Source organism: Streptomyces sp. NPDC050617 (assembly GCF_040654795.1).
In the GTDB taxonomy this organism is placed as follows: domain Bacteria; phylum Actinomycetota; class Actinomycetes; order Streptomycetales; family Streptomycetaceae; genus Streptomyces.
This window is the reverse complement of sequence record NZ_JBFAIS010000020.1, coordinates 1-57346: the sequence shown is the minus strand read 5'-3', so window position 1 is coordinate 57346 and position 57346 is coordinate 1. Positions and strand designations below refer to the sequence as shown.

Here is a 57346-nt window from a genome sequence, read left to right as displayed (position 1 = left end):
CAGCCGCTCGCGGGCGCGCTCGGTCAGCCGCTGCGCCTCCGCGTGGGCCGTGGCGACGGCCTGCTCGGACTCGGCCCGCGACTCCTCCAGCAGCCGGCGGGCCTGGCCCTCGGTGCGGGAGCGCAACTGCTCGGCCCAGGCGACGTTCTCGTTCACATGCGATTCGACGGTCCGGCGGCGCTCCGCCAGCTCCTCGTCGAGCCGCTGGCGGCGGGCCACGGCCTCGGCGTGCAGCTCGGATTCGAGCCGGGCCTGCCGCTCGGCGTGCTCCTGGAGCAGCCGCTGCGTCTGGGCACGGGCCTCGCGCACCTCGCGCTCGGCGTCCGTGCGCAGCTGATCGGCCTGGATCTGCGCGTTACGGAGCAGCTGCTCGGCCTGGTAGCCGAGATCGCCGCCGTCGTAGGCAGGGCGAGCCGCGAGGCTGCGGCGCGCCTCGTGCAGCTTGGCGCGCAATACCTCGACCTGATAGCCGAGGTCGTCGGCGTGCTGAACGGCCTTCTCCCGCTCGGTCCGCAGCCGCTTCATCTCGGCTTCGAACTTCGAGAGGTGGTCTTCAGGCTCGTAGCGGTCGTCGCCCCGCACTGCGCGGTCCATCCGTCCCCTGGTCGCGTTGGCGGCCTGCTCCGTCCTGCGCGCTGGTGCGAACGCGGAGCCGGCCCTTCCGAAGAAATGGTGTCAGATCATCGGCAAAGCTTGGGCCGAGCCCCGATCCCGTACCCCGGCCGAACCTGCACTCTACCGGCCGGGGATGGCAGAGGTCAGTGCTCAGGTGCCGCAGTGACGAGTTCGGTGAGGACTCCGTGGCAGTCCTTGGGGTGGAGGAAGGTGATACGGGAGTCCATCGACCCCCGTCGCGGCTGGTCGTAGAGGACCCGGACGCCCTTGTCGCGCACGGCCGCGGCGTCCGCGTCGACGTCCTCGGTGCCGAAGGCGATGTGATGCACGCCCTCGCCGTTCTTGGCCAGCCATTTGCCGACCGCGCTGTCCTCCCGGATCGGTTCCAGGAGCTGGAGGTACGAGGCGCCGCCGTCGGACGTCTCATTGATTTTCAGCATGGCCTCGCGCACGCCCTGTTCCTCGTTGATCTCGGTGTGGAACACCTCGAAGCCGTACGTGGCACGGTAGAACTCGACGGTCGCGTCGAGGTCGGAGCAGGCGATCCCGATGTGGTCGATTCGCGTCAGCATGCCTCCAGTGCACCGCTCGCACGCATGGTTACGCAACGTGCGCGCGATCACACCTTCCGCCCGGTGACCGGGCGGGTACCGCTCAGTACATTGACGGGAACCCTCGTTAACATCCCTCAGCGCGAAGGGGCCGCACCATGACTGGTACGACCGGCACCACCTCTGTGATCGTCGCGGGCGCCCGCACGCCCATGGGCCGTCTGCTCGGCTCCCTGCGGTCCTTCTCCGGGGCCGACCTCGGCGGAGTCGCCATCAAGGCCGCCCTCGACCGGGCCGGCATCGGCGGCGACCAGGTGCAGTACGTGATCATGGGGCAGGTGCTCCAGGCGGGCGCCGGGCAGATCCCCGCCCGGCAGGCGGCCGTCGCGGCCGGCATCCCGCTCAGCGTGCCCGCGCTCACCGTCAACAAGGTCTGCCTCTCCGGGCTCGACGCCGTCGCCCTCGCCGACCAGCTGATCCGCGCGGGCGAGTTCGACATCGTCGTGGCCGGCGGCCAGGAGTCGATGACCAACGCCCCGCACCTGCTCCCCAAGTCCCGCGAGGGCTACAAGTACGGCGCCGTGGAGGTGCTCGACTCCATGGCGCTCGACGGGCTCACGGACGCCTACGAGAACATCGCGATGGGCGAGTCCACCGAGAAGCACAACACCCGCCTGGGCATCGGCCGCGCCGAACAGGACGAGATCGGCGCCCGCTCGCACCAGCGGGCCGCGGCGGCCCAGAAGAACGGCGTCTTCGAGGCCGAGATCACGCCCGTGGAGATCCCGCAGCGCAAGGGCGAACCGGTCATCTTCGCCAAGGACGAGGGCATCCGCGGCGAGACCACCGTCGAATCGCTCGGCAAGCTCCGCCCCGCCTTCGCGAAGGACGGCACGATCACCGCGGGCACCGCCTCGCAGATCTCCGACGGCGCGGCCGCTCTCGTCGTGATGAGCAAGGCCAAGGCCGAGGAGCTGGGCCTGGAGTGGATCGCGGAGATCGGCGCGCACGGCAACGTCGCCGGCCCCGACAACTCCCTCCAGTCGCAGCCCTCCAACGCCATCCGGCACGCCCTCGGCAAGGAGGGCCTGGAGGTCGGGGACCTCGACCTCATCGAGATCAACGAGGCGTTCGCCGCCGTCGCCGTGCAGTCAATGAAGGACCTCGGAATCTCCTCGGAAAAGGTGAACGTCAACGGCGGCGCCATCGCCCTGGGCCACCCCATCGGGATGTCCGGCGCCCGGCTCGTACTCCACCTCGCGCTGGAGCTGAAGCGGCGCGGCGGCGGGGTCGGCGCGGCGGCGCTGTGCGGCGGCGGCGGCCAGGGCGACGCGCTGATCGTGCGCGTGCCGGGTAAGTGAACAGCGAAGACTAGCGAGCACCGGAGAACGGAGCAGTGATGGCGGACGTCCCCACCCTGGTCGAGCAGGCCCGCCAGGGCCGGCCGCGCGCGGTGGCCCGGCTGATCTCGCTGGTGGAGGGGGCGTCCCCGCAGCTGCGCGAGGTGATGGCCGCGCTGGCGCCGCTGACCGGCGGCGCGTACGTGGTGGGGCTGACCGGCTCGCCCGGCGTCGGCAAGTCCACCTCGACGTCCGCGCTGGTCAGCGCCTACCGCCGGGCGGGCAGGCGGGTGGGTGTCCTCGCCGTCGACCCGTCCTCGCCGTTCTCCGGCGGCGCGCTCCTCGGCGACCGGGTGCGGATGTCCGAGCACGCCTCCGACCCCGGCGTGTACATCCGCTCCATGGCCACCCGCGGCCACCTCGGCGGGCTGGCCTGGGCCGCGCCGCAGGCCATCCGGGTGCTGGACGCGGCGGGCTGCGACGTGGTGCTCGTCGAGACCGTCGGCGTCGGGCAGTCCGAGGTGGAGATCGCCGCCCAGGCGGACACCTCCGTGGTGCTGCTGGCGCCCGGCATGGGCGACGGCATCCAGGCAGCCAAGGCCGGAATCCTGGAGATCGGCGACGTCTACGTGGTCAACAAGGCCGACCGCGACGGCGCCGACGCCACCGCCCGCGAGCTCAACCACATGCTGGGCCTGGGCGAGTCCCGCGCCCCCGGCGACTGGCGGCCGCCCATCGTCAAGACGGTCGCCGCCCGCGGCGAGGGCACCGACGAGGTCGTCGAGGCGCTGGAGAAGCACCGCGCGTGGATGGAGGAGCACGGGGCGCTCGCCGAGCGGCGCGCCCGGCGCGCCGCCCGCGAGGTCGAGACGATCGCCGTCACCGCCCTGCGGGAGAAGATCGGGGACCTGCGGGGGGACCGGCGGCTGGGCGCGCTGGCCGAGCGCATCGTCACGGGGTCGCTCGACCCGTACACGGCGGCCGACGAGCTGGTCGCGGGGATCACGGAGTCCGGCTGACGGGGCTTTCGGGCCGGTCGCCGCGGACCCGCGGAAGTCCGGTGCGCCGCGGCGCACCGGACCTCTGGCGGAGCGCTCAGTCGTCGTCCGAGTCGTCGGAGTGGTCCGAGTGGTCGGAGTGGTCCGAGTGGTCGTCATCCGCCGGGCCGTTGGTCACGGCCCCCGTCCGCGGGTCGACGATCAGGTTGTGCTCCTTGCCGTCCTTGGTGACGGTCTCCACCTTCCACACCGACGCGGAGCGGTGGTCGTCGTCGAGGTCCGCCTTCGTCACGGTCGCCCCGTCGCGCGCGCCCTTGCGCACGGCCTCGGTGACGTCGACCGTGGCGCCCTTCAGCTCCTTACGGGCGTGGCTCACGCCGTGGTAGCCGTTGTCCTTGTGCTCGGTGTGCTGGTCGAGGACCCGGCCGTTCCCGGCGTCGAGGGTGACCTCGTGGAACTTCCCGTCCTTGCCGAGCACGTCCGCCTCCCAGACCAGGCCCGGGTCGTCCTCGTCGAGGTCGATCTCCGTGACGGTGCCCGGCACGGCCTTGAGGGCGGCGGCCACCGCCTGGGGAGCGGTGATCTTCGCGGTCCTGGCCTCGACGAGGTCCTCCTGCGCGTCGTCGTCCTTCACGCGGACGCTCGACTTCGGCCCCGTGTACCCGTCCGAGGAGTGGCCGTCGTCCGAGTGCTCGTGGTCGGAGGAGTGCTCGTCGTCCGAGGACCGCCCGCTGTCCGACGCGTGCCCGCCGTCCGACGCCTGCCGGCTCTGCGACGCGTGCTGGGCCGATCCGTCGCCGCCGGTGACGGCGACGGCCGTCGCGGTGCCACCGGCGATCACGGCGGCCGCGGCCACGGTGGCGATGACGATGTTGCGCCTCATGAGGTTTCCTCCCGATCAGTCGTTCTCGACAACCCCCACACTGGCCACACGTCCCTGAAGCCAACCTGAAGCCGCCTGAAGATTTCTTCAGGCGCCCTTTGGCAGAGTCGTCCCCATGCGCTTGTTGATCGTGGAGGACGAGAAGCGGCTGGCGCTCTCGCTGGCCAAGGGGCTCACTGCCGAGGGGTTCGCCGTGGACGCCGTCCACGACGGGCCGGAGGGGCTGTACCGGGCCCGCGAAGGCTCGTACGACCTGCTGATTCTCGACATCATGCTGCCCGGCATGAACGGCTACCGCATCTGCGCCACGCTGCGCGCCGAGGGCAGCGAGGTGCCGATCCTGATGCTCACGGCGAAGGACGGCGAGTACGACGAGGCCGAGGGGCTCGACACCGGCGCCGACGACTACCTGACCAAGCCCTTCTCGTACGTGGTGCTGGTGGCACGGGTACGGGCCCTGCTGCGCCGCCGCGGCACCGGCGCCGCGCCCGTGCTCACCATCGGCGCCCTGAGCGTCGACCGGGCCGCGCGGAAGGTCTGCCGGGACGGCGTGGAGGCGGCGCTGACCGCCAAGGAGTTCGCCGTCCTGGAGCAACTGGCGGTGCGGGCGGGGGAGGTGGTCTCCAAGGCGGAGATCCTGGAGCACGTCTGGGACTTCGCCTACGACGGGGACCCCAACATCGTCGAGGTCTACATCAGCGCGCTCCGCCGCAAGCTGGGCTCCGGGACCATCACCACGGTGCGCGGCGCCGGATACCGGCTGGTGGCGCGTGCGTAGGGGGTTCGGCTCCGTACGGTCGAAGGCCGCGCTGGGCGCGACGCTGGTGGTGGCGCTGGCCCTGGTGGCCGCCGGGATCGCGGTGCTGGCGGTGCTGCGCGGCAACCTGACCGACCAGGCCGACCTCCAGGCGGAGGCCGACGCGCGGGGGGTGGCCTCGCAGATCGCGACGGGCGAGCCGTTCAAGAAGCTGGAGGCGGAGGACCACCATCCGATGCAGGTGGTGGACGACGACAAGCGGGTACGGGCCGTCAGCGACCACCTGGAGGCGGTGAGCGGCACGGGCAGCGAGAGCGTGAAGGCCCATCCGTCGCCGACGCCGAGCGGGGACGACAGCGGCGACGACGGCGACGGGGACAACGACGACGACGGCGACAGCGACAGCGACGATGACGGCGGTGGCGGCGGGCGCGGGCCCGGCCGCGCCAAGGTCTCCGACGACGTCGACATGAGCGGCGGCACGGCCAAGGTCCATGGGAAGACGGGCGACTACCGGTTCGCCGCCGTGGAGGCCCGCACACCCGCGGGCGAGAAGGTCACCGTCTACGTGGGCGCGCCGCTCGCCGCCGAGCAGGACACGGTCGCCACGGTGCGCGGCGCGATGCTCATCGGGCTGCCCCTGCTGCTCGTCGTCGTGGCGGGCGTGACATGGCTGGTGACCCGGCGCTCCCTGCGGCCCGTCGAGGGCATCCGGCGGGAGATGGCCGCCATCACGGCCAGCGAGGACCTGGGGCGGCGGGTGCCGGAGCCGCAGGCGCGGGACGAGGTGGCGCGGCTGGCCCGTACGACCAATGAGACGCTCGCCGCCCTCCAGGCGTCGGTGGACCGGCAGCGGCGGTTCGTCGCCGACGCCTCGCACGAGCTGCGGAGCCCGATCGCCAGCCTGCGCACGCAGCTGGAGGTGGGCGCGGCCCACCCGGAGCTGCTGGACGTGGAGGGCGCGGTGGAGGACACCGTGCGGCTCCAGAACCTGGCGGCGGATCTGCTGCTGCTGGCGCGGCTGGACGCGGGGGAGCGGCCCGCGGACACGCGGGTGGAGCTGGCGGGGCTGGCGCGCGAGGAGGCGTCGCGGCGGGTTCCGGGCCGGAGCGGGGTCGCGGTGCGGACCGGGGAGCTGGCGCCGGGTGAGGTGCTGGGCTCGCGCGGGCAGTTGGGGCGGGTGCTGGGCAACCTGGTGGACAACGCCTGCCGGCACGCGGAGTCGGAGGCCGTGCTGTCCGTGCGGGCGGAGGGGCGGTGGCTGGTGCTGGCCGTCGCCGACGACGGGGCCGGGGTGCCGGCGCCGGAACGGGAGCGGATCTTCGAGCGGTTCGTACGGCTCGACGACGCGCGCAGCCGGGACGACGGCGGGGCCGGGCTGGGGCTGGCCATCGCCCGGGACGTGGCCGCGCGGCACGGCGGGACGCTCACGGTGGGCGAGTCGCCCCGCGGCGGCGCCTGTTTCGTCCTGCGGCTGGAGCGGGCCGGCCCGCCGGGGTGACGGCGGGCCGGCCCGGTCTCAGGCCCGGCCGCGCGTGGTGCGCAGGTGCTTGGCGACGGGCGCGAGGGAGCCGTAGAGCGCCTTGAGGTCCTCGTTGGTGAGCAGGTCGATGAAGTGCCTGCGCACGGAGGCGACGTGGTGCGGCGCGACCTGGCGCATCGTCTCCCAGCCCTGCTCGGTCAGGACCGCGTAGAGCCCGCGGCGGTCGGACTCGCAGTTCTCGCGGCGGACCAGTCCGGCGTTCTCCATCCGGGTGATCTGGTGCGAGAGGCGGCTCTTGGACTGGAGGGTGACGGTGGCGAGGTCGCTCATCCGCATCCGGTGGTCCTCCGACTCCGAGAGGTTGACCAGGATCTCGTAGTCGTTGTTGGTGAGGCCGAAGGGTTGCAGGTCCCGTTCGAGCTGGTGCGACAGGAGCCGGCTGACGTCCAGGTGGGCACGCCAGGCGCGCTGTTCCTCGTCGCTGAGCCAGCGGGAGCCGTTCTCGGTGTCCATGGATGGATTCTACCTAAGGAAGTTGAAATATGAATCATTATCGGCCATGCGAGGCGGTGCTGGGTCCTGCCGTCCGATGCCGGTTCGTGGTCGTACGGGGGCGTACCGGTCGGAGTCGGGCAGGGCTGGACGGCGTCATGGAGCTATATGGTCACGCGTTCGACGTCACCCTCTGCAGAGTACCGCTCACAGCCCGAAACGACGCTGGAGGGCTCCCAGCTGGCCGGAGCCGCCCGGTTGGGATGGCTGATTTGCACCGGTTGCATTCGGAACGCCTTCCTGCTGCGGCACCGCGCCCGTCGCCAGCTCGGGCATCAGCTCCTCCGTCGACTGCAACAGCACCGTGCCGCTGCCCACGAACTCGAACTGGTGCTCCTCGCCCGACGTGCCGCCGATCCCCGTCCACGCCCGCACGCCGCCCAGCACGCCGCGCAGGTACTGATGGTCGTAATGGTGGCAGGGGGAGGGGCAGTCGGCCCAGCCGACCAGCGCCTGCGGATCGACCCGGATCGGCGGCTCCACGAAGACCACCGGACCGTTCGACGCGGCGACGAACTTGCCCGTGCCGATCAGCGTCAGAAACCCCGGAATGATCGACTGCTTCAGCGAAAGGGACGGTTGAAAAGCCAAGAGATTGCCGGAGCGTACGGTGAGGTTGCCGTCTTCGAGGTCGTACGAGTTGACGTCGAAGGCACGGTCCGCGAGCACCATCTTGCCCCGGCCCTCCGCCACCACCCAGTCGGAGGCGTGCAGCGGCGAGTGGAAACTGTGCGCGATGAGGCTGTCGAGGCGGCCCAGCCCGATGCCGTGGAAGTCGATCTGCCCGTAATAGGCGACCATCTTCCCCTTCTGCAGGAACCACTGGCCGTTCAGATCCACGCTGAAGGCGTACGAGTTGACGTTGTCGTCGACCGGAAGCGTCTGCGCGTCATGGATTTCGGGACCGGTCACAGCTTTTCCTCCGACGCCTGTACGTACACCGTGCCGCTGCCCGACAGCTCCAGCTGGAACGCCTCGCCCGAGCCGCGGCCCACCATCTCGCGCCAGCCGATCGCCGTGGACAGCTTGTTGCGCACGTCGCCGCGGTGCGCCACATACGCCTGCGGGTCCACATGGACGGGCCGGCCCGGCGCTATCGGCAGCTCCACGAAGCCGCCGTGCGCCAGCACGGCAGCGGCGCCGTGCCCCTTGAGCGTCGTGGTGAACAGCCCCTGCCCGGTGACCTGGCCGCGCACCATCCCCATCACGCCGCCCTGCGACCCCATGAACATCGTGCCCTGGTCGAGCGTCCCGTCGAACGCCAGCAGCCGGTCCGACTCCACATAGAGGGTGTCGCCGGCCATCTCGATGACGTGCACATGGTGCCCGCCGTGGCCGAACATCACCGTGCCGTCGCCCTCCACGATCATCAGCGGCGTCGCCTCGTTGGCCACCCGCCGCCCGATCATCGACAGCACACCGCCCTGACCGCCCGTGATGCTGGGCGTGAAGGACACGTCCCCCTGGTAGGCGAGCATCGCGCCGCGCTGGCTGAACATCCGCTGCCCGGGGAGGACCCGGCCCTCCACCATCCGCGAGTTGAGCATCTGGAACGGCACTACACGTCACCCCCGATCGTGTTCCGCTCGCTCGGCTGCACGTACACCAGCCCGTCGCCCTCGAAGCGGATCTGGAACGCCTCGCCCGAGCCCTCCCCTATGAACGTGCGGAAGTTCACGCCCGACTGGAAGTGCTGCTTCAGATTGCCGGTGTGCGCTATGTACGCGCCGGGGTCGACCTGGAGCGGCGTCTGCGGCGTCACGCGCAGCACGATCGCCGTGCCGTCCGAGAGGATCGCGGCCTGCCCCGTGCCCTCCACGCTGGTCGTGAACAGCCCGTTGCCCTGGGACGCGCCGCGCAGCCCCGTGAAGGTCGTGCCGGTGCGCAGCGCCGAGTCCGTGCAGAGCAAGTTGCTCGCCTCGACGTACAGCTTCTCGCCGCGCAGCTCCACCAGGTTGATCTCGCTCGCCCGGTCCGCGAAGTAGCAGGTGCCGCGGCCCTTCACCTCCATGACTTCCATCTGTTCCCCCGTGAGGCGGCGGGTCACCATGCCCCGCAGGCCCTCGCCGCCGCCCGTGCGCTTCTTGAACGTCATCTCGCCGTCGTACGCGACCATCGCGCCGTTCTTGGCCTTGACCGCGTCGCCTGTCATATCGACGGCGAGCATCTTGCTCCCCTGGAGCCGAAACTGAGCCACGGCTCAGACGCTATCCGGCGCGGGCCCGGCCGTCACCGGTGCGCGGGGCGGCGCCGGGCGGCCCCGCACGCCGGTCCGGCCGCCGCCGGGACCGCGCCGCGCCGCCGAACGGCCCGCCTGCCTGCGCATCTGCCGCCGCCCACGCCCCCGCGCGCCGGGGCGCCGCGGCCGGGGGCGATAATGGCTGTCTCTTGTGAACGTGATCACAAGAGCCGCCACCGTCGATCAAGAGGTATCCGTGGACATCAAGACCGCCTCCGCCCTGCGCCGGCTCCGCCTGGTCTCCGCCCCGGAGGCCATTTCGTTCCTGCTGCTCATCGTCTGCTCGGTGCTCAAGCGGACCACCGACTTCAACGCCGTGCCGGCCATGGGCATGATCCACGGCGTGCTCTTCGTCCTCTATGTGATCTTCTGGGCCGACGCCTGGAACCGCACCAAGTGGCCGGTGAAGACCGCGGCCCTGTACTTCATCCTCTCCGTCCTGCCCACCGGCGGCTTCTTCGCCGAGCGCATGCTCCGCCGGGAGGCCGAGGCCAGCCTCATCGCCGCCCGCGCCCGCAAGGAAGGCGTGGTCAACGCATGATCGTCGCATTCTCCGTCTCCCCGCTCGGCGTCGGTGAGGATGTCGGCGAGTACGTGGCCGAAGCGGTCCGCGTCGTCCGCGAATCGGGCCTCCCGAACCGCACGGACGCCATGTTCACGTCCATCGAGGGCGAGTGGGACGAGGTCATGGACGTCGTCAAGCGCGCCGTCGCCGCCGTCGAGGCCCGGTCCGGCCGCGTCTCCCTGGTCCTCAAGGCCGACATCCGGCCGGGCGTCACCGACGGTCTGACGAAGAAGGTGGAGACGGTCGAGCGGTACCTGTCCTCCTGACGGGACATGAGGAGCGGGCGGCCCCGGCCGAGGAGTCCGCGCCCGCGTAGGGACGTACGGGCCGGGGCCGGGCGCCCGCGGCCCGGACTCCTAGGAGCGAGCCGGTTCCGGTTCTGCCGGTGAGGGGCCTGCCGCGGTAGCCGCACCGGCCGGTGCGCCGGGGATCAGGGCGGTGGCGATCAGCCCGAGGACGACGAAGCCCGCCGCGATGAAGCCGCCGACGGTGATGCCCGTGGTCATGGCCGAGCGCGCCGCGTCGGCGACCGGCGCGGTGGCCGGGTGCGCGGCCAGCGGGCCGATCGCGGCGCCCGCGCTGTCGGTGACGGCGTGCGCGAACCGGCCGGACTCCCGGGCCGACAGGCCGGCGTCGCCGAGGCCGGCGCGCAGCCTGGAGCCGAGGGTGGTGAAGAACGCCGTGGTCAGCACGGCGATGCCCAGGGCGGAGCCCAGCTGGCGAAAGGCGCTCTGGATGCCGGACCCCTGGCCCGCGCTGTGGCCGGGGACCTCCGCGAGGACCACATTGGTGACCTGGGCCGTGGCGAACCCCACGCCGATGCCGTACCCGAAGAGCACCAGCGCGATCGACCACCACGGGCTGTCCGCGGTCGCGATCAGCGCGAGTCCGGCCAGCCCGACGACCTCCATGGCCAGCCCGATCCGGACCTGGCCGAGAGCCGCGACCTTCGCCGACATCGGGAAGCTCGCGCCGCTCGCGACGAAGCTGCCGACGGCCACCGGCACGAGGGCGAGCCCCGCCTGGAGCGCGCTGTAGCCGAGGGTGAACTGGAGCCACAGCGGGAGCACCGCGACGATGCCGAACTCGCCGAGACCGATGATCAGGGTGGCGATGTTGCCGTTGCGGAACGACGCGACGGAGAACAGCCGCACGTCCATCAGGGCGCGCGCGGGGTCGTCGCCGCGGCTGAGGACCGCTTGGCGGCGGATGAACACGGCCAGGGCGGCGACGGCGAGCACCAGGGCGACGAGGACCGGCGAAGGGCCGCTGTCCCACGTGAACCCGAGGGCGTCCAGCGGGCGGATCGAGGTGAGCCAGCCGTACGTACGCCCCTCCACGAGCCCGAAGGCGAGCAGGCCCAGACCGAGCGCGGACAGGACTGCCCCGGCCGCGTCGACGCGCCCCGCGGTCCGGGGTGAGGGGGCCAGGAACAGCAGCGCGCCGACCGCGATCAGCGCGGCGAGCGGCACGTTGATGCCGAACGCCCAGCGCCAGGAGGCGTGCGCGGCGAGCCAGCCGCCGAGCAGCGGGCCGAGCGCCGACGCGGCGCCGATGGTCGAGCCCCAGACGGCGAACGCCTGACCGCGCGCCTTGCCGGTGAACGTCGCGTTCAGCAGGGCCAGCGAGGTCGGCAGGATCATCGCCGCGCCCGCGCCCTGGAGGAAGCGGGCCAGTACGAGCAGGCCGCCGGTGGGCGCGAGGCCGGCCAGCACGCTGGTCGCGCCGAAGACCACGACCCCCGTGACGAAGACGCGGCGGGCGCCGAGGATGTCCGCGCACCGGCCGACCAGCAGGAGCAGCGCCGCGACGACGATCGCGTACGACTCCTGGATCCACTGCGCCTGGCCGGAGGAGATGTCCAGGTCCTCGATGACCGAGGGAACGATCACGTTCACGATCGTGGTGTCCACGACCATCAGCGCCACACCCAGCGCGATGGCGATCAGGCCCAGCCATCGACGGGCGGGGGAAGGGTCTCGCATCTCGATACCTCCATGGTGAAGTAATTCCACGGTGAAGGTAGGTCTGAGGCGATAGGTTGTCAAAAACGAGCCCCCGGCTCGGATCACCGGTACGAACGGACGGAGGGCGGCGGGCCTTGGCGGAGGAACCGACGCAGGGCGACATCGCGGCGCGGCGCGAACGGCTGGTCGAGGGGTTGCGGACCTACGGCGGTCAGCACACCGAACTGAGCCGCGGCTTCGCCGCCTGGATGGGCCTGCACTCCACCGACGCGATCGGACTGCTGGAGATCATCGGTGCGGAGGAACGGGGCGCCCCGCTCTCACCGGCCCGGCTCGGCGAACGCATCCCGCTGTCCTCGGGCGCCACCACCGCGCTCCTCAACCGCCTCGAAGCCGCCGGACATATCGTCCGCACCCGCGAGCACGCCGACCGGCGGATCGTCACCCTGCACAGCAGCCCGCACATCCAGGAGCTCGCCGACGAGTTCTTCGGCCCCCTCGGCGTCCGCGTGGACGCCCTGCTGACCCGCTACCCGCCCGAACTCCTGGACCGCTTCGACGAGTTCCTGCGCGAGATGTGCGCCACCATGAACGCCCACATCGTGGAGGTCTCCCAGGCGGGCCGGCGGGATCAGCAGGGCCGGCCGGGCCGCGGCGACTGAGCGCACCGCCCCGGTCGCCGACGCGCCCTCAGCCCCCCTCCGCCAGCGCCGTCCCCAGCGGCGTGCGTTCGTACAGCACGCGCAGCCCGTCGCGGCGGGAACGGAGCAGTCCGGCGGCGCGGAGTACGGACAGGTGGGCCGATACGGACGACGGCGCCAGGCCGTGGCGGTGGGACAGGTCCGTGGTGGCGGCCGGGGTGTCGAGGCCGGCGAGTATGGCGGCGCGGTTGGGGCCCAGGAGGCGGGCCAGGGCGTCGGTCCCCTGGCCCGGCGGTGTCCACAGGGCGCCGATGCCGCGCGCCGGGTAGACCACGGTCGCCTGCCACGGCGGGTCGAAGCCGCTCACGACGTCGGGCCAGACGAAGACGCTGGGCACGAGCATCAGCCCCTCGCCGGTCAGCACCCGCGCATGCCGGGACGGCGACCGGTTCGCCACCGTCAGCACGCCGTCCGCCCAGCTCAGCCGCGGATGCAGGCCCGCGAACAACTGCTCCAGACCGCCGTCGGCCAGCCGCCGCGAGTGGAAGGCGACATCGGCCTCCAGCAGCGCCCGCAGCCGCGGCCAGTGCGGCGCGACCAGCGCGTCCCACACCTGTTCCAGCAGGTCCGCCAGGTCTCGTACGGCCCGCGCCGGATCGTCCAGCAGGGCCCGCCCCCGCGGGCTCCCGGCCGCGCCGGGGGTGTCGGCGAGCGAGCGGGCCAGCTCCGCCCGTACGGTGCGCGGGTCGGCGGCCCGTACGCGCTCCAGCTCGTCGGCGAACGAGGCGAGCGGGCCGGTCGGCGGCGGGCACAGGAAGTCGGGGTTGTAGCCGTGCGGCGGCATCAGCAGCCGGACCGGCGCGAGATCGATCCCGGCCGCCGCCTCCCGCATCCGGCGCAGCCACGGCAGGTGGTAGCCGTGCCGGTCGGGCCGGCTCAGCGTCCGTACGGCCTCCTGCGTCTCCCACAGCGGCGAGATCGCGAACCGGCACCGCAGCAGATCCGCGGCCCCGAACCACATCCGGTACCCCACCCGCCCACCCTCCGCCATGCCCGCGCCGAAAAGCCCCTCGCCGGGTTCCCCGCGGGGACCTCCGCCGGAAGCCCCCTGCCGGAAGCCCCTGCCGAGCAGTCTCGGCCACCCCCTCGGACCACCGTACGAGCGCCGTGCCCCGCGCGCCCGCCGGCCGGGTCCGGAGTCTGGGATGGCAGTGACCAACATATGACCGGCCGGTAGGCTCAGTGGGGTGTCGAAGCCCCTCAGCCTCACGTTCGATCCCATCGCCCGCGCCGACGAACTCTGGCAGGAGCGATGGGGAGCTGTTCCCTCCATGGCCGCGATCACCTCGATCATGCGCGCGCAGCAGATTCTCCTCGGCCAGGTCGACGCCGTCGTCAAGCCGTACGGGCTGACCTTCGCGCGGTACGAGGCGCTGGTGCTGCTGACCTTCTCCAAGGCGGGCGAGCTGCCGATGTCGAAGATCGGCGAGCGGCTGATGGTGCACCCCACCTCCGTGACCAACACCGTGGACCGGCTGGTCAGGTCGGGCCTCGTCGACAAGCGGCCGAACCCGAACGACGGGCGCGGCACGCTCGCCGCCATCACTGAGAAGGGCCGCGAGGTCGTCGAGGGGGCGACCCGCGACCTGATGGCGATGGACTTCGGCCTGGGCGCGTACGACGCGCAGGAGTGCGGCGACATCTTCGCGATGCTCCGCCCGCTGCGGGTGGCCGCGGGTGACTTCGAGGAGAGCTGAGGGGAGGGCCGGGCGGCGGGCCGGCGGCCGGCGTCCGTATCGCACCCCCGGCCGCAAGATCGCCTGGAACGTGCGGTTACGCTCGACTCCATGCGGCAGTCTCCCGGGGCCCTTCCCCCGGGCTCCCGGCCGGGACGAGGCCGCCCTTAGACGGCAAGGCGAGGGAACCCCAGTGAAACGAAGCGTGCTGACCCGCTACCGCGTGATGGCCTATGTCACCGGCGTGCTGCTGGTCCTCCTGACTCTCGGCTGCATCGCCAAGTACCTGCTGGGCATGGACGGTGCCGCGGACTTCACCAAGGTCGTCGCCATCGCGCACGGCTGGCTCTACGTCCTCTACCTGATCTTCGCCTTCGACATGGGCTCCAAGGCCAGGTACCCGTTCGGCAAGCTCATCTGGGTGCTGATCGCCGGCACCATCCCGACCGCCGCCTTCTTCGTCGAGCGCAAGGTCGCGCGGGAGCTCGCGCCCCTGGTGGCGGACGACTCCGCCGAGCCCGCCAAGGTCTGACGCCGCCCCGGCACCGCCCGCCGCGACCCGCCGCCGCCCCGACGCCTCTTGTGTTCGGGGCGGTCTTGCGCGACCATTTACTAGGACGTCCTAGTAAATCTGCGTGCGGCCGCCGGCCGCCGACGTCATGAAGCCGATGTCACGGAGCCGCTATCCCAGAGGCGGCGTCACAGAGGCGGCGTCACAGACTCGCGCCGGGGCGCGGAGAGGCGAAGAGACCGCATGGATGCACAGGAGATCGAGGCAGGGCGCAGCCGCTGGCAGGCCCGCTACGACAAGGCGCGCAAGCGCGACGCGGACTTCTCGACCCTGTCCGGCGACCCGGTCGAGCCCGTCTACGGACCCGCGCCCGGCGATTCCTACGACGGATTCGAGCGGATCGGCTGGCCCGGCGAGTACCCCTTCACCCGCGGCCTGCACCCCACCGGCTACCGCGGCCGGACGTGGACCATCCGCCAGTTCGCCGGGTTCGGCAACGCCGAGCAGACCAACGAGCGCTACAAGATGATCCTCGCCGCGGGCGGCGGCGGGCTCTCCGTCGCCTTCGACATGCCCACCCTCATGGGCCGCGACTCGGACGAGCCGAAGTCCCTCGGCGAGGTCGGCCACTGCGGCGTCGCGATCGACTCCGCCGCCGACATGGAGGTCCTCTTCAAGGACATCCCCCTCGGCGACGTCACCACCTCCATGACCATCAGCGGCCCGGCCGTCCCCGTCTTCTGCATGTACCTGGTCGCCGCCGAGCGCCAGGGCGTCGATCCGGGCGTCCTCAACGGCACGCTCCAGACGGACATCTTCAAGGAGTACATCGCCCAGAAGGAGTGGCTCTTCCAGCCCGAGCCGCACCTGCGCCTCATCGGCGACCTGATGGAGCACTGCGCGCGCAGCATCCCGGCCTACAAGCCGCTGTCCGTCTCCGGCTACCACATCCGCGAGGCCGGGGCGACGGCCGCGCAGGAGCTCGCCTACACCCTCGCCGACGGCTTCGGCTACGTCGAACTGGGCCTCTCCCGCGGCCTCGACGTCGACGCCTTCGCCTCCGGCCTCTCCTTCTTCTTCGACGCCCACGTCGATTTCTTCGAGGAGATCGCCAAGTTCCGCGCCGCCCGCCGCATCTGGGCCCGCTGGATGAAGGAGGTCTACGGCGCCAAGACCGACAAGGCGCAGTGGCTGCGGTTCCACACCCAGACCGCCGGCGTCTCGCTGACCGCGCAGCAGCCCTACAACAACGTGGTCCGCACCGCCGTGGAGGCCCTCGCCGCGGTGCTCGGCGGCACCAACTCGCTGCACACCAACGCCCTCGACGAGACCCTGGCCCTCCCCTCCGAGCAGGCCGCCGAAATCGCCCTGCGCACGCAGCAGGTGCTGATGGAGGAGACCGGCGTCGCCAACGTCGCGGACCCGCTGGGCGGCTCCTGGTACATAGAGCAGCTCACCGACCGCATCGAGGCCGACGCCGAGAAGATCTTCGAGCAGATCAGGGAGCGCGGCGCCCGCGCGGTGCCGGACGGACAGCACCCCATCGGCCCGATCACCAGCGGCATCCTGCGCGGCATCGAGGACGGCTGGTTCACCGGCGAGATCGCCGAATCCGCCTTCCGCTACCAGCAGTCCCTGGAGAAGGGCGACAAGCGCGTCGTCGGCGTCAACTGCCACCACGGCTCGGTGACGGGCGACCTGGAGATCCTCCGCGTCAGCCACGAGGTCGAGCGCGAGCAGGTCCGTACGCTCACCGGCCGCAAGGCCGCGCGCGACGACGCGCGGGTCACCGCCACCCTCGCCGCGCTGCTGACCGCCGCCCGCGACGGCTCGAACATGATCGAGCCCATGCTGGAGGCCGTACGGGCGGAGGCGACGCTCGGCGAGATCTGCGAGGCGCTGCGCGAGGAGTGGGGGACGTACACGGAGCCCGCGGGCTTCTGAGCGCTACGGGCCGCACGGGCGTCGTAACGTCATAACGGGCGTACGTACGCCGCTCGTCAAGCGCCGGGCGCGTCCGGCGGCCGCGGCGGGGCCGCCCCCAGGCCCGCCATCAGCAGGGCGGTGAAGGTGCGCGCCCAGTCGGTGTCCACCGGCTCGGCGCTCACCAGGGCGCGGTGCACCACCGCGCCCGCGATGACGTCGAAGATCAGGTCCGCGTTGCGGGCCGCCGCCGCGGGGTCCTCCTCGTACGGCAGCTCGCCGCGGGCCTGCGCGCGCTCCCGGCCGAGCAGGACGAGCGTCTTCTGCCGCTCGACGATGGCCGAGCGGATACGGGCCCGCAGCGCGTCGTCGCGGGTGGACTCGGCGACGACGGCCATCAGGGCCGTCTTGGTCTCCGGGAGCTCCAGCAGGGCGGCGAAGCGCAGCACCACGCCCTCCACATCGGCCTGGAGGCTGCCGCGGTCCGGCAGGTCGAGATGCTCGTCGAAGAGGGCCGCGACCGCGTCGACGACCAGTTCGTTCTTGCCCGCCCAGCGGCGGTAGAGGGTGGTCTTGGCGACCCCGGCGCGCGCGGCGACGTCCCCCATGGTGAGCTTGGACCAGCCGAGTTCGACGAGCGCCGCCCGCGTGGCGGCCAGGATCGCCAGATCGGCTTCGGCGCTGCGCGGGCGGCCCGGCCGGCCGGTGGGCCCCGGCCCGCCGGCCGGGCTCCTGCGGCCGGCTGGGGGATTCATGGCGGCGACCTTACCGCCGAGTAGCCCGCTTCCCCAGAGACCATCGTCCGTGAGTGAGATCACGGATGGGCCCTGTTGCCGGGTCGATCGTTCCAGTTACGCTACGAGGCGTAGCGAAAGAGCGACAGCCGCGGGCGCCAGGGTGGGGACCCGGCGCCGATCGAGGGCCCCACGGGGGCGTTTTCCAGACTTTTCGGCCGAGTTCGACCGTATGCCCCGCAAACCGGCGGGGGGCTGCGAGCGGGCCCGGTCCGTGCATTGCGCAACTTGCTTTACCGATCGCCTGGCGAAAGGGGGAGGATAGACCCATGCAGCCACGGAATATGTCCATGAGTGGAGTGGTCGACCTCGCCGCGGTGAAGGCGGCCGGGGAAGCGAAGCAGAAGGCGGAGCAGACACGCGCCGAAGCCGCGCGCAACGGCGGTGACGCCGGAGCGGCCGGGGCCGCCCGTTTGATCTTCGACGTCGACGAGGCGGGTTTCGAGCAGGAGGTGCTGCAGCGCTCCGCCGAGGTGCCGGTCGTCATCGACTTCTGGGCCGAGTGGTGCGAGCCGTGCAAGCAGCTGAGCCCGCTGCTGGACCGGCTGGCCGGCGAGTACGCCGGGCGCTTCGTTCTCGCCAAGATCGACGTCGAGGCGAACCAGCTGCTCTTCCAGCAGTTCGGCGTGCAGTCCATCCCCGCCGTGTTCGCGGTGGTGGCCGGGCAGGCGCTGCCGCTGTTCCAGGGTTCCGCGCCGGAGGCGCAGATCCGGCAGGTGCTGGACCAGCTGATCCAGGTCTCCGAGCAGCGGTTCGGGATCGTCGGCGCGCCGATCGACCCTGCGGCGGCCGCCGGTGACCAGGGTGGTGAGCAGGGCGCCGCCGAGGCGCCCGAGCAGCCCGCGGGCCCGTACGACAGCGCGCTCGGCGCGGCGCACCAGGCGCTGGACGAGGGCGACTTGAGCGGCGCGATCCAGGCGTACAAGAACGTGCTCTCGGACGACCCCGGCAACGAGGAGGCCAAGGCGGGGCTGGCCCAGGCCGAACTGCTGCGGCGGGTGCAGGACCTGGACCCCCAGCAGGTGCGCAGGACCGCCGCCGAGTCCCCGGCGGACGCTGCGGCCCAGATCGCCGCAGCCGACCTCGACCTGGTCGGCGGGCATGTCGAGGACGCCTTCGGCCGGCTCATCGACACGGTCAAGCGCACGGCGGGCGAGGACCGCGAGGCCGCCCGGCTCCGGGTGCTGGAGCTGTTCGAGGTGATCGGCGCCGACGACCCTCGGGTCACGGCAGCCCGGATGGCGCTCTCCCGAGCGTTGTTCTGACCACTCCTGTCCCACCCCTGTCTCAAACAGTGCAGCGGCCGCGCTTTACCAAAACTTGGTAAACGCGGCCGCTGTTACTCGCAGTAAGTGAACTTCGGTGTTCTGGCCGGATTTTTGCGATTTCTCCGTTTCTTTCCGACCAGTTCACGGCAACGGTCGGTGCCCGCTCGATGGCGGTCGGTCGAGCATTGTTGATCTGTCCGTTACTCGCTAGTAACGAGCCCCTTGTGCCTCGGCCGGGAATGGACCACGATCGGCCAAGCTCGGTCCATTCCCGAAGCCCGGCAGCCGGTCGGCGCGTTGGGGCGTGGGTCCCCACCGGGCGGCCGGCGGCGCCGCCACCGGTCAGTGGACAGGGGGGTCTCCGCCGCCATCGGCGGGGCCTGTCCAGCAGGTTGCGCGGGAGCGCGGCCAGTGGTTGTCGCTCGGGGGTGATCGCCAATGGATTCGGAGCGCGGTGCGCGCCTTCGATGACGGCGTTCTCCTTCCCGAGGACGTAGCACTTCTCCCATCCCGGATCACGGCCAGGCCCCAAGTGGCCCGGCCCGTACCGGAGATGTACGTCCGAGAAGGAGGAAAGTCATGGAGTCCCTGGCTCGTGGCGGGACCAGATGGCGGCGGTTCGCCGTCGTCATGGTGCCGAGCGTCGCCGCTACGGCCGCGATAGGAGTCGCCCTCTCACAGGGGGCGCTCGCGGCCTCATTCAGTGTGTCGGGACAGCAGTTCAAGGTCACGGCCAAAGAGCTCAACGGCAAGGGGTTCGTCCAGTACGGAGCTGTTGACACGAACAGCTCGGACGACAAGAAGCCGGTCGCGGTGGTCGGCTTCGACTCGGCATATATCACCGGCCTCTGCCAGTCAGTGTCCGTCCCGGTGCCGCTCTTCGGCGACTTCACGATGAGGCTCGATGCGGGTCCGGGCCCGAGCAAGCAACAGCAGGTCTACGCCAAGACGCTCTACATCGACGCCGACGACCTGCACGCCGACGCGGAGTTCAAGAACATCGACATCGGTGTGGACGTGGACAAGTCCCAGAAGGGCCCCGGACCGTCGGCGGGCGACAAGGCGCAGAAGAAGTACCAGCCCGGTTCGTTCGCCCAGCAGGCCGACAAGGTGAAGTTCACCAACGTCCAGCAGCGTGCCTGGGCGACCACGGCCGGCACGTTCAGGCTGAGCGGGCTGCACATGGCCGTCAGCAAGGGCAACGGCGCCGAGTGCTACAAGGACTGATGTCCTGAGTGGCTGGGTGCGGAGTGACGGTCGTCCCTCCGCGCCCGGACGCCGACCGCCGTCGAGCCGGTACTTCGGTTCGCGTACCACCGATTCGCCAGTCCTGAGGAGCTGTACGACATGAGCGCCGACACGCGATCGCGGCTGACCGACACACTCGGCCGGAAGCGCCGATCGTTCCGGGGATGGCGCGGACAACGCCCCTTCTGGGGCGGCCTGCTGACGCTGCTGGCCGGTGTCCCGATCATGTACGTCCCTTATCAGAATCTCACCCTCGGTTCGCTGACCATCCGACTGGCCACCACGGCGGGCGCCGGGTCGTTGATCATCGGCATTCTGCTGATCGTGCTCGGTCTGACCATGTGGTTCCAGCCCCAGTCGAGAGTGTTCGCCGGTGTCGCGGCGATCCTGCTGGCACTGGTCTCCCTGGTCGTCTCGAACTTCGGGGCCTTTCTGATCGGCTTCCTCCTGGGACTCATAGGCGGTGCGCTCGGGGTGTCCTGGGTGCCCGGCATCAAACCGGCGCGCAAGTCGCCGTCCGAGCCGACCGCCGAGATGAGCGCCGACGACGGTGAACAGCACACGGGAACGCAGCCCGCTGAGGGCGGAGAGAACACCGGAAAGGGCGGTTCCCTGGGCGGTGACCTGCCGGGGGCGAGCCCGATGAACGGGAGGTACCGTGCCGCCTGATGAGGAACAGGACGGGCGAGGCGCAGAGGCCGCCGCCGGCCGGGGCAGAACCGGTCCGCGGCACGCCGCGCCGAGGAAGACGCTGCTGACTCGGTTCCACGTGCCCGCGGGCAAGGCGATCGCCATCGCCGCGATGCCCAGCGCGGTGTTGATGGGCCTGGGCTTCACGCCCCAGCTGGCCCAGGCCAAGCCGCTGCCGAAGAATCCGTTCCAGGACGGGCCGTGCGTCACGGCACCGGACCAGAAGACGGACGACGACGGTAAGGATAAGAAGGACGACAAGTCCAAGGACGATGGCAAGTCCGAAGACGGTAAGTCCAAGGACGACAAAGCCAAGGGTGACCAGGGCAAGGGCAAGCCCAAAGGCGAGAAGACGGTCACCGGCAAGGTCGACACCGTTCCGTCCCCGAGCGCCTCCGGCGACAAGGAGGCCAAGGGCAAGGCCGAGGACACGAGTCCGTCCCCCTCTTCCCCCAGCGCCACCCCGTCGCCGTCCGCCACCCACAACCCTCTCGACCCGCTGGGCCTCGGCGACAAGATCAAGGACCTCATCAACGGGGGCCACGGCAAGAACGCGGGCAAGCCCGCGCAGCCGTCCACGCCGACCCCCACGGCCACCCCGACGACCGGCGGGAATTCCGCGGCGGGCCAGAAGCCCGCAGGTGAGGAACCTTCTCCCGACAAGGTTTCCGGTGATTCGTCATCCGACAAGGCCGGTAAGGATGAGAAGAAGGACGACGAGAAGGCCGACCAGAAAGACCCCTCGGCCACTCCTTCTCCCGACCTCACCCCCACCCCAACTCCCACCACCACGCCGGACGCCGACGGCAAGAAGCCGTACCCCTGCGTCGTGGAGAAGAAGTCCGGCGGCAAGGACGAGCAGACGCCCGTAGGGCTGCCGAATCAGCCGTGGACCCTGAAGTCCGACCTCATCACCATGCACAACCTCAAGTACCACGGCGTGGTGAACCTCCGGACGGCCGACGGTCGGACCAAGCAGGCGCTGAAGTTCACGATGGACTCGGCGACCATTCGGAACCTCGACCAGACGGCCGATCAGGGCGTGGGCGGCAAGAGGACGTACGTACGCGGCGGAAAGGGGACCACCTCCACCATCGATGGAGGGGTCACCATGTACACGGAGAGCCTGAAAGGGAATCTCTTCGGGCTGCTTCCCATCACCTTCACGCCCGACTTTCCCCCGCCCATCACGCCGCCGGAGATCTTCTTCACCGACTTCACCGCCATCCAGGCCGGCCAGTTCGGCGGCACGCTGCGCATCCCGGGGCTGCACAGCGGCATGGAGTGACCGCGGGCCCCAGGGCCGTGCGCGCGGCCGTACGAAAAGTGCCGGGAAACGCCACCCACGACGTTCCCCGGCACTCGTATGTCACTTCCCCCCGGTGCGTACTACCGGGCCCCGGTACGTACCGGCTCCGCCGAGCCGTCTTCCGTACCGCCTTCCGTACCGCCTTCCGTGCCGGCGTCCGGTGCCGGCGCCGAGCCCTCCGCCGTCACCGGAGCGGCGGCGAAGCGGCGGCCGGGCATCCACCAGTTCCAGCGGCCCATCAGGCGCATGGCCGCCGGTACGAGCAGCAGGCGTACGAGCGTGGCGTCGAGGAGGATGGCTATCGCCATGCCGAACCCGAGCTGCTGCATGGGGACGATGCCGGTGAAGCCGAAGGAGCCGAAGACCGCGACCATCAGCAGCGCGGCGCCGGAGATCAGCGGCGCCGTGCGGGTCAGGCCGCGGGCGACCGAGACGGTGTTGTCGCCGGTGGCCAGGTACTCCTCGCGGACCCGGCCGAGCAGGAAGACCTCGTAGTCCGTGCTGAGGCTGAACAGCAGCGCCAGCAGCAGCACCGGCACGAAGTTCTGGAGGTAGTTGGTCTTCTCGAAGCCGAGCAGGTCGGTGCCGAAGCCGTGCTGGAAGACGAGGACGAGGACGCCGTAGGTCGCGCCGATCGACACCAGGTTCATGGCGATGGCCTTGAGCGGGAGCAGCAGCGAACGGAACGTCAGCAGCAGCACCACGTACACGGCGACGAGCATGAGCAGGATGACGGCCGGCAGCTTGTCCTGGATGACGCGGTTGGCGTCGATGCCCTCGGCGGTCTCGCCGCCGACCACGGCGTGCAGCGGCCCGGTCAGCTTCCGCGTCTCGTCCTGCACCTGCGTGAGCAGTGTGCGCGCGGCGTCGCCGGCGGCGCGGTCGTCCATGATCACTTCGAGGACGGTCTTGCGGTCGTCCGCCGCCGCGAAGTGCCGGACGGTGTCGCGGGCGTCCGCGGGCAGCCGGCCCAGGACCGAGCCGTTGAGCGCGGCGAAGGGCTTGTCGGGGGAGGCGGTCCGCAGCGTGCCGACGGCCGAGTCGACCCGTACGACGTGCGGGAGCTTGCGCAGCCGGTCGCTGAGCCCCACCACCTGCGCCGCCTGGTCCGTCTCGCCGAGCGGGCGGTCGGAGGCGACGACCACCTGGATCGGGGAGGTCTGGCCGACGCCGAACGCGTCCTGCACATGGTCGTAGCCGACCCGTACGGGCGAGGAGCTGGGCAGGATGCGCGCGTCGGGGGAGAAGGTGCGCAGCTGGGCGGCGGGTGCGGCCAGCGCGATCAGTACCACGGCGCTGCCCGCGAGGAAGAGCACGGGGCGTCCCATGACCCGCAGGGCGATGCGGTACCAGCGGCTGGACTCCTCGTTCTCCGGGCCGGTGCGGCCGCCGCTCAGCCACCGCGGCAGGCGCACCCGGCCGGCGTTGATCCGTTCGCCCAGCAGGTGCAGGAGGACCGGCAGGAAGAGCACGGCGGTCAGTACGGAGAAGGCGACCACGACGATGGAGCCGAGGGCGATGGAGAGGATGACGTTGAGGTCGATCAGGAACAGGGTGCACATCGCCAGGACGACGGTGATGCCGGAGGCGATGACGGTGTGCCCGGAGGTGCGCAGCGTGGCGGCCACGGCGGCTTCGACGGACTGGCCGCCGGCGAGCTGTTCCTTGAACCGGGTGACCATGAAGAGCGAGTAGTCCACTCCGACGCCGAGCCCCAGCATGGTGGCGGCGTTCTCGACGAAGACCGAGAGCTCGTAGTGCTGGGCCACCGGGGAGAGCAGGCCGAGGGTGAAGACGATGGCGCTGACCCCGACCGCCAGCGAGACCAGGGCGGCGACCACGCTGCGGAAGAGCAGCAGCAGAATGATGATGATCAGCGGCATGGTGATCAGCTCGGCCTTCATCAGGCTCTGCTGGCTCAGATCGTTGACCTCGCCCCAGAACGACGACGGGCTCACCAGGGAGACGTCCATGCCCTGCGGTCCGAAGCGGTCCGACAAATCCTTCTGGATCTTGGGGAGTTCGCGGCGGGCGGTGCCGTCGTCGAGCGAGAGGGCCACCGAGTCGATGGCCGTCCGCTTGTCCTTGCCCACGTAGGCGGAGCGGTTCTGCGGCGAGAGGGTCGTCCAGCCGTAGCTGTCCGTCGCCTTCAGCTGGGGATCGGCGATCACCTCTTTGGCCACGGCCCGTACGCGCTTCTCGAACTCCGCGGAGTCGGCGCGGTGCTGCTTGTCGTGCATGACCAGGGTGACCGTGGTCGCGCCGCGGCCCTTGAAGCCGTTTTCGAGCTCGGCCGCGGTCCGGGTCGAGTCGGCCCCGGCCGCGTACCACCCGCCGCCGCTGAGCGAGTTCGCGATGGACATCGCCCCCAGCCCGCACACCGCCAGTGCCACGAGCCACACCCCGAGGAGCGGCCACCGTGCCCGGCCGATCAGCCGGGACGCGCGGGCGGCGAGGTCCGGGCGCGGTGGCCCGTCCGCGGCGCCGCCATCCGCGGGCGCGGGTGTGGTGGAGAGCTGTTTCGACATGTGAGGGCTCCCAGAGCCTGGAGGGATCGGGCGGCAGTGGGGGATAGTGGCAAGTGGAAATACTCTGAGTCGAATAGCGACTCTCAGTCGGTGAGTATCCTTGGGGGCACTATGGCAGTCAAGTCCAGACGTGAGGAATACGCGGCCCTCACCCGCGCCGCGCTCTTGGAGGCGGCTTCGGGCCTGTTCGCGGAGAAGGGGTTCGACGCCACCTCCATCGACGACCTCGCCGCGGCGGCGCGGGTCAGCAAGGGCGCCGTCTACCACCACTTCGCGGACAAGCGGGCCATCTTCGACGAGGTGTTCCGGGTCGCCCAGCAGGAAGCCATCGAGCAGGTGCTGACGGCCGCGCTGACCGGCCCGGGAGCGGGCGGCACACCGTGGGACGTGGCGTCCGAGGCGGTGCGGGCGTTCCTGCGCGGCTATGTGACCGACGAGAACAAGCGGTCGCTGCTGCGACAGTCCGCCGAGGTCCTCGGCGTGCGGCGGTGCCGCGAGATCGACGAGGAACTGGCGCTGCCTCATATGAAGGGGCTGCTGGAGACCGTACGGGCGCGTGGCGAGCTCCGGCCCGTGTCGCTGGACGCGACGGCCGTCGTCGTCTTCGGCACCCTCTGCGAGGCGGCCACGTCGGTGGCCTTCGCGCGCAACCCCACCGAGACGTGTCAGGAAATGTCGGTCGTGGTCGGGCACATGCTGGACGGCCTGCGCAAGTCGCCGGATATGCCGGAGACCCCGGATGCACCGGAGACGCCGGAGACGTCGGAGGCGCCGGATGCACCGGAGACGCCGGAAGCATCGGATACGCCGTAGACATCAGCCTGACGCGCGTCGTGCCCGGCGTCGTACGGTCGGGTAGCGCATAGCACCCGGCGTACGGGCCTCAAGAAGCGCGCGGCGGGCCGGGCGGGGCGTCATCGTGTGACGGGCCCGCCCGGCCCTCTGCCGGGTGCGGCTCCCTGTCGGGGGAGGTCAGGAAGCCGCTTCGGGGCCCCGGCCGTTTCGGGCCGCGTCGCTCGCGGCGCGGTTGCGCGTCGCCAGCTTGCGCAGCCCCCCGATGAGCACGAGCGGCCGTTCCAGCTCCGCTGCCAGTCGGCGGGGCAGCGGGCGGGTGGCGCTGTGCGCGTTGACGGCGACGTTGCGCTTGACCGGCGCCCCGGAGAGGATCTCCGTGGTCATCCGGGCGGTGAGCGCGCCGAACAGCAGCGACGCGTAGACGAGCTGCGGCACGCTGTAGCCGTCCTCGCCCAGGTGCTCGCGCGCGTTCTTGAGCATCTCCAGCGGGATGAACCGGGTGGGGATCACGCGGAAGAGCAGCGTCCAGATGACCGCGTGATCGACCTGGTGCGCCGTGACCCGGCCGTCGAAGGGCAGCGATCCCGCGCGCCGGTAGTCGTAGAACCGGATGTACTGGGTGCCGGCCATGTCGTACCCCGTGAGCACGGGGACGCGGGCCCGCGCCGCGGCGCGGTGCAGCGCGAACTTGGCCTGCCAGCCCGAGCGTTCGGTGACGTCGACGCCGTCGATGACCACCGAGCACTCCGCGACCAGCTTGTCCGCGTTCTCCTCGGTGATGCCCTCCAGTACGGTCTCGGCCTCGGCGTGCGGGTTGATGGCCCGTACGCGCTCGGCGGCCACCTCCGCCTTGTGGCGGCCGATGTCGGCGAAGGCGGCGTGCTGCCGGTTGAGGTTGTTCAGCTCGAAGCTGCCGGTGTCGGCCATGACGAACCGCTGCACGCCGATACGGACCAGCGGCTCCACGGCGGCCCCGCCGGTCGATCCGCAGCCGGCGATCAGCAGCCGGGCCTGGCCGAGCCGCTGCTGGGCGGCGGCGGAGATGAAACCGCGGTTCCGCTCGGTGAATTCCGCGTAGAACGCGTCGCGGTCCGCGGCGGAGGCCGCCGGGGCGGCAGGCTCCGCCACGGCCTCGGGCACTCCGGACACCTCAGGCACCTCGGGCACCTCGGGCACCTCGGATATCGAAGTCTCGGTCATTACGCCGCCACCTCGATGTGCCGCACCGAGCCGGAGAGTTCGGACAGCAGATCCCGTACGGCCTTGAACGGCGCCTCCGCCGCGGCGGCCCGCTGGACCACGGCGCTGCGGTGGACCGTCTCCTCCGGCGAGGGGAGATGCGCGAGGAAGGGGTACACCTTCTCGCGGGTGACATACATGGGGTGCATGAGCTCCTTCAGGCCGAGGCGCGGCGTCGTCCCGTCCAGCAGATGGACATCGAGGCCCAGGAGAACCAGATGGCGCAGCGCCACATGCTTCTCCACATCGCCGATCAGCATTCTGGTGGTGTGGCGCTCCTGGCAGAGAATTCCCGAGATGCCTGCCAGCAGTCCCAGCATGACCCGCAGCCGCATGGTGCGGTCGGTGAGCGAGTGCGCCTGCACGAAGCGCTTCACTTCCCGTACGGAGTGCGTGGTCATGCCGTCGGAGGGCTGGAGCAGCGACAACAGGCGCAGATTGTGGGCCTGTTCGCAGGGGAACAGCCTGCGGTCCGGGGCGTCCAGGGGGCGCGGGGCGTGGTCCTCGCTGTGCGCGAGCGAGACATAGCCGAGGATGCGGCCGGTCTCCTGGTCGGTCGTGATGACATGGACGTCGGACCGGTGAATTCCCTGTACGGGTTCGCAGAAGAGCGAGTTGTCGAAGACGATGTCCTCGCTCGCGTAGCCCGCCCGCAGGTATTCGGAGAGCCGGAAGCCGGCCAGGCCCAGGAGATAGCGCTCGGGTATGGCCTCGGTGGGCGCGGCCGTCGTGATGACGCCCTTGCCGTGGGCGGCCCGGTAGACATAGGAGTCGGTGCGGTGCAGCCGTCCGGCCAGGCCGCCGAAGCTGAGCCTGCTGTGCAGCCGGAGGATGTCCTCTATGTAGCGGCGGCGCACCCCGCTGCCGGGCCCGGCAGCGTCATCGGACCGTGCGTCGGGCCCGGCGGGAGCGGCCGGCGCTTCGGGGGCGGCGGGAACAGCGGGCCCGGCCGGTTCGGCGGGTACGGCCGCCGGGGAGTCCTCGGTATCGGCGGGAAGGCCCAATGGCACGAGCCAGGGGTGGGCAGAGCCGGCCGCCGGCGGAGTCGTCGTGGTCATTTGGTGCTCCTCACGTTGGCGGGGAGAACGGGGAGAACGGGGCGAACGGCAGAAGCGGCGAGCGTCGCGGCGCCGGTGCTCAGAAGTCGTCCTCCGCGTACAGGGCCTCGGTGATGGCCAGGGCGAGCACCTCGGGCGTGCCCTCGTAGATGCGGGCGCCGAAGGATTCCCGTACGAACTTCTCCATGCCGTTCTCGCGCAGGTAACCGCGCGCGCCCATGAGGGACATGGCCTCCTGCGCCACCTCGATGGCGACGCGGTCGGCGAAGAGCTTCGCGGTGGCGGGCTCGTACGTGGGAGCGGGGATCTCGGTGTCCGCCGCCTGCGCCGCCTTGAGGTACATCAGCCGGGAGGCTTCGACCTTCGACGCCATCTCGGCGAGCTTGCGGGCGGTGAACTGGTGCTGGTGGAGCGGCACGCCGCCCTGGACGCGCTCGGCGCACCAGTCCTTGGCCAGGTCGAAGGCGCCGCGGGCGACGCCCGTGGAGATCGCGGCGACCGTGGCCCGCGCCATGTTCATCTGCTGGATGTTGATGAGCATGCCGTTGCCCTCGCCGCCGACGACGTTCTCGGCGGGGACCCGGACGTTGTCGAACAGCAACTCGCTGCCCAGGCAGGCGCGGTAGCCCAGCTTGTCGGCGACCGGGCCGCGGGTGACGCCGGGGGAGTCCAGCGGCACGATGAACGCGGTGAGGCCGGTGGCGCCGGGGTGGCCCTCGATGTTGGCGTACACGCTGCCGAACTCCGCGAGCCGGGCGTTGGTGATGAACCGCTTGCGGCCGGTCAGCAGGTAGCTGTCGCCGTCCCGGCGGGCCTGCACCACATCGGTGGCGTGCTCGGCGTTCTCCGGGATCAGCAGGTCGCAGCCGGCCTGGTCCTCGGTGATCGCGTTGCAGGCCAGAACCGGGTTGTCGCCGGAGAACAGCGGCAGGAACCGGGCCTGGAGGTGCGGGTCGCTGGAGAGCAGTACCGGGGCCTGGCCCAGCAGCGTCGCGCCGAATATGAGGGCGGTGCCGGCGCAGGCCGCCGCGATCTCCTCCAGGGCCACCGCCACGCCGAGCACGCCCAGCCCCAACCCGCCGTACTCCTTGGGGACCACCAGGCGCAGCAGGCCGGCCTCGTGCCCGAGGCGCACCAGCTCCCAGTCGAAGTCCTCGGCCGGCGCGCGGTCGTTGTCGGCGACCCGGGGTCGTACGTCCTTGTCGACGAACTCCCGGATGCGCTCCCGCAGTTCCTGGATCTGCGGCGGTTCCGCGAGGAAGTCGACGGGGGCGCTCTGGAATGCAGTGTCGGTCATTGCTATCCGTTCATTGTTCCTGGGCATGCCGAGGGCAGGCCTGGTGCTGTGCCGTGCGGAACCGTCGGCGTGGTGCCGCATGGAAGGGCTGGTCGTGGCGTCCGGCGCGGGGCCGGGCTCACGTGAAAGCGGTACGGGCGCGGGTCCGTGGAAGCGGTACGGGCGCGGGGCCGGTCAGACGGGCAGGCCCTCGTCGGCGGCGATCTGGGGGTACTGGTCGAATGCGGGCTGGAGCAGGGGCACGAATTCCAGCACCTTGGACACGCTGCCCTTGATGCGCACCTTTCCGGTGGCGAGCGCCACCGGCATCAGCAGCTTGCCGAGCCAGAGGCTGTGGGCGGTGTCGCTGGTCATCTTGATGCGGATGGCGGCGGGCGCCGGGGGAGCGCCGAGGTGCACTCCGTCGGGCGTGACGAAGAGTTCGACGTCGGGCTTCACCTGGATGAGGTGCAGCGAGATCCCCGACTCGCGCATGCGCTGGGTGAAGGTCTCGTCCTTGAGCAGGATGTTGAACAGTTCGCTGAAGACGCGGACCGCTTTTTCCGAGGACTCGAATACGGGCACGGGTGGAACTCCTTACGGGCATGGGACGGTGCGGCCGGGCGCGGGCCCGGCCTGAAACGGCCTGTTGTACCGGGACGCGACACGCGCCCCGGCGAACGGGCATTGCGAAATGGCGTGAACAGCGCACGCGGCAAGGCCGCTACGGCCGTTCACATACGGCGGTTTCGGAAATAGGCGTGATGGCCGGCGGCCCCGGCATGGAAATCCGGCGCCGCGCGGCGAAAGGTCGGCGAAGTGACCGCGGGCGGCGTCGAGTTGCCGCCGCGGGCGAGAGCGGATTAGAGAAGTGAGCTATAGGTGCGACGGCGTGGCGCGGGGGGCGTCGGCGCTGCCGCGGTCAAATCCGCGGCGGCCGCGCGACGGCTACGGTCGCGGATGCCGTGACCGCGGCGGGCGCACCGCTGTGACGGTGGCGTGCCGCGGCGACGGCGCATGTGGGGGGATGGGTCGCGTGTCGGTCAGGGTGAGCATCCGGTGAGTGGACACGCCCCGTCCGGGGTGCTGGTGTCCAAGACGTGGTTCGGTGGCTTGAGCCGCATGAGCACGGGTTGTGCGATCCCCCGATCGTGACGAATGCCGGATGACACAGACGCTGACACGTGTTTCCCCTTGGTGATTCCCCGTTTGGCGCGTTGAGGCCATGTAACCCACCGGCGGTCGCGCCGGTCATCATGCGCGGCAGTCGCGCTGAACCTGCCCCAGGTTCTGACTAAGAGTCGGTTTCCGACTTTAGGTTACTCAAGAAGCCTGCCAGGTGCATACCTGTTGAGTCAAGAACGATCCGGCGGACGGGGAGGCAGCCGTTCCCTGTCCAATCGGTCATGCGGAGGCGGGGTCAAGGGCATTGCGGGCTACGGGAGTTCACTTCGCCTTCACTTAGGTGGCGACCCCGCGAATACCCGTCGTGTCACTGCTCCACGGAAGCGGCACCTTTTCGTGCGGCGCCACTCGACGCCCCTCCGACCGTAGTTGAGATGTTCAAGGGTTGAACGCGGGGAAAGTGGGCGGATGTTGCTCAGTCGCTGGCCGCGTACGAGCCAATAGTGCTCACCGGCGCTGCTTGCGCGCGTGGGTCCGTGCCTTCATACGGTTGCCGCAGGCCGCCATGGAGCACCACCGGGCGGTGCCGGGGCGGCTGTGGTCCACGAGGAAGAGGTTGCATTCCTCGTTGGCGCAGGGGCGCAGCCGGCGCGGCAGTTCCGTGGTGACGCGCGACCACGCGAGGACGACGCGGGCCGCGAGCCGCTCCTCCGGCGCCGCCTCCAGGCTCCAGGACACGCCCTCGGGCGAGACGGCGGGGCGCAGGCGCGCCCGGTCGAGCGTGGCGGCGAGGGGGCCGACGTCCGAGGAGGCGCCCCGGATGAGCAGGTGCAGCGCGTCGCGGACCTGGCGCAGCCGGTCGAGCTCCCCGCTCGCGCCGCTCCCCCCGAGCGCCCGCACCCAGTCGGCCGCCCCGGGTCCGGTCAGCGCGTCCGCGGGGCGCCCGTCGCTCACGGGGGCGCTGTTGAGCACGGTGAGCAGCAGGTCCTCGTCCTCGACCACGGCCCACTCTCCTTGACATCTCGTGCGGCTGTCCGCAGGATCAGAATAACCTAACCGGTTAAAACGATTTAAGAGGTTATCGTGGTCGCTGTTCACCACCGCACCGTGGACGTCGACGGGCTCACCGTCTTCTACCGGGAGGCGGGGCCCTCGGACGCCCCCGTCCTCCTGCTGCTGCACGGCTATCCGACGAGCTCCCACATGTTCCGCCGCCTGATCCCGGCGCTGGCCGGCCCGTACCGGGTGATCGCGCCCGACCACATCGGCTTCGGCCGCTCCTCGGCGCCCGACGCGACGGACTTCGCCTACACCTTCGACGCCCTCGCCGAGGTGACGCGCGGCTTCCTGGACGCCGTCGGCGTGCACCGCTACGCGATCTACGTACAGGACTACGGCGCGCCCGTCGGCTGGCGGCTCGCGCTGGCGGACCCGGACGCGGTCCTCGGCGTCGTCTCGCAGAACGGCAACGCCTATGAGGACGGCTTCGTGCCGGAGTTCTGGGAGCCCGTCTGGGCCTACGGGGACCGGCCGGACCCCGCGAACGAGGCGCGGCTGCGGCCCGCCCTGGGCCGGGAGGCCGTCGAGTGGCAGTACACCCACGGCGTCCCCGACCCGAGCCTGATCGACCCCGACGCCTGGGAGCACGACCTGGCGCTGCTCGCCCGCCCCGGCGTCGACCGCGCCCAGCTCGCCCTGTTCGGCGACTACGCCGGCAACCGCGCCCTGTACCCGGCGGTGCACGCATGGCTGCGGTCGCGCCGCATGCCCGTCCTCGCCGTCTGGGGCCGCAACGACGAGATCTTCGGGCCGGCCGGCGCGGAGGCGTTCCGGCGCGACGCCCCGGACGCGGAGATCGTCCTGCTCGACGGCGGCCACTTCCTGCTGGAGAGCCACCTCGACGAGGTCGCCGCCGCCGTCCTCGCGTTCCGCCCGCGCGTGCTCGGCGCGCCGGACCGGGGCTGAAAACGGAACAGGGCCGGAGAACTGAAAACCGCCCCCAGGGCAGATCGACCCGGGGGCGGATTTCAGACGTGGAAGCCGCGGAAGCCCCAGAAGCCCCGAAGCTCTGCGAGCCTGAGAGGTTCGGCGGTCCTAGAAGACCGACTCCGCCTCGTTCATCCGGTCCTCCGGCACCCGCTTCAGCTCCGTCACGGCCTCCGCCAGCGGAACCATCGTGATGTCCGTGCCGCGCAGCGCCGTCATGTTGCCGAAGTCGCCCCGGTGGGCGGCTTCGACGGCGTGCCAGCCGAAGCGGGTGGCGAGGACGCGGTCGTACGCGGTGGGGGTGCCGCCGCGCTGGACGTGGCCGAGGATGACCGGGCGGGCCTCCTTGCCCAGGCGCCGCTCCAGCTCCACGGCCAGCCGGTTGCCGATGCCCGCGAAGCGCTCGTGGCCGAACTGGTCGATGGCGCCCTTCTCGTAGTCCATCGAGCCCTCGGCCGGGTGCGCGCCCTCGGCGACGCAGACGACCGCGAACTTCTTGCCGCGAGAGAAGCGCTCCTCGACCATCTTGACCAGGTCGTCCACCGCGAAGCGGCGCTCCGGCAGGCAGATGCCGTGCGCGCCGCCGGCCATGCCGGACTCCAGGGCGATCCAGCCCGCGTGCCGCCCCATGACCTCCACGACCATGACGCGCTGGTGCGACTCGGCGGTGGTCTTGAGGCGGTCGATGGCCTCGGTGGCGACGCCGACGGCGGTGTCGAAGCCGAAGGTGCGGTCGGTGGCGGAGATGTCGTTGTCGATGGTCTTCGGGACGCCGACCACCGGGACGCCCGCGTCGGAGAGCATCCGGGCCGCGGTGAGAGTGCCCTCGCCGCCGATGGGAATGAGCACGTCGATGCCGTACGCGCGGGAGAAGTCCTGGGCGCTCTCGCACGCCTCGCGCAGCCGGTCGCGCTCCAGGCGGGCGGAGCCGAGAATGGTGCCGCCGCGCGCCAGGATGCCGCTGACCGCGTCGAGGTCGAGCTTGCGGAACCGTCCGTCGAGGAGGCCCTTGAATCCGTCCTCGAAGCCGATGACCTCGTCGCTGTGGCCGACGAGCGCCCGGTGCACCACCGAACGGATGACAGCGTTGAGGCCGGGGCAGTCGCCGCCTGCGGTGAGAACTCCGATGCGCATCGTGCTGTGTCTCCTGCTCGCTACCGGTACATGTGAGCCAAGTTCGATTGTTTCATGACCCCAGTGGTACCGCTGCCCCCACCTCTGACTGCGCCCTATCCAGGGGCGCAGGTATTGTCAAGAGGGCAAGCCCGCCATACCGGGTGTTTTTGCCCAGGAAACCGGCAAAAGCGCAGCTTTTAGGTCGAGGTGGACCTGAGATGGATCAAGGAGAGCACGCGTGACGCGCAGCGTATACGTGACCGGGATCGACCGCGGGGACGGCCGGCAGGTCGTCGAACTCGGAGTGATGGAGCTCCTGACCCGCCATGTGGACCGAGTGGGCATCTTCCGCCCCCTCCTGCACGACGGACCCGACCGCCTCTTCGATCTGCTGCGGTCCCGCTACCGGCTCAGCCAGACCCCGGAGGCGGCCTCCGGGATGACGTACGCGGAGGCCACCGCCCTCCAGGCCGAACAGGGCACCGACGAGCTGGTCTCCCGGCTCGTCGAGCGCTTCCTCGCGGTCGGCCGCGAGTACGAGTACGTGCTGGTGCTCGGCACCGACTACGGCGCCACCAACCTCCCCGACGAACTGGCCCTCAACGCCCGGCTCGCCAACGAGTTCGGCGCCTTCGTCGTCCCCGTCGTCGGCGGCCAGGACCAGAGCGCCGAGTCCGTACGGTCCGAGGCCCGCAACGCCTACCGCGCCTACGAGGCGCTCGGCTGCGACGTCGTCGCCGTCGTCGTCAACCGCGTCGCGCCCGACGACCGCACCGCCATCGTCGAACGGCTCGCCGCCCGCCTCCCCGTGCCCTGCTACGCGCTCCCCGAGGACGCCTCGCTCTCCGCCCCCACCGTCGCCCAGACCGTCCAGGCCCTCGACGCCGAGGTGCTGCTCGGCGACGCCGCCGGGCTCGCCCGCGACGTACGGAACTTCGTCTTCGGCGGCGCCATGCTGCCCACCTTCCTCAAGGCGCTCACCGACGGCTGCATGGTGGTCACCCCCGGGGACCGCGCCGACCTCATCGTCGGCGCGCTCGCCGCGCACAGCGCCGGGGCGCCGCCCATAGCCGGCGTGGTGCTCACCCTCGACGAGCGCCCCGGCCCCGACATCCTCGCGCTCGCCTCCCGGCTCGCCCCCGGCACGCCCGTCGTCTCGGTGCGCGGCGGCTCCTTCCCCACCGCCGAGCAGCTGTTCGCGATCGAGGGCAAGCTCGACGCCGCCTCGCCGCGCAAGGCCGAGACCGCCCTCGGACTCTTCGAACGGCACGTGGACACGGCCGAGCTGACGCGGCGCATCTCGGTGGCCCGGTCCGGCCGCGTCACGCCGATGATGTTCGAGCACGAGCTGATCGAACGGTCCCGCGCCGGACGCCGCCGGGTCGTGCTGCCCGAGGGCGCCGAGGAACGCGTACTGCGCGCGGCCGACGTGCTGCTGCGCCGGGACGTCTGCGACCTGACGCTCCTCGGCGAGGAGACCGCGATCCGCAAGCGCGCCGCCGAACTCTCCATCGACCTCGGCGACGCGGCCCTCGTCGACCCGCACACCTCCCCGCTGCGCGAGCGGTTCGCCGAGCTGTACACCCGGCTCCGCGCCCACAAGGGCGTCAGCTACGAGCTGGCGTACGACGTCGTCTCCGACGTCTCGTACTTCGGCACCCTCATGGTCCAGGAGGGCCTGGCCGACGGCATGGTCTCCGGCGCGGTGCACTCCACCGCCGCCACCATCCGCCCCGCCTTCGAGATCATCAAGACCAAGCCGGGCGCGCAGATCGTGTCGTCCGTCTTCTTCATGTGCCTCGCCGACCGGGTGCTCGTCTACGGCGACTGCGCCGTCAACCCCGACCCGGACGCCGAGCAGCTCGCGGACATCGCCATCCAGTCGGCCGCCACCGCCGCCCGGTTCGGCGTCGAGCCGCGCATCGCGATGCTGTCGTACTCCACCGGAACCTCCGGCTCCGGCGCCGACGTCGACAAGGTCCGCAAGGCGACCGAGCTGGTCCGCGAACTCCGCCCGGACCTGCTGGTGGAGGGGCCGATCCAGTACGACGCCGCCGTCGACGCGGCGGTCGCGCGCACCAAGCTGCCGGAGTCCGAGGTCGCGGGCCGGGCCACGGTGCTGATCTTCCCGGACCTGAACACCGGCAACAACACGTACAAGGCCGTGCAGCGCTCCGCGGGCGCCGTCGCCGTCGGCCCGGTCCTCCAGGGGCTGCGCAAGCCGGTCAACGACCTCTCCCGCGGCGCGCTGGTGCAGGACATCGTGAACACCGTCGCCATCACGGCCGTACAGGCCCAGGGCGAGCAGCCGTAATCCCGCTCCCCCCTCCCTCCGTCCGCCGCCTACCGGAAAGCCCGCCCATGACCGCGAACGTCGACGCCACCCGCGTACTCGTCCTCAACTCCGGCTCCTCCTCGGTCAAGTACCAGCTCCTCGACATGGCCGACAGCACCCGGCTCGCCACCGGCCTGGTCGAGCGCATCGGCGAGCAGACCTCCCGGTTGACGCACTCCCCGCTCGCCACGGGCGGCGCCAAGCGCGAGCGGGAGCGGCCGATCGCGGACCACGACGAGGCGCTGCGGGCCCTCACCGAGGAGCTGTCCGCGGACGGGCTGGGGCTCGACTCGCCGAAGCTCGCCGCGATCGGCCACCGCGTCGTGCACGGCGGCCAGCGGTTCAGCGGGCCCACCGTCATCGACCGGGACGTGCTGGCGGAGATCGAGCGGCTGATCCCCGTCGCGCCGCTGCACAACCCGGCCAACATCACGGGCATCCGCACGGCCATGGGGCTCCGCCCCGACCTGCCGCAGGTCGCGGTCTTCGACACGGCCTTCCACACCACGATGCCGGAGCACGCGGCGCGCTACGCCATCGACGTCGAGACGGCCGACGCGCACCGCATCCGCCGCTACGGCTTCCACGGCACCTCGCACGCGTACGTCTCCCGCGAGACCGCGAAGCTGCTGGGCAAGGACGTGGCCGATGTCAACGTCATCGTGCTGCACCTCGGCAACGGGGCCTCCGCCTCCGCCGTCGAGGGCGGCCGGTGCGTGGACACCTCCATGGGGCTGACGCCTTTGGAGGGGCTCGTGATGGGTACGCGCTCCGGTGACATCGATCCCGCGGTCACCTTCCACCTGCGGCGGGTGGCCGGGATGAGCGTCGACGAGGTCGACGAGCTGCTCAACAAGAAGAGCGGCCTCATCGGCCTCTGCGGCGACAACGACATGCGCGAGATCGGCCGCCGGATGGGCGAGGGCGACCGCGCCGCGCAGCTCGCCTTCGAGATCTATGTGCACCGGCTGCGCAAGTATGTGGGCGCGTACACGGCGGTGCTCGGACGGGTGGACGCCGTCGCGTTCACGGCGGGCGTGGGCGAGAACTCCGCGGCCGTCCGGGAGGCGTCGCTGCGCGGCCTGGGCGTGCTCGGCATCGAGGTGGACGCGGTACGGAACTCCGTGCGCGGCTCCTCGGCCCGGCTGATCTCGGCGGACGCCAGCCAGGTCGCGGTCGCCGTGGTCCCCACCGACGAGGAGCTGGAGATCGCCACCCAGACGTACGCCCTGGTCAGCGCCTAGGTACGGGCCTCCCTCCGCCGGTGGCCGGCGGCCGGGCGGCCCGGCCCGACCCCCACTGGATTATTCCGCCCCGAAACAAACCGATAGGATCAGCTTTATGCGCCGTTCCAAAATCGTCTGCACCCTGGGCCCCGCCGCCGACTCCTACGACCAGCTCAAAGCGCTGATCGAGGCCGGCATGAACGTGGCCCGCTTCAACTTCAGCCACGGGACCCAGTCGGACCACGAGGAGCGGTACCACCGCGTCCGCAAGGCCGCCGAGGAGAGCGGCCGCGCGGTCGGCGTCCTCGCCGACCTCCAGGGCCCCAAGATCCGCCTGGAGACCTTCGCCGACGGCCCGGTCGAGCTGGAGCGCGGCGACGAGTTCACCATCACCACCGAGGACGTCCCCGGCGACAAGACGATCTGCGGCACCACGTACAAGGGGCTGCCCGGCGACGTCTCCAAGGGCGACCAGGTCCTGATCAACGACGGCAACGTCGAGCTGCGGGTCACCGAGGTCGACGGCCCGCGGGTCAAGACCATCGTCATCGAGGGCGGTGTGATCTCCGACCACAAGGGCATCAACCTGCCCGGCGCCGCGGTCAACGTGCCCGCGCTGGCCGAGAAGGACGTCGAGGACCTGCGGTTCGCGCTGCGGATGGGCTGCGACATGGTCGCGCTGTCCTTCGTGCGCAACGCCGACGACGTCCGCGACGTGCACCGCGTCATGGACGAGGTCGGCCGCCGGGTGCCGGTGATCGCCAAGGTCGAGAAGCCGCAGGCCGTCGAGAACATGGAGGCCGTCGTCGCGGCCTTCGACGCCATCATGGTCGCCCGCGGCGACCTGGCCGTCGAGTACCCGCTCGAAAAGGTCCCGATGGTGCAGAAGCGCCTCATCGAGCTGTGCCGCCGCAACGCCAAGCCGGTGATCGTCGCGACCCAGATGATGGAGTCGATGATCACCAACTCGCGGCCGACCCGCGCCGAGGCGTCCGACGTCGCCAACGCCATCCTCGACGGCGCGGACGCGGTCATGCTCTCCGCCGAGTCGAGCGTCGGCTCGTACCCGATCGAGACCGTCAAGACGATGTCCCGCATCGTCGAGGCGGCCGAGCAGGAGCTGCTCTCGCGCGGCCTCCAGCCGCTGGTCCCGGGCAAGAAGCCGCGCACCCAGGGCGGCTCCGTGGCCCGCGCCGCCTGCGAGATCGCCGACTTCCTCGGCGCGACGGCGCTGGTGGCCTTCACCAAGTCCGGCGACACCGCCCGCCGCCTCTCCCGCTACCGCGCGGCCCAGCCGATCCTGGCCTTCACCACCGACGCGGACACCCGCAACCAGCTGACGCTGAGCTGGGGCATCGAGACGCGCGTCGTGCCGCACGTCGACAACACCGACGCCATGGTCGACCTCGTCGACGCCGAGCTGCTCAAGCTCAACCGCTACAACGAGGGCGACACCATGATCATCACCGCCGGTTCGCCCCCCGGCGTCCCCGGCACCACCAACATGGTCCGGGTGCACCACCTCGGCGGCCAGAAGGCCGACCAGGGCGCCGGCCAGCAGGGCTGACGCGCAGCGCGACCCGTACGGCGGTGGGCGCCCCCTCTCCTTGAGGGGGCGCCCACCGCCGTTTCGCATCCGCCCGTCCTACTGCGCGCCGATCGACTCCAGCGGGCTCAGCCGGCCCGCCCGGCGCGCCGGCCACACCGCCGCCAGCACGCCCACGACCAGGGCGATCAGCAGGAACAGGGCGATCCGCGCCCACGGCAGGCCGAACTCGTACGCCGGGAACGAGGACTTCACCAGGTGGCCGCCCGACCAGGCCAGGAAGACGCCCACCACGATCCCCAGCACCGCGCCGAACACGCAGATCATCACCGACTCCAGCCGCACCATCTGCTTCACGTCGCGGCGCGCCAGGCCGATCGCCCGCAGCATGCCGATCTCACGGGTGCGCTCGAAGACCGACATGGCGAGCGTGTTCACGACGCCGACCACCGCGATGACCAGGGCCATGCCCAGCAGCCCGTACGTCATGTTCAGGATGTCGCCGATCGATCCGCTGCGCTCCGCGCGCAGGACGGACTGGTCCTTCACCTTCACCAGCGGGTTGCTGCCGAGCGCCGAGCGGATCTTGTCGTCGAGCTTGCCCGCCCGGCCCGGCTCCGCCTTGATGAGAATCCGCTCGTTGGCGAGGTTCTGCTGTTCGACGTGGCTCGCGATCGTGGCCAGCGAGGCGAGCGCGTTGGGCGCCACCTCGTTGTCGGTGTAGACGCCGACGATCTTGTACGTGGCCGTCTTCGGGCCCTTCGCACGGCCCGGCTTCCCCTCCTCCTCGTCGTCCTCCCCATCGGAGTAGGAGACCTTGACGCTCTGGCCGGTCCGCAGGCCGTTCTCCCTCGCGGTCTTCTCCGAGAGGGCGATGGTGTTCTTGACCCGTATGGCGTCCGCCGAACCGCTGGTGAAGCGCATGCCCGTCACCTTCGGCAGGTTCGCGGCGTCCGTGCCGGTCAAGCCGCCGGCACTGGACCCCAGGTCGGCGCCGACCGTGCGCACCGGTACGGCCGCGGCGACGCCCGGCACGCCGGCCAGCCGGTGCGCGGCGTCCTTACCGAGGCCGCGGCCGCCCTCCGAGGACACCTGGTAGTCGGCCGTCAGCCCCTGCTTCTCCATCATCTTGTCGACGCCCAGCGTGGCCGAGTGGCCCAGCACCGACAGACCGGTGATCAGGGTGAGGCCGATCATCAGCGCGGAGGCCGTCGCCGCGGTGCGGCGCGGGTTGCGCAGGGCGTTGCGCGTCGCGAGCCGGCCGCTGGCCGGGAACATCCGGGCCAGCCCCTTCCCGGCGAACGTCACCAGCGGGCGCGACAGCAGCGGCGCGAGGACAGCCGCACCCGCCAGGACGAGCGCCGAGCCCGCCATGCCGGCGTCGATGCCCTCGCTGGACGACAGAGTGGCCACGTACACCATGGTCGCCACGCCCGCGCCGCCGAGCACCGCGCCGATCACGCCGCGCACCACCAGGCTCCGCTGCGCGGGCGCCTGGTCGATCTCGGCCAGCGCCTCCACCGGGGCGACCCGCGCCGCGCGCCGCGCCGGCAGCCACGCGGACAGTACGGTCACGGCCACGCCGACGACGAGTGCGTAGCCGAACGAGGCCGGCTCGACGATCAGCGGCCCGTCGGGGAGGTGCGAGCCCGTCGCGTTGAGCAGCGGCCGCAGCCCCAGCGCGACGCCGATGCCCAGCACGAACCCGGCCGCCGAGGCCAGCAGCCCCAGCACCGCCGCCTCGGCCAGCACGGAGCGCACCACCTGGCGGCGGGACGCGCCCACCGCCCGCAGCAGCGCGGTCTCCCGGCGGCGCTGCGAGATCAGCATGGTGAAGGTGTTGGCGACGATGAACGCCCCGACGAACAGCGCGATGCCCGCGAAGACCATCAGCGACTTGGTCAGCGACCGGGTGCTCAGGGTGATCTCGTCGGCCTGGATACGGGCCAGCTCCGAACCGCTCTGCGCGAGCGCCTTGTCCTCGGGCAGCAGCCGCTCGATCCGCCCGGTCAGCTCGACGTCGTCGACGCCGGGCTCGGCCCCCACCTCGAAGTCGCTGTAGGAGCCGGGGGAGGCGAACAGGTGCTGCGCGGTCGCGGTGTCGAACAGCGCCAGCGTGCCGCCCGTCGTCACCCGCGGGTCGTCCGTGTCCACGACGCCGACCAGCTTCTTGGTCATCACCGGCCCGTCCACCGCGAACCGGATCTTGTCGCCGAGCGTGAACCCGGCGTCGGAGACGGCGCCCGAGTTCAGGGCGATCTCGTCGGAGGAGGCGGGCGCGCGGCCCTTGACGAGCGGGTAGCGGGCGTCCTTGCCGTCCTTGCCCGGCGTGAAGCTCGCGCCGAGCGACCCCCAGTCGTCGCCCAGGGGCCGCTGCTTCTTGTCGGCGATCGTGGCGAAGCCCGAGGCGATCGGCCGCACCGAGGCGACGCCCGGCAGCGCCCGTATCTTCTCCGCGAGCCGCTCGTCGAGCGCGGTCTTGTGCTGGTCGCCGGGGGAGCGCAGCCCTTCGTTGGCGGTCACCAGGGTGGCGATGCCCTGATAGTTCTTGGCGGAGACGTTGCGGTAGGCGTTGCCGGTGGTGTCGCCGAAGATCAGCGTGCCGGAGACGAAGGCGGTGCCGAGGACGATCGCCAGAGCGGTCATCACCAGCCGGGCTTTGTGCGCGAGTACGTTGCGCAGAGCGGTGCGAAGCACGTGTGGTCAGTCCTGGATCGCGGGGGACGGGGAGCGCCGGGGTCCGGCGGCGAGCGGTGGGCGGGGGCCGAGGTGGGGGTTCCTCAGCTCGTACGGCCCTTCGAGTCGAACGCCTTCATGCGGTCGAGCACCGCGTCGGCGGTCGGCGCGCGCAGCTCGTCCACGATCCGGCCGTCGGCCAGGAAGATCACGCGGTCCGCGTACGAGGCGGCGACCGCGTCGTGCGTCACCATCACGACCGTCTGCTGGAGCGCCGGCACCGACTCCTGGAGGAAGCCCAGCAGTTCCGCGCCCGAGCGGGAGTCGAGGTTGCCGGTCGGCTCGTCCGCGAAGATGATCTCGGGCTGGGAGGCGAGCGCGCGGGCCACGGCGACGCGCTGCTGCTGGCCGCCGGAGAGCTGCGACGGCCGGTGCGTCAGCCGCGCGGACAGGCCCATCGTCGAGACGATCTGCTCCAGCCAGGCCCGGTCGGGCCCGCGGCCCGCGATGTCCATCGGCAGGGTGATGTTCTCGATCGCGCTCAGCGTCGGCAGCAGGTTGAACGCCTGGAACACGAAGCCGATCCGGTCCCGGCGCAGCCGCGTCAGCTCCCGGTCGCCCAGCGACGCCAGCTCGACGTCGCCGATCCGGGCCGAACCGGACGAGAAGGAGTCGAGCCCCGCCATGCAGTGCATGAGCGTGGACTTGCCGGAACCGGACGGCCCCATGATCGCGGTGAACTCGGCGCGCCGGAACTCCACGGACACCGCGTCCAGCGCGACCACCTGGGTCTCGCCCTGCCCGTACACCTTGCTCAGCTCGGTCGCCCGCGCGGCGACGGCGGAGCCGGCGGCTCCGGGGACGGCGGTCGACGTGGGAAAAGGGGCGGAACGGGACACAAGGTCTCCTGGGAGAGCGGGGAATGAGTGCTCTCCCATCCTTGACCACCGGGCCCCCGCCCCACCTCGGCCGCACGGCCCGACCTCGGCACCGGCCAAATGGCCGATGCCGGGTCCGTACGTCGTACTCAGGATGGACGCCCGTCCGACTTCCGGGCGAACGGGATCACGGGGGCGCGGCCCTCACCCCTTCACCGCGCCGCCCAGCGCGAAGCCGCCGCCGAGGCGCCGGGAGATTAGGACGTACAGCAGGATCACGGGCGTCGAATAGAGGAGGGAGAAGGCGGCGAGCTGCCCGTAGGCCACCTCGCCGCGGTAGCCGAAGAACGTGAAGATCGATACGGATGCCGGAAGTTGGTCCGGGGTGAGCAGCAGCATGAAGGGGACGAAGAAGTTCCCCCACATCATGATGAAGCTGTAGACGGTCACGACCGCCACACCCGGGCCCATCAGCGGCAGGACCACCCGGACCAGGGCCTGCATGGGGTTCGCCCCGTCGGTCCAGGCGGCCTCCTCCAGGCTGACGGGGATGGAGTCCATGAAGTTCTTCATCAGCCAGATGGCGAACGGCAGCTGCGTCGCGGCGAGGAAGAGCGCCGTGCCCAACAGCGAGTCGATGAGGTTGATCTGCACGAAGAGCCCGTACACCGGGACCATGACCGCGGTGATCGGCAGACAGGTGGTGAACAGCACCGCCATGAGGTACGGGCGCTTGAAGCGGGAGCGGAACCGCGAGAGGGGATAGGCGGCGAGGGCGGCGCAGACGATGGTCAGGAGCGTGCCGCCGCCGCACAGGAGCAGGCTGTTGAGCATGGGCCGGTAGGTGATCTCGGGGTCCATGAGGGCGTCGAAGTTGGCGAGCGTGGGGTGGGACGGCACGGAGACGTCGAGCGAGGCGTGCTCGTCGACGGAGGACAGCACCAGCCAGGCCAGCGGCACGGCGAAGGCCAGGGCCGCGACCAGCAGCGCCGCGTCGGCGGCCAGCCGCTGCCGCGTGGCGCGCCGCAGCTTGGTCGTACGGAGGCGTGGTCGCCGGGCCCCGCTCGATGTGCGGCGCATCTCAGACCTCCTCGCGCAGCAGTCGCAGATACACCATCGAGAACAGCGCCCCCACCAGGAGCAGCAGCAGCGCCACCGCCGTGCCGTAGCCGATGAGCGCCTTCAGGAACGCCTGGTCGTACATGAAGACGGGGAGCGTCTGGCTGCGCGTACCGGGCCCGCCGCGCGTCATCGCCCAGATCAGGCCGAACACGGACAGCGTCTGGAGCGTGTTGAGCATCAGATTGGTGGCGATGGAGCGGCGGATCATCGGCAGCGTGACACGCCACATCCGCTGCCACCCGCTCGCGCCGTCCACCTCCGCCGCCTCGGTGACCTCCCGCGGGATGTCGGAGAGCGCGGCGGAGTAGACGAGCATCGAGAACGCGGTGCCGCGCCAGACGTTGGCGAAGGAGACCGCGAGGATGGGCAGCGTGAACAGCCAGTTCTGGGACGGCAGATGGAGCCATTCCAGAATGTCGTTGAGGGTGCCGCGCTGGTTGAAGAAGGCGTAGAGCAGAAACCCGGCGACGATCTCCGGCAGCACCCAGGCGGCGATGACGACGGCCCCGGTCAGCGTCCGTACGGGGCGCGAGGCGCGCCGCATCAGGGCGGCGAGGGCCAGGCCCAGGGTGTTCTGGCCGACGATCGAGGAGAGCACGGTGAAGACGAGGGTGAGGACGACCGCGTTGATGAACTTGTCGTCCGAGAACGCCTGCTTGAAGTTGTCCAGGCCCACGAAGTGCGTGGCCGAGGAGCCCGTCAGCTGCATGTCGGTGAAGGCGATATAGACGCAGTACGCGATGGGCCCGCCGAGGAAGAGCAGCAGGAGGAGGGTGGCGGGGGCGAGGGGCAGCCAGCGGAGGCGGCGGCGGGGCCCGCGGGGCCGCGCGGCGGGGAGCGCGGTCATCACTTCCTGCCCACCACAGCGCCGTCGGTGATCGACGAGACCTGCTCGTCGTACGCCTTCGCGGCCTCGGCGACCGACGAGTCGCCGGTGGTGACGTTCTCCATCTGCTCGCCGATCGCGGCGGAGACCCTGGGGTAGACGGGCAGCGCGGGCCGGAAGTGGCTGTACTTCACGAGAGAGGTGAAGAAGTCGATGCCGGGCATGGACGTGAGGTACTTCGCGTCGGCGGCGACATCGTCGCGGACGGCGATCTGCGCGCCCCGGATGTCCCACTCGACCGCGTTCCGCTTCGACTGGAGGGTCTCGATGACCTGCCAGGCCAGATCGGCGTAGCGGGACTTGGCGGGGATCGACCAGGCCCAGCCGCCGGAGAGGCTGACCTTGCCGGGCGCCTGCCCGTGCTGGGTGGGGAACGGGGCCTGGGCCATCACCTTCGACCACTGGGGCCAGGGCTTGCCGCCGGTGGGGAGCCAGTACTCGCCGAGCCAGGAGCCGTCGAGGTCGATGGCGACCTTGCCGGCCGGCAGCCACTCGCTGACGTTGCGCACGGCGACGTTCGGGTCGAGGGCGTCGGAGAGCTCGGGCCCGAGCTTCTCGGCGTAGACGCTCCGCACGAAGTCCAGCGAGTCCCGGAACCCCTTGCTGCCGGTGACCCATTTCTTCGCCGCCGGGTCGTAGAGCGGGTCCTTGCCGGTGCCGTACAGCAGCATCTCGAAGGTCTGCATCACGGACGCCTCGCCCGCGCCCTTGCCCGTATAGACGTTGAGCGGGGTGACGCCGGGGACCTTGCGCTTGATCGTACGAGCGGTGTCGAGGACGTCCTGCCAGGTCTTCGGCCGCCATTTCGCGGGCAGTCCGGCCTTGGCGAAAATCTCTCTGTTGTACCAGAGGGCGCGGGTGTCGGTGCCGTCCTGCACGCCGTACGTCTTGCCGTCCTCGGCTCTGGTGGCGGCCTTAGCGGCCGGTACGAACTGCTTCCAGTCGGCCCACGTCTTGAGCTTGTCGTCCAGGGGGCGCAGATATCCGCTCTTGATATCGGAGTTGATGAGGAACGTGTCCTCGTAGACGAGGTCCGGTGACGTCTTCGGGGACCGCATCATCTGCTGGATCTTGGCGTAGTAGTCGTTCTCGGACGCCTGGATCGGAATGAGTTCGATCTTCTTGCCCTGGTGCGTCTTCTCGAACTCCTTCTTCACCATGGCCAGATAGTCGTCGGTGTACCGGACCTTGCTGTTCGTGTTCCGCTGGTAGGCGACCTTCACGGTGTCCGGATGGGGCGCGGACCCCGCGCCGCAGGCGCTGAGCGCGCCTGCGGCGAGGGCGGCGGCGAGGATCACTGGAACGGTGGGGCGCACGGCTCGACCTCCAACTGGCCTCGGCGGGCTGCCCGGTGACCGCACGGCCGCCGCCGGCGGGGCCCTGCCCCGCGACCGTCAGCCGTTGTACCCGGCCAGCACCTTGGTGAAGTCGTACGTTCCCTGCTCGATGCCGCTGCACGCGTCACCGCCGCCGCCCGATCCGCACTTGCGGTCGCGGTTGAGCGCCCAGAAGGAGACGCGGGAGAGGTGGTGGCTCGTCGCGTACGACACCATGGATGTGAAGTTCGCGACCGAGACGATCTCGCCCGCCTGGTCGGTGCGGCCGTTCATCGAGGAGAAGCCGACCTTGCGGTAGGCGGCGTCCGAGGACAGCTTGTACTCGCTCGCGACGGTGTTCTTCAGCCCGTCCACCGCCGACTTCGTGGCCGCCGCCATGTCGACGCTGCCCTGCCCGAAGTCGAACGGCATCACGGCCCACTCCGCGTCGAGCTTCTTGGCCGCGCCGCGCTTGACGAGGTCCTTGCCGTCGGCGGTCGGGCCGGTGGTGGTCGTGCCGAAGGTGACGTAGATCTTGAGGCCGGGGTTCTTCGTCTGGGTCGTCTTCAGCGCGTCGACTACGCGCTGGCGCACGGTGGCGTTCGAGACCTCGGTGCTCTCGATGTCGATGTCGATCGACTTCAACTTATAGGCGTCGATCACCTTCTGGTACGCCCCGGCGAGCGCCCCCGCCGAAGAGCACTTCTCGCCCAGCTTGTTGCCGCTCCAGCCGCCGAACGACACGGTGACGTCGCCGCCGGCCGACCGTATGGAGTTGATCGTGGACTGGTCTGTCCCGCCGGTGAGGGCGCGGGTGCCGTCCCACTTCGGGTTGCAGCCGCCGTCGGAGAGCATGAAGGCCATGGTGAACTGCTTGATGCCGGTGGCCGACATGACGGACGTCGCCTTCGGCGGACTGCCCCAGCCGAGGTAGAGGTAGGGGCCGTTGAGCCCGCTGGGCGCGGCGGTGGCGGGCGTTGCCCGGGGGGTGTGCGAGCTGGGCGCGGCGGCCTGGGCGCCGGCGGTGAGGACGCCGCCGACGAGTGCGGCGGCGGAGAGTACGGAGAGCGCGGAGACGATTCTCTTGCGATGCACGTCGAACCTCCATGGGGGGGTGGGTTGAACGTGCGTGAACGCTAGCGAGACGTCATGCTCGCGACAAGACGGTGGTTAGGAATGTTTCCTAACGCATGAAGTTGCGGGGGTATTGGGGCCTGTGCGCCGTGAGTGACGTTATGGTGACGCAGGGGTGCGCCCCTCCGTCCCCGAGCCCGGTGACGGCGACCATCGCGAGCCGAAGTGGCCCATATGACTGCCGACATGACCGCCGACATGTCCACGGACTTCACCGCCCTACGAGCCCAGGCCGCCGAAACCCTCGGCGGCCTGGGCGCCTTCGCCCAGCCCTGGTTGCGCCGCGCCTTCGAGAGCGTGCCTCGGCACGCGTTCATACCGGACACCGTGTGGGCCGAGGACCAGGACGGTTACCGGGCCTTCGGTCGTACGCAGGACCCGCGGCGGTGGGCCGCCATGGCCTACGACCCGCGCGACGGCCTCGTCACCCAGGTCGATGACGGCCGCACCCCCGCGAACGGCGTCGGCACCCTGCCGACCTGCTCCATCAGCGCCCCCGACGCCGTGCTGAGCATGCTCGCCGAAGCCGATCTGCGCCCCTCGGACACCGTCCTGGAGATCGGTACGGGCACCGGCTACAACGCCGCCCTCATCGCCCGACGCGTCGGCGGCGACAGCGTGGTGACGGTCGAGATCGACGCATCGCTCCACGCCGGAGCCCGTGCCGCGCTCTCCGCCGCCGGCTACGGGAACGTCACCGCCGTGCGCGCCGACGGAGAGGCCGGCTACCCGTCCCGTGCCCCGTACGACCGGGTGCTGTCCACCGCCGCGGTCCTGACCGTTCCGTACGCGTGGGTCGAACAGACCCGCGCCGGCGGCCTGATCCTCACGCCCTTCCGCACCGCGTTCTGCTCCCACGGCCTCGCGCGCCTCACCGTCGAGGACGGCACGGCGTCGGGCCGGTTCGCCGGGGCCATGACCTTCATGACCGTACGCGGCCAGCGCCCGCGCTCCCCGATCGGCGAGCTGTTCACCGACGGGACCTGGCAGGAGGCGCGCGAATCCGCAGGCGACGGCGGCGCGGACCGCCTCGCCCTGACCGACCCGCACGCCGTCTTCGCCATCGGCCTGCGGCTGCCCGGCGTCGCCCACTGGGAGCAGGGCGACGCGCACTGGTGGTGCAGTCCCGACTCCTGGGCCTACGCGGCCGGCGGGTCCGTGCGTCAGTGGGGGCCGCGCGACCTCCACGACGAAACGCGCGCCGCCGCCGACTGGTGGCGCGACCAGGGCCGGCCCTCGCTGTTCGACTTCGGCCTGACGGTGACGGAAAGCGGCCAGACGGCCTGGCTCGGCGATCCGGGGAGCCCGCTTCCCTGAAATGCCGGTCGCGGCAGCTCAGGGAGCCGCGGCCTGCGGCGAGGGCGACGTGCCGATGGAGGAGCTGCGGCGGGCGGCGGTGGCGGGCGCCTGCGCGGCGCTGGGCATGGACCCGTAGCGGCAGCAGAAGGCGTCAGCCCGTCCGCGCGTCCGTCCCGTTCCGTCCCGTCTCAGCTCTGGGACAGCCACCGGTAACGGAGTTCGGGACGGCCGACATGACCGTACTGCGGGGTGCGGGCGGCGCGGCCCGTGTGGACGAGGTGTTCCAGATAGCGGCGGGCCGTGATCCGCGAGATGCCGACGGCGGTCGCGGCCGTGCCCGCCGAGAGCCCGTCCGCGCCGGCCGCGCGCAGCGCCTCGGTGATCGTCTGGAGCGTGTCCAGGCTCAACCCCTTGGGCAGGGAGGCCGGTTGCGGCGCGCGGAGCGCCGACAGGGCGCGGTCCACCTCGTCCTGGCCGCTGGCCTCCCCGGCGGCGGCACGGAAGTCCGCGTAGCGCACGAGCCGGTCGCGGAGGGTGGAGAAGGTGAACGGCTTCAGCACGTACTGCACCACGCCGAGGGACACGCCCTCTCGCACGACCGTCAGGTCGCGCGCCGACGTCACCGCGATGACGTCGGCCGTATGCCCGGCCGCGCGCAGCGACCGTACGAGCTGGAGCCCGTGCCCGTCGGGCAGGAAGAGGTCCAGCAGCAGCAGGTCCACCGCCGTCCGCTTGAGGAACTGCGACGCGTCCGCCCGCGAGTGCACCACCCCCGCCACGACGAACCCCGGCACGCGCCGTACGTACAGCGCGTGCGCGTCGGCCGCGAGCGGGTCGTCCTCGACGACGAGGACCCGGATCGGGTGGTCGGTGTTCACCGGCGGCGGCGTACTCATAGCGGAGCTCCTACGGGAAGGGAATGGCGGCGGCTCGGTCTCATGCCGTGACCTCGCTGCGCAACGGCAGCGCCACCGTGAACTGCGCCCCGCCGGCCGCCGACGCCGCCACGTTCACCGTCCCGCCGTTGCGCCGTGCGGCTTGCTGGACCAGGGCCAGACCAAGCCCCCGCCCCGGCGCCTTGGTGCTCCACCCCCGCCGGAACACTTCGTCGACCGCCCCCGGATCGATCCCCGGCCCGGTATCCGCCACCCGCAGCAGCAACTGCCCGCCGTCGGCCCGGACGGTCACGGTGACACACCGGCGGTCGGGCTCGGGGAGGGGTACGGAGGCAGGCGCAGGGTCGCGGACTTCGTGCGCGCCCGCGTCCGCCTCGTACCCGCCCCCGGCGGTCCCAGGAGCAGACCCCTGCTCCGCCCCCGCCCCCTCGACGCGGCGGCCGGGGCCGACGGCGGCCGGGGTCGCCCCCAAGGGCGCCGGCTGCGGCGCAGCCGCACTGGCATCGACGGCGTTGTCGATCAAGTTGCCCAGAATCGTCACCAAGTCCCGCGCCGGCAGCTCCGCCGGCAGCACCCCGTCGTCGATATGGCTCTCCGGGGTGAGCGTCAGCTCCACCCCGTGCTCATTCGCCTGTGCCGCCTTCCCCAGCAGCAGGGCCGCGAGCACCGGTTCGGCGACGGCCGCCACCACCTGGTCCGTCAGGGCCTGGGCCAGTTCCAGTTCCGCCGTGGCGAAGTCGACGGCCTCGTCGGCGCGGCCGAGTTCGATCAGGGACACCACGGCGTGCAGCCGGTTGGCCGCCTCGTGGGCCTGGGAGCGGAGCGCCTCGGCGAAGCCGCGTACGGAGTCCAACTCGCCCGACAGCGCTTGGAGTTCGGTGTGGTCCCGCAGGGTGACGACCGTGCCGCTGCGCTCCCCGCCGCTGACCGGTGACGTGTTGACGACGACGATCCGGTCTGCCGTCAGATGGACCTCGTCCACGCACGGGCCCGCCGCCAGGAGCGTCTCGGTGAGCGGGGCCGGCAGGCCGAGGGCGGTGACGTGGAGACCGACGGCGTCGGGGGTGAGCCCGAGCAGGTCGCGCGCGCCGTCGTTGATGAGGGCGATGCGGCGCTCGCCGTCCAGCATCACCAGCCCCTCGCGCACCGCGTGCAGCGCGGCCTGGTGGTAGTCGTGCATGCGGCTCAGCTCGGCGGCGTTCATGCCGTGCGTATGCCGGCGCAGCCTGGCGTTGACGATGTACGTGCCGACGCCGCCGAGCGCCAGCGCCCCCAGCGCCACCCCCAGCAGCGCCATCACCTGCCGCCGCACCTCGGCGCTGATCTCGTCCACCGTGATGCCCACGCTGACCAGCCCCGTGATCCGCGCCCCGGAACGGATCGGCGCCACCGCCCGTACGGACGGCCCGAGCGTTCCGGTGTACGTCTCGGAGAACGCCTTCCCGCGCAGCGCGGGCCCGGTGTGGCCGAGGAACTCCTGGCCGATGCGGGCCGCGTCGGGGTGCGTCCAGCGCGTTCCGTGCGGATCCATGATCGTCACGAACGTGACCCCGGCGTCGCGCCGCACCCGTTCCGCGTACGGCTGGAGCGCCGCGCTGGGGTCGGGGGAGCCGGCGGCGGCCCGTACGGACGGCGCGCCCGCCACCGCCGCGGCCGTCGCCGTCACCTGACGGCGCGCCGCGTCCTCCGCCTGGCCCCGCCCCGTGGCGTACGCGAAGAACGCGCACCCGGCCACCACGGCGGCGACCAGCACGATCTGCATCGCGAAGAGCTGGCCGGCCAGGCTGCGGGGGCGCGGTATGCGGGGTGGTATGCGGGGTGCGCGCATGGCCGACAGTCTGCCTCGCGCCCGCGCCGTGAACGTAATGCACGTAAGGGTGACCGCGGTCACAGACGGGTGCATAGTCTGCGGGGCCCCACTCATCACTCATCGGGAGAGCGCGGGCCGCCGGAGCCGCACGCCGCACACCGAGGAGCACCACCGTGTCAGCGCAGACACCGCCACAGCCGCCGTCGCCGGCGCCGTCCCCGGACGGGCCCGAGCAGGCCGCCCGTCCGAAGAGGGACCGCACCCACTACCTCTACATCGCGGTCATCGCCGCCGTGCTCCTCGGCATCCTCGTCGGGTTCACCGCCCCCGGCGTCGCCGTGGAGCTGAAGCCGCTCGGCACCGGGTTCGTGAACCTGATCAAGATGATGATCTCGCCGATCATCTTCTGCACGATCGTGCTCGGCGTCGGATCGGTCCGCAAGGCGGCCAAGGTCGGCGCGGTCGGCGGCCTGGCGCTGGGCTACTTCATGGTCATGTCGACGGTCGCGCTCGCCATCGGACTCGTCGTCGGCAACATCCTCGAACCCGGCAGCGGACTGCACCTGACCGAGTCCGTACGGCACGCGGGCGAGGCGCAGGCCAAGGGCGGCGACTCCACCGTCGACTTCCTCCTCGGCATCATCCCCACCACCATGGTCTCCGCCTTCACCAAGGGCGAGGTCCTCCAGACCCTCCTGGTCGCCCTCCTGGTCGGCTTCGGCCTCCAGGCCCTCGGCGCGAGCGGCGAACCGGTCCTGCGCGGCATCGGTCACATCCAGCGGCTCGTCTTCCGCGTGCTGGCCATGATCATGTGGGCGGCCCCGGTCGGCGCGTTCGGCGCGATGGCGGCGGTCGTCGGCGAGACGGGCGTGGACGCGCTCAAGTCGCTCGCCGTCATCATGGTCGGCTTCTACGTCACCTGCCTGCTCTTCGTGATCATCGTGCTCGGCACGATCCTGCGGCTCGTCGCCGGGGTCAGCATCTTCGCGCTGCTGAAGTACCTGGCACGCGAGTTCCTGCTGATCCTCTCCACCTCGTCCTCGGAGTCCGCGCTGCCGCGGCTCATCGCGAAGATGGAGCACCTCGGCGTCAGCAAGCCCGTCGTCGGCATCACGGTCCCCACCGGCTACTCCTTCAACCTCGACGGCACGGCCATCTATCTGACGATGTCCTCGATCTTCGTCGCGGAGGCGATGGGCGAACCCCTCTCCATCGGCCAGCAGGTCTCGCTGCTCCTCTTCATGATCATCGCGTCCAAGGGCGCGGCGGGCGTCACCGGCGCCGGCCTCGCCACCCTCGCCGGCGGCCTCCAGTCCCACCGCCCCGAACTCGTCGACGGCGTCGGCCTCATCGTCGGCATCGACCGCTTCATGAGCGAGGCGCGCGCCCTCACCAACTTCGCGGGCAACGCCGTCGCGACCGTGCTCGTCGGCACCTGGACCAAGGAGATCGACAAGGCGCGGGTGGGCGAAGTGCTCGCCGGGCGGCTGCCGTTCGACGAGATGACGCTGGTGGACGACGGGCACAGCGGCACGAAGGAGGCGGCGGAAGGCGGCCCGGGCGGAATGGAGAAGGAGCCCGCCGCCGTGTGAGCCGGATGACGCCCCGACCATCGGCTCGTGGACGCCGGCCGCGGTCCGTGTGTGAAGTACGAGCCGCTGGATACCCGGCCGGTGCGCGGACGGGAAGCGCCCACTCGCTTCCGCCTCGCACCCCCTGATCGCGAAGCCCCGCTGACGCCCCCGTTCAGCGGGGCTTCGCCGCGTGCGGGGCTGATTCCTCTGATCGTGTACGGGCGCCCGATTCCGTACGAGCGTCAGCGGGCCTGCCCCTGTCCCGGGCCTATCCCCGCAGCCGCCGCCGTAGCCTCCCGTACGGCCTCCGTCACCGCCTCAGCGGCGCGGGCCGGGGCGACGCCCGCCGTGGCCAGCACCGTGGTCGCGGCGGCGACGCCCGCCGTCTCGGCGGGCAGCGCGCCCTCGTTGACCGCTTGCATCAGCCCGAAGAGCGTGTGCTCGTAGACGTGCGCGAGGGCGCGCGAGGTGAGCGGCGAGCTGAACGCGCCGTCGTCCAGGCCGCGCTGGATCAGGCCCGCGGCCTTCAGCCGTACGGGCTCCAGGCGGGCCCGGATGCCCGCGTCCGTGACGCTGCGCTGGGCGAGGGCGACGAGGAGCCGGTAGCGGTCGGCGGACTCCCAGACCGAGAGGGTGGCGCGGGCGAGCGCCCGGTCGGCCGGGGGAGCGGGGGCCGTACCCGCCGAGACGTCCTCCATACCGGCCGCGAAGGCCCGTGACACGTCGTCGACGGCGGCGTCCGTCAGCGCGGTGATCAGCGCTTCGCGGTTGGGGAAGTGCCCGTACACGGTGCGGCGTACCACCCCGGCGGCGCGTGCGATGTGGTCCATGGACGCGTCCGGATTGCGCACCAGCTCGGCGAGCGCGATGTCCATGATGCGGCGGCGGTTGGCGGAGGCACGGCTGCTGAGTGTGGTCATGGTGGTGCGGCTCCTCGGTCGGCGTCCTCGTCCCCGTGCGGCGCGGGGCACGCGTGTGGCCGCCCATTCTCCGGGGGCGTGCGGCTGGTTGCCCCGGGCGTGCCGACCACTCCATTTTGCACACGGCTGTGCATTCGGCTAAATTGCGCACTGCTGTGTAATTGCACAGTGCTGTGCAATATCAATCAACTGGGGTCCTGCCCCGGATCATGAGAGGTGTCCGGATGCGCGTCGTCATGTCGACGCCGGTCGAGAAGATGGACCGGCCGTACGGAAAGCGCTGGGCAGCGCTGGGGGTGCTCTGCCTCAGCCTGCTGATCATCGTCATGGCGAACACCACCCTGACGGTGGCCGCCCCCGACATGACCATCGACCTGAACCTGAGCAGCGCCGACCTCCAGTGGGTCATCGACGGCTACACCGTCCCGTACGCCGCGCTGATGCTGCTGCTCGGCGCGATCGGCGACAAGTACAGCCGCCGCGGCGCGCTCGTACTCGGCCTCGTCGTCTTCGGTGTCGCCTCGGTCGCCGGAGCGCTCGCCGACAGCTCGAACGCGGTCATCGCGTCGCGTGCGCTGATGGGCATCGGCGCGGCCTTCGTCATGCCGGCCACGCTCTCGCTGCTCGCCGCGACCTTCCCGCGCGCCGAACGGGCCAAGGCCATCACCATCTGGACCGCCACCGCGGGCCTCGGCATCGCCGCCGGCCCCCTGGTCGCGGGCGCTCTGCTGGAGAAGTACAGCTGGAACTCCAGCTTCCTCATCAACGTGCCGATCGCCGTACTCGGCATCCTCGGCGCGCTGTTCCTCGTGCCGCCGTCCAAGGCCGGCCACAGCGACCGGCTCGACTACGTCGGCGGGCTGCTCTCCGTCATCTGGGTCGGCTCGCTCATCTACATGATCATCGAGGGCCCGCACTTCGGCTGGGGCGCCGCCGCGATCACCGCGGCCGTCGTCGCCGCCGTCGGCCTCGTCTGCTTCGTCCTCTGGGAGCTGCGCCACCCGCGCCCGGTCCTGGACGTCCGCCGCTTCGCGCGCCGCGCCTTCGCCGGGTCCACGCTCGCCGTCGCGCTCTTCTTCCTCGCCGTCTTCGGCGCGTTCTACTACCTCACCCAGCACCTCCAGTTCGTCCTCGGCTACTCGCCGCTGGACACCGGTGTGCGGATGCTGCCGCTGGCCGGCGCGGTCTTCGTCGGCGGCGCGCTGACGGCCCTGCTCACGCCGAAGTTCGGCATGAAGGTCACGGTCGCGCTCGGCATGGCCGTCGGCACGGTCGCCATCGCCCTGCTCACGCGGATCGACGCGCACTCGGGGTACGGGGACTTCGTGATCCCGCTCATCGTTCTCGGCCTCGCCATCGGCCTGTCCCTGTCGCCCTGCACCAACGCCATCATGGGCTCCTTCCCCGAGGACCAGCTCGGCATCGGCGGCGCGGTCAACAGCACCTCGATCGAACTGGGCGGCTCGCTCGGCATCGCCGTACTCGGCACGGTGCTGGCCAACACCTACTCCGACAACCTCGCCGACGCGGCGGCCAAGTCGGCCGCGGCCGGGGCGCAGATACCGGAGAAGGTGCTCTCCGTCGCGCAGGACTCGGTCGGCGCGGGCCTGGCCGTGTCCGAACAGCTCGCTGCCAAACTCGGTACGCAGCAGGGCGCGTCCTTCGCCGACGCCGTGCGCTCCGCGTTCTCCGACTCGGTCGCCCACACCAGCGTCGTCGGCGCGGTCGTGCTGGGCGTCGGCACGGTGATCGTCGCCTTCCTCCTGCCGGGCCGCAAGAAGGCCGCGGCGGACGCCGCGGCGGAGGGCGCGAAGGGCGAGGGCGCGAAGGGCGAGGACCGCGAGTCCGAGCGCGTCTGACGCTCCTGCCGCACGGCCTTCCGTACGGCTCTACTGGACGGCTTTACGGGACGGCTCTACGGGCCTCCGCACCGACTTCTTCGTCGGGGCGGAGGCCCGTAGGCGTACATATGGCGGTACGTAAGGCGGTACGTATGTACGCACGTACCGTACGGCCGCGACCACTACGACACCGCGTCAGCGGCCGGAGTTCATACGTCCCACGTGACAGGGAGGCTCTTCACCCCGTAGATGTCGGCGGTCTCCGGCCGCAGGGCGACGTCCTCGGCGGGTACGGCCAGGCGCAGCGTGGGGAAGCGCTTGAGGAGCGCGGTGAAGGCGACGCCCATCTCGACGCGGGCCAACTGCTGGCCCAGGCACTGGTGGATGCCGTGCCCGAAGGCCAGATGTCCGCTGAACTTCCGCCCGAGGTCGAGCACATCGGGGTCGGCGAAGCGCGCGGGGTCGCGGTTGGCGGTGTGGTACGAGAGGACGACTGTGGTGCCGGCCTCGATGGTCCGGCCGCCCAGTTCGACGTCCACCAGCGCCGTGCGCATGAACGACTTGGCGACGCTGAGATACCGCAGCAGCTCCTCCACGGCCTGACCGGTGAGCGCGGGATCGGCGCGCAGGGCGGCGAGTTGGGCGGGGTGCTGGAGAAGGGCGAAGGTGCCCAGCGCCAGCATGTTCGCGGTCGTGTCCAGCCCGGCGGCGAGCAGGATCAGGCTGATGCCCCGCAACTCCTCGTCGTCGAGGTCGCTGTCGGTGAGTTCGCTGAGCACGTCGTCGGTGGGGTTCGCGCGCTTGGCGGCGACCAGTTCGGCCAGGTAGTTCTGCGTAGCGGTGTAGGCCGTTATGAGCTCCTCGTCGGTGGTCTCCCCGCCCATGAACGACTCGACCTGCTTCTGGAACGAACCCCGTTCCTCGTACGGCACGCCCAGCAGCTCGCAGATCACGATGGCGGGGATGGGCTTGGCGAACGCGGTCACCAGGTCCGCCGGCGGCCCGGTCTGCTCCATGGCGTCGAGGCAGTCGGTGGTGATCTGCTCGACGCGCTCGGTCAGCATCCGCATCCGCCGCACGGTGAACTTGCCCACCAGCGGCTTCCGGTAGCGCCCGTGCTGCGGCTCGTCGGTGAGGAGGAACTCGCCGGGCGGGGCGGGCGGAAGCTCGAAATCGACCACGTTCATGAGCTCCTTGCGGGCGCTGAACCGCGAGTCGGCCAGTACCGACCTGACCTCTTCGTACCCGGTGATCAGCCAGCCGGGTACGCCGCCGGGGTGGATGAGGGGGCTGACGGGGCCGCGCCGGTGGGCTTCGGTCAGCTCCGGCGGAGGGGCGAAGGGGCAGCCGGAGCGGCGTGCTGTCGGGAGCGTCATGGGGGTGGGGGCGGTGGCGGTGGCGGGGGCAGTCGGGAGGGAATCACTCATGGCCATTCCTCATCTCGCGATATTACGCGTTTTCGATATCTCGAAAGCTACGGCGCGTTCGCGGGGCCGTCAATCTCGAAAAGTGCGTAATCCCAGGTGGGCGACGTCAAATTGATGCAATGACGCTGCGCGTGAACGCAATGGGGCGTTGCAATGAAGGGCGGCGAAAGCAATACTGCCGCCATGCCAGGAGGACGGTTGACCCAGCAGGACCGCCAGAGCATCGCGTCCGGACTCGCCGACGGACGTTCGTACGCCGAGATCGCCAGGCGGCTGCACCGGCCGACCTCGACGATCAGCCGGGAGGTCGCCCGCAACGGCGGCCCCAGCGGCTACCGCCCTCAGCAGGCGCACCGGGCGACGGTCCAGCGGGCACGGCGCGGCGTGCCGTCCCGCGTGCGCGCGCCCGGCGCGCCGGGCGGCGTCGCGGTGGAAGAGAAGATCGAGGGGAAGACCGCCGGGAAGACCGCGGGTAGGACCGCGGAGAAGATCGCGGTAGAGGAAGCCGCGGAAGGGGAGATCATCGAACTGGCGGTCCGGTCCGGACTGCCGAGGATCACCGCGCGCATCCACATCGACCTGCTGCTCTCCGAGGACGGCCGACGCACGGCAGCCGAGCTGACCCGAAGGCTCGGCGTCAGCCCGGCCTCCGTCTCCGTGGCCGTCAACTACCTGGTCGAGCAGGGCTACGTACGGCGCGAGCGCGATCCGCGACGCCGCCGCGACATCTACGTGGTCGACGCCGACGCCCCGTACAACGCGATCATGATCAGCGCGCGGCAGACGATCGAGGTGGCGCGGGCCGCGATGGCCGCGGCGGAGACGTTCGGCCGCGATACGCCCGTGGGGCGGCGGCTGACCAGGGAGGGGACGTTCCTGGAACGCGTCATCGAGGACATGATGACGTCGGCCGAACGCTGGCGCGGTCTCCTGTCGTGAGGGGCCTCGGCGCGGCGGTCGGCCATGTGGCGCCGGAAGCCGCCTGATCAGCCCGACGTCGTGATCCGGGGGAGGAGCCCACCCCGTTGCTTCCCTGAAGATCGACCCCGCGGGTCCGGGCACTCCTGCCGCACAGGCACCCGCCGCCACACCTCCGGCCGGCCTCCTGCGCCTGGTCACCAGCGGCCCGGCGTATCAGCCGGAAGGCGCTGGCAGCGCTCGGCAGCCCTTAGATGAATGAGTCCGATGTTTGTGCTGGCCGCGACCATGGCGAAGGGCGCCCGTTGGCTCGTGTGTGACGACAAACCTGGACACCCTTCTGGCGGCA

At 71.1% G+C, this 57346-nt stretch carries 50 protein-coding genes (1 of these 50 cut by a window edge); 23 read left to right on the top strand and 27 right to left on the bottom strand.

Annotated features, from left to right (window positions below):
- Positions 1–594, bottom strand: the start of a protein-coding gene (gene scy / locus AB0I49_RS24880; protein ID WP_363229276.1) for a polarized growth protein Scy. It extends 3981 nt beyond the left edge of the window; 594 of the gene's 4575 nt are visible here — the first part of the coding sequence; its start codon is at positions 592–594; its stop codon lies beyond the left edge, outside the window.
- A gap of 164 nt (positions 595–758) precedes the next feature.
- Positions 759–1187 (bottom strand): methylmalonyl-CoA epimerase, encoded by a 429-nt coding sequence (gene mce, locus AB0I49_RS24875; RefSeq protein ID WP_363229275.1) that lies wholly within the window; start codon positions 1185–1187, stop codon positions 759–761.
- A 137-nt stretch (positions 1188–1324) separates the two neighbouring features.
- Between mce and AB0I49_RS24870 the strand changes: the two genes are divergently transcribed.
- Both AB0I49_RS24870 and meaB read left to right on the top strand, forming a co-directional pair.
- A complete protein-coding gene (locus AB0I49_RS24870; RefSeq protein ID WP_363229274.1) occupies positions 1325–2527 on the top strand; it encodes an acetyl-CoA C-acetyltransferase in 1203 nt (400 codons plus the stop codon).
- A 38-nt stretch (positions 2528–2565) separates the two neighbouring features.
- A complete protein-coding gene (meaB, locus tag AB0I49_RS24865) occupies positions 2566–3525 on the top strand; it encodes a methylmalonyl Co-A mutase-associated GTPase MeaB (RefSeq protein ID WP_363229273.1) in 960 nt (319 codons plus the stop codon).
- Between the two features lie 76 nt (positions 3526–3601).
- Here the strand turns inward: meaB and AB0I49_RS24860 are convergent, their stop codons facing one another.
- Positions 3602–4387, bottom strand: a complete 786-nt coding sequence (locus tag AB0I49_RS24860) for a PepSY domain-containing protein (protein WP_363229272.1) — start codon at positions 4385–4387, stop codon at positions 3602–3604.
- Positions 4388–4502: 115 nt separating this feature from the next.
- Between AB0I49_RS24860 and AB0I49_RS24855 the strand changes: the two genes are divergently transcribed.
- Complete coding sequence (locus AB0I49_RS24855) at positions 4503–5165, top strand: response regulator transcription factor (RefSeq protein WP_363229271.1); 663 nt, start codon at positions 4503–4505, stop codon at positions 5163–5165.
- Positions 5158–6645, top strand: coding sequence for a HAMP domain-containing sensor histidine kinase (locus AB0I49_RS24850; RefSeq protein ID WP_363229270.1), 1488 nt, complete (start codon positions 5158–5160; stop codon positions 6643–6645). The genes AB0I49_RS24855 and AB0I49_RS24850 overlap by 8 nt, the downstream gene beginning before the upstream one ends.
- Before the next feature lie 18 nt (positions 6646–6663).
- Here the strand turns inward: AB0I49_RS24850 and AB0I49_RS24845 are convergent, their stop codons facing one another.
- The 4 genes from AB0I49_RS24845 to AB0I49_RS24830 form a co-directional block, all read right to left on the bottom strand.
- Positions 6664–7140, bottom strand: a complete 477-nt coding sequence (locus tag AB0I49_RS24845) for a MarR family transcriptional regulator (protein WP_363229269.1) — start codon at positions 7138–7140, stop codon at positions 6664–6666.
- Between the two features lie 186 nt (positions 7141–7326).
- Positions 7327–8091: an AIM24 family protein gene (locus AB0I49_RS24840; RefSeq protein WP_363229267.1), complete on the bottom strand. Its 765-nt coding sequence runs from the start codon at positions 8089–8091 to the stop codon at positions 7327–7329.
- Positions 8088–8738: an AIM24 family protein gene (locus AB0I49_RS24835; RefSeq protein WP_363229266.1), complete on the bottom strand. Its 651-nt coding sequence runs from the start codon at positions 8736–8738 to the stop codon at positions 8088–8090. Before AB0I49_RS24835 ends, AB0I49_RS24840 begins: the two co-directional genes overlap by 4 nt.
- A complete protein-coding gene (locus AB0I49_RS24830) occupies positions 8738–9376 on the bottom strand; it encodes an AIM24 family protein (protein WP_363229265.1) in 639 nt (212 codons plus the stop codon). Before AB0I49_RS24830 ends, AB0I49_RS24835 begins: the two co-directional genes overlap by 1 nt.
- Positions 9377–9614: 238 nt before the next feature.
- Between AB0I49_RS24830 and AB0I49_RS24825 the strand changes: the two genes are divergently transcribed.
- The gene (locus AB0I49_RS24825) at positions 9615–9959 is read left to right on the top strand and encodes a DUF3817 domain-containing protein (protein ID WP_363229368.1); all 345 of its coding nucleotides are present in this window, start codon (positions 9615–9617) and stop codon (positions 9957–9959) included.
- Complete coding sequence (locus AB0I49_RS24820) at positions 9956–10249, top strand: MTH1187 family thiamine-binding protein (RefSeq protein ID WP_363132657.1); 294 nt, start codon at positions 9956–9958, stop codon at positions 10247–10249. The genes AB0I49_RS24825 and AB0I49_RS24820 overlap by 4 nt, the downstream gene beginning before the upstream one ends.
- A gap of 90 nt (positions 10250–10339) precedes the next feature.
- Here the strand turns inward: AB0I49_RS24820 and AB0I49_RS24815 are convergent, their stop codons facing one another.
- The gene (locus AB0I49_RS24815; RefSeq protein WP_363229264.1) at positions 10340–11968 is read right to left on the bottom strand and encodes a DHA2 family efflux MFS transporter permease subunit; all 1629 of its coding nucleotides are present in this window, start codon (positions 11966–11968) and stop codon (positions 10340–10342) included.
- A 116-nt stretch (positions 11969–12084) separates the two neighbouring features.
- Here AB0I49_RS24815 and AB0I49_RS24810 point away from each other — a divergent pair, with 116 nt between their 5' ends.
- Complete coding sequence (locus tag AB0I49_RS24810; protein ID WP_363229263.1) at positions 12085–12612, top strand: MarR family transcriptional regulator; 528 nt, start codon at positions 12085–12087, stop codon at positions 12610–12612.
- A 28-nt stretch (positions 12613–12640) separates the two neighbouring features.
- Here AB0I49_RS24810 and AB0I49_RS24805 read toward each other — a convergent pair whose 3' ends face one another.
- Positions 12641–13624, bottom strand: a complete 984-nt coding sequence (locus tag AB0I49_RS24805) for a DUF5937 family protein (protein WP_363229262.1) — start codon at positions 13622–13624, stop codon at positions 12641–12643.
- Between the two features lie 214 nt (positions 13625–13838).
- Between AB0I49_RS24805 and AB0I49_RS24800 the strand changes: the two genes are divergently transcribed.
- From AB0I49_RS24800 to AB0I49_RS24790, 3 genes are all read left to right on the top strand, one after another.
- On the top strand, positions 13839–14348 hold the full coding sequence (locus tag AB0I49_RS24800; protein ID WP_363229261.1) for a MarR family transcriptional regulator: 510 nt from the start codon (positions 13839–13841) through the stop codon (positions 14346–14348).
- Between the two features lie 172 nt (positions 14349–14520).
- Positions 14521–14859 carry a DUF3817 domain-containing protein gene (locus AB0I49_RS24795; protein WP_363132652.1) on the top strand — a complete coding sequence of 113 codons (339 nt, stop codon included), beginning with the start codon at positions 14521–14523 and terminating at the stop codon, positions 14857–14859.
- A gap of 222 nt (positions 14860–15081) precedes the next feature.
- Entirely contained in the window at positions 15082–16782 is a 1701-nt protein-coding gene (locus AB0I49_RS24790) for a methylmalonyl-CoA mutase family protein (protein ID WP_363229260.1), read from the top strand.
- A gap of 56 nt (positions 16783–16838) precedes the next feature.
- On the opposite strand, the gene AB0I49_RS24785 is transcribed toward AB0I49_RS24790, so the two are convergent.
- A complete protein-coding gene (locus tag AB0I49_RS24785; protein WP_363229259.1) occupies positions 16839–17516 on the bottom strand; it encodes a TetR/AcrR family transcriptional regulator in 678 nt (225 codons plus the stop codon).
- A gap of 308 nt (positions 17517–17824) precedes the next feature.
- Here AB0I49_RS24785 and AB0I49_RS24780 point away from each other — a divergent pair, with 308 nt between their 5' ends.
- From AB0I49_RS24780 to AB0I49_RS24765, 4 genes are all read left to right on the top strand, one after another.
- Positions 17825–18820, top strand: a complete 996-nt coding sequence (locus tag AB0I49_RS24780) for a tetratricopeptide repeat protein (RefSeq protein WP_363229258.1) — start codon at positions 17825–17827, stop codon at positions 18818–18820.
- A gap of 582 nt (positions 18821–19402) precedes the next feature.
- Positions 19403–20050: a DUF6230 family protein gene (locus AB0I49_RS24775; RefSeq protein WP_363229257.1), complete on the top strand. Its 648-nt coding sequence runs from the start codon at positions 19403–19405 to the stop codon at positions 20048–20050.
- Between the two features lie 120 nt (positions 20051–20170).
- On the top strand, positions 20171–20740 hold the full coding sequence (locus AB0I49_RS24770; protein ID WP_363229256.1) for a DUF6114 domain-containing protein: 570 nt from the start codon (positions 20171–20173) through the stop codon (positions 20738–20740).
- Positions 20730–22049 carry a hypothetical protein gene (locus AB0I49_RS24765; protein ID WP_363229255.1) on the top strand — a complete coding sequence of 440 codons (1320 nt, stop codon included), beginning with the start codon at positions 20730–20732 and terminating at the stop codon, positions 22047–22049. Before AB0I49_RS24770 ends, AB0I49_RS24765 begins: the two co-directional genes overlap by 11 nt.
- 101 nt (positions 22050–22150) lie before the next feature.
- On the opposite strand, the gene AB0I49_RS24760 is transcribed toward AB0I49_RS24765, so the two are convergent.
- A complete protein-coding gene (locus AB0I49_RS24760) occupies positions 22151–24598 on the bottom strand; it encodes an MMPL family transporter (protein WP_363229254.1) in 2448 nt (815 codons plus the stop codon).
- 111 nt (positions 24599–24709) lie between these two features.
- On the opposite strand from AB0I49_RS24760, the gene AB0I49_RS24755 reads away from it, so the two are divergent.
- Positions 24710–25411 carry a TetR/AcrR family transcriptional regulator gene (locus AB0I49_RS24755; protein WP_363229253.1) on the top strand — a complete coding sequence of 234 codons (702 nt, stop codon included), beginning with the start codon at positions 24710–24712 and terminating at the stop codon, positions 25409–25411.
- 159 nt (positions 25412–25570) lie between these two features.
- On the opposite strand, the gene AB0I49_RS24750 is transcribed toward AB0I49_RS24755, so the two are convergent.
- The 5 genes from AB0I49_RS24750 to AB0I49_RS24730 form a co-directional block, all read right to left on the bottom strand.
- Entirely contained in the window at positions 25571–26593 is a 1023-nt protein-coding gene (locus AB0I49_RS24750) for a ThiF family adenylyltransferase (RefSeq protein WP_363229252.1), read from the bottom strand.
- Complete coding sequence (locus AB0I49_RS24745; protein ID WP_363229251.1) at positions 26593–27690, bottom strand: hypothetical protein; 1098 nt, start codon at positions 27688–27690, stop codon at positions 26593–26595. Before AB0I49_RS24745 ends, AB0I49_RS24750 begins: the two co-directional genes overlap by 1 nt.
- A gap of 79 nt (positions 27691–27769) precedes the next feature.
- Positions 27770–28987: an acyl-CoA dehydrogenase family protein gene (locus AB0I49_RS24740; RefSeq protein WP_363229250.1), complete on the bottom strand. Its 1218-nt coding sequence runs from the start codon at positions 28985–28987 to the stop codon at positions 27770–27772.
- Positions 28988–29161: 174 nt separating this feature from the next.
- Complete coding sequence (locus tag AB0I49_RS24735; protein WP_363229249.1) at positions 29162–29551, bottom strand: hypothetical protein; 390 nt, start codon at positions 29549–29551, stop codon at positions 29162–29164.
- A gap of 1047 nt (positions 29552–30598) precedes the next feature.
- Positions 30599–31093 (bottom strand): CGNR zinc finger domain-containing protein, encoded by a 495-nt coding sequence (locus AB0I49_RS24730; protein ID WP_363229248.1) that lies wholly within the window; start codon positions 31091–31093, stop codon positions 30599–30601.
- Between the two features lie 81 nt (positions 31094–31174).
- Between AB0I49_RS24730 and AB0I49_RS24725 the strand changes: the two genes are divergently transcribed.
- Positions 31175–32056 carry an alpha/beta hydrolase gene (locus tag AB0I49_RS24725; RefSeq protein ID WP_363229247.1) on the top strand — a complete coding sequence of 294 codons (882 nt, stop codon included), beginning with the start codon at positions 31175–31177 and terminating at the stop codon, positions 32054–32056.
- Positions 32057–32185: 129 nt separating this feature from the next.
- Here AB0I49_RS24725 and AB0I49_RS24720 read toward each other — a convergent pair whose 3' ends face one another.
- Positions 32186–33211, bottom strand: coding sequence for an ATP-dependent 6-phosphofructokinase (locus AB0I49_RS24720; RefSeq protein WP_363229246.1), 1026 nt, complete (start codon positions 33209–33211; stop codon positions 32186–32188).
- 220 nt (positions 33212–33431) lie between these two features.
- Between AB0I49_RS24720 and pta the strand changes: the two genes are divergently transcribed.
- The 3 genes from pta to pyk all read left to right on the top strand — a co-directional run bounded on the left by pta (position 33432) and on the right by pyk (position 38321).
- The gene (pta, locus tag AB0I49_RS24715) at positions 33432–35507 is read left to right on the top strand and encodes a phosphate acetyltransferase (RefSeq protein ID WP_363229245.1); all 2076 of its coding nucleotides are present in this window, start codon (positions 33432–33434) and stop codon (positions 35505–35507) included.
- A 47-nt stretch (positions 35508–35554) separates the two neighbouring features.
- A complete protein-coding gene (locus AB0I49_RS24710) occupies positions 35555–36772 on the top strand; it encodes an acetate kinase (protein WP_363229244.1) in 1218 nt (405 codons plus the stop codon).
- Between the two features lie 97 nt (positions 36773–36869).
- Positions 36870–38321, top strand: a complete 1452-nt coding sequence (gene pyk / locus AB0I49_RS24705) for a pyruvate kinase (protein ID WP_363229243.1) — start codon at positions 36870–36872, stop codon at positions 38319–38321.
- Positions 38322–38399: 78 nt separating this feature from the next.
- Here pyk and AB0I49_RS24700 read toward each other — a convergent pair whose 3' ends face one another.
- From AB0I49_RS24700 to AB0I49_RS24675, 6 genes are all read right to left on the bottom strand, one after another.
- Positions 38400–40997, bottom strand: a complete 2598-nt coding sequence (locus AB0I49_RS24700; protein WP_363229242.1) for an FtsX-like permease family protein — start codon at positions 40995–40997, stop codon at positions 38400–38402.
- An 83-nt stretch (positions 40998–41080) separates the two neighbouring features.
- Positions 41081–41875: an ABC transporter ATP-binding protein gene (locus tag AB0I49_RS24695; protein WP_363229241.1), complete on the bottom strand. Its 795-nt coding sequence runs from the start codon at positions 41873–41875 to the stop codon at positions 41081–41083.
- A gap of 183 nt (positions 41876–42058) precedes the next feature.
- Positions 42059–42934, bottom strand: coding sequence for a carbohydrate ABC transporter permease (locus AB0I49_RS24690; protein WP_363229240.1), 876 nt, complete (start codon positions 42932–42934; stop codon positions 42059–42061).
- A 1-nt stretch (position 42935) separates the two neighbouring features.
- Positions 42936–43823: a sugar ABC transporter permease gene (locus tag AB0I49_RS24685; protein ID WP_363229239.1), complete on the bottom strand. Its 888-nt coding sequence runs from the start codon at positions 43821–43823 to the stop codon at positions 42936–42938.
- Positions 43823–45178 carry an extracellular solute-binding protein gene (locus tag AB0I49_RS24680; RefSeq protein ID WP_363229238.1) on the bottom strand — a complete coding sequence of 452 codons (1356 nt, stop codon included), beginning with the start codon at positions 45176–45178 and terminating at the stop codon, positions 43823–43825. Before AB0I49_RS24680 ends, AB0I49_RS24685 begins: the two co-directional genes overlap by 1 nt.
- 78 nt (positions 45179–45256) lie before the next feature.
- On the bottom strand, positions 45257–46273 hold the full coding sequence (locus tag AB0I49_RS24675; RefSeq protein WP_363229237.1) for a chitinase: 1017 nt from the start codon (positions 46271–46273) through the stop codon (positions 45257–45259).
- A 213-nt stretch (positions 46274–46486) separates the two neighbouring features.
- Here AB0I49_RS24675 and AB0I49_RS24670 point away from each other — a divergent pair, with 213 nt between their 5' ends.
- Positions 46487–47629, top strand: coding sequence for a methyltransferase domain-containing protein (locus AB0I49_RS24670; protein WP_363229236.1), 1143 nt, complete (start codon positions 46487–46489; stop codon positions 47627–47629).
- 170 nt (positions 47630–47799) lie between these two features.
- Here the strand turns inward: AB0I49_RS24670 and AB0I49_RS24665 are convergent, their stop codons facing one another.
- Together AB0I49_RS24665 and AB0I49_RS24660 are read right to left on the bottom strand one after the other, a co-directional pair.
- Entirely contained in the window at positions 47800–48507 is a 708-nt protein-coding gene (locus AB0I49_RS24665; RefSeq protein ID WP_363229235.1) for a response regulator, read from the bottom strand.
- A 40-nt stretch (positions 48508–48547) separates the two neighbouring features.
- A complete protein-coding gene (locus AB0I49_RS24660) occupies positions 48548–50335 on the bottom strand; it encodes a sensor histidine kinase (RefSeq protein WP_363229234.1) in 1788 nt (595 codons plus the stop codon).
- A gap of 257 nt (positions 50336–50592) precedes the next feature.
- On the opposite strand from AB0I49_RS24660, the gene AB0I49_RS24655 reads away from it, so the two are divergent.
- The gene (locus tag AB0I49_RS24655) at positions 50593–51909 is read left to right on the top strand and encodes a cation:dicarboxylase symporter family transporter (RefSeq protein WP_363229367.1); all 1317 of its coding nucleotides are present in this window, start codon (positions 50593–50595) and stop codon (positions 51907–51909) included.
- A gap of 224 nt (positions 51910–52133) precedes the next feature.
- Here AB0I49_RS24655 and AB0I49_RS24650 read toward each other — a convergent pair whose 3' ends face one another.
- Positions 52134–52811, bottom strand: a complete 678-nt coding sequence (locus AB0I49_RS24650; RefSeq protein WP_363229233.1) for a TetR/AcrR family transcriptional regulator — start codon at positions 52809–52811, stop codon at positions 52134–52136.
- Between the two features lie 224 nt (positions 52812–53035).
- Between AB0I49_RS24650 and AB0I49_RS24645 the strand changes: the two genes are divergently transcribed.
- A complete protein-coding gene (locus AB0I49_RS24645) occupies positions 53036–54670 on the top strand; it encodes an MFS transporter (RefSeq protein ID WP_363229232.1) in 1635 nt (544 codons plus the stop codon).
- Positions 54671–54861: 191 nt separating this feature from the next.
- Here AB0I49_RS24645 and AB0I49_RS24640 read toward each other — a convergent pair whose 3' ends face one another.
- On the bottom strand, positions 54862–56079 hold the full coding sequence (locus AB0I49_RS24640; RefSeq protein ID WP_363229231.1) for a cytochrome P450: 1218 nt from the start codon (positions 56077–56079) through the stop codon (positions 54862–54864).
- 198 nt (positions 56080–56277) lie between these two features.
- Between AB0I49_RS24640 and AB0I49_RS24635 the strand changes: the two genes are divergently transcribed.
- Positions 56278–57018 carry a MarR family transcriptional regulator gene (locus AB0I49_RS24635; protein WP_363229229.1) on the top strand — a complete coding sequence of 247 codons (741 nt, stop codon included), beginning with the start codon at positions 56278–56280 and terminating at the stop codon, positions 57016–57018.
- Positions 57019–57346 lie beyond the last annotated feature (328 nt).

Bases quoted from the DNA above. Each gene is read 5' to 3' on its own strand.
- AB0I49_RS24685 (WP_363229239.1), bottom strand. From the start codon at position 43,823: ATGACCGCGCTCCCCGCCGCGCGGCCCCGCGGGCCCCGCCGCCGCCTC.
- AB0I49_RS24870 (WP_363229274.1), top strand. From the start codon at position 1,325: ATGACTGGTACGACCGGCACCACCTCTGTGATCGTCGCGGGCGCCCGC.
- AB0I49_RS24640 (WP_363229231.1), bottom strand. From the start codon at position 56,079: ATGAGTGATTCCCTCCCGACTGCCCCCGCCACCGCCACCGCCCCCACC.
- AB0I49_RS24820 (WP_363132657.1), top strand. From the start codon at position 9,956: ATGATCGTCGCATTCTCCGTCTCCCCGCTCGGCGTCGGTGAGGATGTC.
- pyk (WP_363229243.1), top strand. From the start codon at position 36,870: ATGCGCCGTTCCAAAATCGTCTGCACCCTGGGCCCCGCCGCCGACTCC.
- AB0I49_RS24790 (WP_363229260.1), top strand. From the start codon at position 15,082: ATGGATGCACAGGAGATCGAGGCAGGGCGCAGCCGCTGGCAGGCCCGC.
- AB0I49_RS24650 (WP_363229233.1), bottom strand. From the start codon at position 52,811: ATGACCACACTCAGCAGCCGTGCCTCCGCCAACCGCCGCCGCATCATG.
- AB0I49_RS24775 (WP_363229257.1), top strand. From the start codon at position 19,403: ATGGAGTCCCTGGCTCGTGGCGGGACCAGATGGCGGCGGTTCGCCGTC.
- mce (WP_363229275.1), bottom strand. From the start codon at position 1,187: ATGCTGACGCGAATCGACCACATCGGGATCGCCTGCTCCGACCTCGAC.
- AB0I49_RS24845 (WP_363229269.1), bottom strand. From the start codon at position 7,140: ATGGACACCGAGAACGGCTCCCGCTGGCTCAGCGACGAGGAACAGCGC.
- AB0I49_RS24780 (WP_363229258.1), top strand. From the start codon at position 17,825: ATGCAGCCACGGAATATGTCCATGAGTGGAGTGGTCGACCTCGCCGCG.
- AB0I49_RS24660 (WP_363229234.1), bottom strand. From the start codon at position 50,335: ATGCGCGCACCCCGCATACCACCCCGCATACCGCGCCCCCGCAGCCTG.
- AB0I49_RS24665 (WP_363229235.1), bottom strand. From the start codon at position 48,507: ATGAGTACGCCGCCGCCGGTGAACACCGACCACCCGATCCGGGTCCTC.
- AB0I49_RS24750 (WP_363229252.1), bottom strand. From the start codon at position 26,593: ATGACCGAGACTTCGATATCCGAGGTGCCCGAGGTGCCCGAGGTGCCT.
- AB0I49_RS24670 (WP_363229236.1), top strand. From the start codon at position 46,487: ATGACTGCCGACATGACCGCCGACATGTCCACGGACTTCACCGCCCTA.
- meaB (WP_363229273.1), top strand. From the start codon at position 2,566: ATGGCGGACGTCCCCACCCTGGTCGAGCAGGCCCGCCAGGGCCGGCCG.
- AB0I49_RS24760 (WP_363229254.1), bottom strand. From the start codon at position 24,598: ATGTCGAAACAGCTCTCCACCACACCCGCGCCCGCGGATGGCGGCGCC.
- AB0I49_RS24710 (WP_363229244.1), top strand. From the start codon at position 35,555: ATGACCGCGAACGTCGACGCCACCCGCGTACTCGTCCTCAACTCCGGC.
- AB0I49_RS24770 (WP_363229256.1), top strand. From the start codon at position 20,171: ATGAGCGCCGACACGCGATCGCGGCTGACCGACACACTCGGCCGGAAG.
- AB0I49_RS24815 (WP_363229264.1), bottom strand. From the start codon at position 11,968: ATGCGAGACCCTTCCCCCGCCCGTCGATGGCTGGGCCTGATCGCCATC.
- AB0I49_RS24645 (WP_363229232.1), top strand. From the start codon at position 53,036: ATGCGCGTCGTCATGTCGACGCCGGTCGAGAAGATGGACCGGCCGTAC.
- AB0I49_RS24745 (WP_363229251.1), bottom strand. From the start codon at position 27,690: ATGACCACGACGACTCCGCCGGCGGCCGGCTCTGCCCACCCCTGGCTC.
- AB0I49_RS24690 (WP_363229240.1), bottom strand. From the start codon at position 42,934: ATGCGCCGCACATCGAGCGGGGCCCGGCGACCACGCCTCCGTACGACC.
- AB0I49_RS24785 (WP_363229259.1), bottom strand. From the start codon at position 17,516: ATGAATCCCCCAGCCGGCCGCAGGAGCCCGGCCGGCGGGCCGGGGCCC.
- AB0I49_RS24860 (WP_363229272.1), bottom strand. From the start codon at position 4,387: ATGAGGCGCAACATCGTCATCGCCACCGTGGCCGCGGCCGCCGTGATC.
- AB0I49_RS24855 (WP_363229271.1), top strand. From the start codon at position 4,503: ATGCGCTTGTTGATCGTGGAGGACGAGAAGCGGCTGGCGCTCTCGCTG.
- AB0I49_RS24740 (WP_363229250.1), bottom strand. From the start codon at position 28,987: ATGACCGACACTGCATTCCAGAGCGCCCCCGTCGACTTCCTCGCGGAA.
- AB0I49_RS24755 (WP_363229253.1), top strand. From the start codon at position 24,710: ATGGCAGTCAAGTCCAGACGTGAGGAATACGCGGCCCTCACCCGCGCC.
- AB0I49_RS24720 (WP_363229246.1), bottom strand. From the start codon at position 33,211: ATGCGCATCGGAGTTCTCACCGCAGGCGGCGACTGCCCCGGCCTCAAC.